The sequence below is a fragment of the Sphingobium sp. LMC3-1-1.1 genome (assembly GCF_040676285.1).
GTDB lineage: Bacteria > Pseudomonadota > Alphaproteobacteria > Sphingomonadales > Sphingomonadaceae > Sphingobium.
Genome location: NZ_JBEGHQ010000078.1, coordinates 1 through 54594, shown reverse-complemented (window position 1 = coordinate 54594; position 54594 = coordinate 1). Strand labels below are relative to the sequence as shown.

Below are 54594 nucleotides of genomic sequence, written 5' to 3'. Positions count from 1 at the left end.
TGCGCCCGATCGCGTCGCGGCGGGGGACGAGGTGGCGGATATCCCCCTTGGCCGTGCCGGCCAGCATGGGGCCCAGCCGCTCCGGCGGCGCTTCCGCCGCGAGGACATCGATCGCGCGGTTCTTGAGCGAGACGAGGCGCGGAAAGGGAAGGATCGCCCCCGTTTCCAGGTCGAGCAGCGCGAATTCGTCGCCCATCAGCCGCCAGCCGCGTTCACCCAGTTGCGCGGCCAGGGTCGATTTGCCCGAGCCGGACTCCCCGGTCATCACCAGTGCCCGCCCGTCCTTTTCCACGCTGGAGGCATGGAGCAGCAGGTGCCGCCGCCATCCCAGCGCCATTTGCAGGTTCATCCCCATTTCCGCCGCCAGCAGCCCATGGCCAAGGCTCATCGGCGCCGCGTCGGCCAGCCCATGGTCGCCGGTGATGAAGATGGAGGGACGGACCCAGCGCCGGAACGGGCCCGCCGGTTCCAGCCGCACCGTGAAATCGGCGATCGCATCGGCGGGCCGGGGATAGTCGGCGTAGAGCCGCGCCAACGCGTCCACCGGCTGGCGCCAGGCCGATCCGATCCGGAAGGTCGCCGGGCCGATCTTCAGGGTCAGGCCATGGTTCACGCGATCCGGACCAGTCCGAGCGAGGCCAGCTCCGTCAGATGCATCTCGACCAGGGGCAGCGCCTCTTCCGCCGGGCCCAGGTCATAGTGGCGGGCGAGCTGGCCCAGCACCTCCCCCGCCGTCAACGCCACGCCATCGTCCAGCGTCGCCAATATCTCCGGCACCGGGCTGATCACCATATGCGTCTGGCCCGACGGCCGGTGGTAGAACAACACCATATCCTCCAGCGCGCAGGATAGGATGGCGTCCGGGCTGTCCTGGCAATAGCGGGCTGGCATGGTCGCGAAACTTGGCCTTCGATGGGAATGGTCACGCCATGCTTACGGCAAAGGCGTAGCCAAGTAGCTAACGCGACACGCTGTTTTGCGTGACGCCCGCCATCCCATGCGACCAGATCCCGTCAGCGGGGCATTTGCAGCGATGCGTAGCAGGTGAAGCCGCTCGTCCCCGACTGGAGGCGGCGGATATAGTTCAGATAGGCCTGATTCTGGTCATAGCTGGTGCCCGGCAACCGGCCGCCGCGCAGCGCCTGGCGGACCTGCTCCCCGCTGAAATTCTTGCCGGCGGGGAAGGCGCCCTGCGTGCCCGCCGGCACCAGCTGGCCGTTGGGCGCGATATAATTGCCGGCCCTGCCCTGGTCGGGAACGGGTATCGTGCAGTTGAGCACCGATGCGGCCGTGTTCGCCAGCGCCGGCCGGATCGATATGATCGCGGAAGCCGCGACCGCACCGCCCATCAGCAACTGGCGGCGCGACGGCACGGCAAGGCCGTCGTCCTGCGACTCGGCGTCCTTCTGGGGGGGCAACGGCTCGCTCATGTCATCCTGATCCGCTATCGCGCTTGCCAAACTGTAAAAATTGCCGGCTACTGCGACCGTCTTTGCAGCAAATGCGTCAAATTTCCAGCATGGTAACCATGAATCGCCTGACCGCTTCCCAGATCACCGCCTCGCTGGCCGTTCTGCTGCTCGGCACGGGCGGCGCCTTGATGATGGGCGCGGGGCCGATCGACATCCTCCTGCCCGTGCTGGCGGCCCTGCTGGTGCTCGTGATCTGCGCGGCCGGGCCGGGCCGGGCCGAACCCGCCATCTCGCCTGTCCAGGCGGAGATGCCCGACATCATCGCCCATCCCGATGCGCGCGGCCTGCTGGAAGGCATAGCCGATCCGCTGATGCTGATCGAACGGGGCCGCATCGTCGCTGCCAATCGCGCGGCGCAGCGGCTGCTGGGCGCGCATATCGAGGGGGAAGACGCCCGCATCGCCATCCGCCATCCCGCCGCTGCCGAACGGCTCGCCAGCCAGGCGCCGCTGGCCGAGCCGGTGATGATCGAGCTGGTCGGCCTGGGCACGCGCGAGCAGCGCTGGCAGATGCGGATCGCCCCGGTGGGGGAGGATGACAATGTCCGGCGGCTCGTCCATCTGGCCGACCATAGCGGCACCCATGCAGCGGAGAAGATGCGCGTCGATTTCGTCGCCAATGCGAGCCACGAACTGCGCACGCCTCTCGCGGGCATATTGGGCTTCATAGAGACGCTGGGCGATCCCGATCTCGGCAAGGACGACGAAACGCGGCAGCGCTTCCTCCAGATCATGGACGGGGAGGCGCGACGCATGCAGCGGCTGATCGACGATCTCATCTCCCTCTCCCGCATCGAGGCGGAGAAATATCGCCTGCCCGACGGCGCGGTCGACCTTTCCGGCCTGGTGGCGGAGGTGGTGGGCGTATTCCGCACCAGCCATGGGCCGCGCGGGCGGGAGGTGGAGATGGAGATCGCACCCGACCTGCCCGACGCGCAGGGCGACCGGGCGCAGCTCTCGCAACTGCTCCACAATCTGATCGGCAATTCGATCAAATATGGGCGCGCGGGCTCCCCGATCAGGGTATCGCTGTCGGACGGGCCGAACGGCCTGTTGCGGCTGACCGTCGCGGACGAGGGCGAGGGCATCGGCCCCGATCACCTGCCGCGCCTCACCGAACGCTTCTATCGCGTCGATTCGGGGCGCAGCCGGACGGTGGGCGGCACCGGCCTTGGCCTTGCCATCGTCAAGCATATCGTGGAGCGGCATCGCGGCCGGCTCGACATAGCGAGCGTGCTGGGCAAGGGCACCACCATCTCCATCCTGCTGCCGCGCTTCGCCGTGGAGGAAAAGGCCCTCGCGGCAAAGGCCTGAACAAAAAAAGACGGCGACAGCACCCGCTTCCGCCGCCACTGTCATAAAAGTGCAATCGCTCTGTCACAAAGGCGCGATGTACCGCGGCTACGGCGCATGCCCAGAGGGGGGCGGCGAGAAGCGAATCGCGGCCTTTGACGAAGGAGATTACCCGTGAAGCATTTCGCCATGATGGCCGCGACCGCTGCGGTTGCACTCACTCTTTCCGGCTGCGGCCAGCAGTCCGGCGGCGCCGCCGGCGGCACCCGCGACCAGATCCGGGCGGTCGGTTCCTCCACCGTCTATCCCTTCGCCACCGCGATCGCGGAGATGTTCGTGCAGGGCAATCCCGGCATGAAGTCGCCGATCATCGAATCGACCGGCACCGGCGGCGGCATGAAGTTGTTCTGCGCGGGCGTCGGCGCCCAGCATCCCGACATTGCCGATGCCTCGCGCCGGATGAAGAAGAAAGAATTCGAGGACTGCCAGAAGAATGGCGTCAAGGACATCGTCGAGATCCAGGTCGGCGTAGACGGTCTCGCCTTTGCCGAATCGAAGAACGGCCCGGGCTTCAAGCTGACGCCCAAGATCGTCTATGAGGCGCTGGCCGCCAACCCCTATGGCAAGGGTCCGAACAAGGCGCAGACCTGGAAGGATGTCGACCCCAGCCTGCCCGCCACGCCGATCAGCGTCTTCGGCCCGCCGTCCACCAGCGGCACCCGCGATTCGCTGGCCGAACTGATCCTGACCAAGGGCTGCGAAACCGACCCGGCGATGGAAGCGCTCAAGAAGAAGAGCGAGGACGAGTTCAAGGCCACCTGCACCCGCATCCGCGAGGACGGCAAATATGTGGACTCGGGAGAGAACGACAATCTGATCGTCCAGAAGCTGGCAGCCAACCCCAATGCGCTGGGCGTCTTCGGCTTCAGCTATCTGGAAGAGAATAAGGACAGCCTGAAGGACGTCAGCATCAACGGCGTCGAGGCGACCTATGAGACCGTGTCGACCGGCACCTATCCGGGCGCCCGTCCGCTCTTCATCTATGTGAAGAAGGCGCACATGACCGCGATCCCCGGCCTTCAGGCCTATCTCAACACCTTCGCGGCCAATTGGGACCCCAATGGCGCGCTGACCAAGCGCGGCATGGTCGCGGCGCCCGAAGACGTGCGCAAGGCGAGCGCCGAGGCCGTCAAGTCGCTGCCAGTGCTCGACGGTTCGCAGCTCAAATAAGACAGGTGATATGACAGGTCCTGCAATCCTTCTGCTGCTGGCTGGCCTGGGCGCCATCGCCTGGGTCAGCGCCCGCGCCCGGGCCATGCGGCTGCAAAATGTCGCGCGCGCTTCGGGGCGACGCGACGCCATGCACAGCCTGCCGGGCTATCACGGCTGGTATGTCGCGCTCTGGACGCTGGTGCCCGCCGGCCTGTTCCTGGCGGTCTGGGCAAATATCGCGCCCGGCCTGATCACCCAGGAGGTGCTGAGCAGCCCGGCGGCGCAGAGCCTGCCTGCCGACGATTTCTCGCGCTTCGCCATATTGGGCGAGGCGCGGGCGATCGCCACGGGGATGCAGGCGGGGGCGTTCAATCCGCTCTCGCAGGGCCTTGTCGAACCCTATGCGCAGGCCATCGGCAAATACGGCTTTGCGGGCGCCGCCCTGGCGCTGGTGCTGGCCTTTGCCGGCGGCGCCTATGCCTTCACCCGCGTTCGTCCCGATTTCCGGGCGCGCACGCGGGTCGAACGGCTGGTCATGGCAACCTTGCTGATCGCATCGCTGCTGGCGATCATCACGACGCTGGGGATCGTGGCCTCCTTGCTGTGGGAAAGCTTCCGCTTCTTCACCATGGTCAGCCCCGTCGATTTCCTGTTCGGCGCCAAATGGAGCCCGCAATCGGCGGCGCTCGGCTATGGCAATGACGACGCCTTCGGCGCCGTGCCGCTCTTCTGGGGAACCATCTTCATCGGCGCGATCATCGCCATGGTCGTCGCGATCCCGCTCGGCCTGATGAGCGCCATCTATCTCACCCAATATGCCAGCCCGACGGTCCGCAAGTGGATGAAGCCCACGCTGGAGATGCTCGCGGGCGTGCCGACGGTGGTCTACGGCTATTTCGCCGCGCTCACCATCGCCCCTGCCCTGCGCGACTTCGCGGTGAAGATCGGCATCCACGGCGCCTCTTCGGAAAGCGCGCTGGCGGCCGGGCTGGTGATGGGCGTGATGATCATTCCCTTCGTCTCCTCCATGGCCGACGACAGCATCGCCGCCGTGCCGCAGTCGATGCGCGATGGCAGCCTGGCGATGGGCGCCACCACCAGCGAGACGATCCGCCGCGTGCTGATCCCCGCCGCCCTGCCCGGCGTGGTCGGCGGCGTGCTGCTGGCCGTCAGCCGCGCCATCGGCGAAACCATGATCGTGGTGATGGCGGCGGGCCTGGCCGCCAACCTCACCCTGAACCCCTTTGCCAGCGTGACGACGGTGACGACGCAGATCGTCCAGCTTCTGACCGGCGACCAGGAATTCGACAGCGCCAAGACGCTGGCGGCCTTCGCCCTGGGGCTGGTGCTGTTCATCGTGACGCTGCTGCTCAACATCGTGGCCCTGCGGGTCGTGAAGAAATATCGCGAGGCTTACGAATAATGACCGCAGAACGCCTCCCCACCGACTGGAAGTCGGACGCGATGCGCAGGCGGATCGCGCGGCGCTATGCGTCGGAACGCCGCTTCAAGGCGGCGGGCCTGCTCGCCGTCGCGCTCTCCGCCGCGTTCCTGGCCTTCCTGCTGTTCAACATGCTGGGCAATGGCCTGCGCGGCTTCACCCGGACGGAGATCGCGGTGAAGGTCGACTTCCCCGCATCCCCGCTGCTGCTCGATCCCAATGCCATCACCGACCAGGCGCTCGCCAATGCCAACCTGCCGATGGTGACGGGAGCGGTCGTGAAGAAGGCGCTGGGCGCGGATGCGGAGGAATGGGTTTCGCCCACCGCCTGGATCGTGCTGCGCGACGCGATCAAGGCCGATCCGAAGATCCTGTCGCAAACGGTGACGCTCAAGCTGCCCGCCGCCACCGCGATCGATCTCGCCGCCAAAAGCAAGGGTTCGCCGGAGGCGGAGGCAGCAGTGGCGCGGCTCGACAAGGCGGGCCTGCTGACGACCGGCGTCAACTGGGGCTTCCTGACCGCGAGCGACGGCACCGATCCGACGCAGGTCGGCATCTGGGGCGCGTTCAAGGGATCGCTACTGACCATGCTGGTGACCCTGGCCTTGAGCTTCCCGGTGGGCGTGGCGACGGCCGTCTATCTGGAGGAATATGCGCGCAAGAACTGGCTGACCGACATCATCGAAGTGTCGATCAACAATCTGGCCGCCGTCCCCTCCATCATCTTCGGCCTGCTGGGCCTGTCGATCTTCCTCAATTTCCTGCACCTGCCGCGCTCTGCGGCGCTCGTCGGCGGCATGACGCTGGCGCTGATGACCATGCCGGTGATCGTCATCGCGGGACGCAACGCCATCAAGTCGGTGCCGCCCAGCATCCGCGACGCTGCGCTCGGCATCGGCGCGTCGCGGGTGCAGGTGGTGTTCCACCATGTGCTGCCGCTCGCCCTGCCCGGCATCCTCACCGGCACCATCATCGGCATGGCCCGCGCTTTGGGCGAGACCGCGCCGCTGCTGATGATCGGCATGCGCGCCTTCATCGCGACGCCGCCCGGCGGGATCACGGACCCCGCCACGGTGCTGCCGGTGCAGATCTTCCTCTGGTCGGACGAAGTCTCCAAGGGCTTTGTCGAAAAGACCTCCGCCGCCATCATCGTCCTGCTGGTCTTCCTGCTCGCGATGAACGGTATCGCCATCTACCTGCGCAACAAGTTCGAAAGGCGGTGGTGACCGCGATGACAGCCATGATGCATGAACAACAGTCGTCGGCCCCCGCCGCCGAAACCAGGATGCCAGGAACCAAAATGCCAGAAACCAAGATGACCGCGCGCGACGTCAAGGTCTTCTACGGCGAAAAGCAGGCGATCAAGGGCGTGTCGATCGACGTCGACATGGACAATGTCACGGCCTTCATCGGCCCGTCGGGCTGCGGCAAGTCGACCTTCCTGCGGACACTGAACCGCATGAACGATACGGTCGCCTCGGCGCGGGTGGAGGGCACGATCACGCTGGACGGCGAGGATATCTACGCCCCCAGCATGGACGTGGTGCAACTGCGCGCCCGCGTCGGCATGGTGTTCCAGAAGCCCAATCCCTTCCCCAAGTCGATCTATGAGAATATCGCCTATGGCCCGCGCATCCATGGCCTGGCCCATGCGAAGGCGGACCTGGACGTGATCGTCGAGAAATCGCTGCGCCGCGCCGGCCTGTGGGACGAGGTGAAGGATCGCCTGCATGACAGCGGCACCGCGCTGTCGGGCGGGCAGCAGCAGCGTCTCTGCATCGGCCGCGCCATCGCCGTCGAACCGGAAGTCATCCTGATGGACGAGCCCTGCTCGGCACTGGACCCCATCGCGACGGCGAAGATCGAGGAACTGATCCACGAATTGCGCGGCCGCTACGCCATCGTGATCGTGACGCACAACATGCAACAGGCCGCCCGCGTGTCGCAGCGGACCGCCTTTTTCCACCTGGGCGAACTGGTCGAATATGGCGTGACGTCGGACATATTCACCAATCCCCGCCAGGAACGGACAAAGGATTACATCACCGGGCGCTACGGCTGATCAGGCGGAAAGAGAAGAGACATGGCAGAACATACGATCAAGGCGTTCGATCAGGAAATGGACAAGCTGCGCGGCTTGATCGCCGAAATGGGCGGCCGCGCGGAATCCGCGATCGAAAAGGCGATGCTGGCGCTGCAGCGCCATGACAAGGTGATGGCGGCCGAAGTCGTCGCGGAGGACAAGCGGATCGACGCCATAGAGGCGGAAGTCGAAAAGCTCGCCATCGAAATCATCGCCCTGCGCGCGCCCATGGCCAACGATCTGCGCGACGTGATCGCCGCGCTCAAGATCGTGGGCGTGGTCGAACGGATCGGCGATTATGCCAAGAACATCGCCAAGCGGGTTCCGCTGATTTCCGCCAACCAGCGCACGCAGGAACCGATCGCCCTTCTTCCTTCCATGGGCCAGGTCGCGGGCGAGATGGTGCAGGATGCGTTGAACGCCTTTGCCGCGCGGGACGCGGACCTGGCCGTCGCCGTGGTCGAGCGCGACACGGTGGTGGACGATTTCTACAACAGCGTCTTCCGCACGCTCGTCACCTTCATGGTCGAAAATCCCAAGACGATCAGCGAATGCGCGCATCTGCTGTTCATCGCCAAGAATATCGAGCGGATCGGCGACCATGCCACCAATGTGGCGGAGATGGTCTATTATGCCGCGACCGGCCAGACCCTGCCCGACCGCGAACGCGGCGGCGCGGCGGCGGAGGGCTGACCATGGCGCGCGCAAAGATGCTGCTGGTGGAGGATGACGCGGCGCTGGCCGAACTGCTCATCTGGCATTTCAAGCGCGAGGATTTCGAAGTCGCGCACACCGTCGACGGCGAGGAAGCGCTGCTCCTCGCGCAGGAGAATGTGCCCGACATCGTGCTGCTCGACTGGATGGTGGAAAGCCTGTCGGGGATCGAGGTCTGCCGCCGCCTTCGCCGCATGAACGGCACCGCGAACGTGCCGATCATCATGCTGACGGCACGCGGCGAGGAGGAGGATCGCGTCCGCGGCCTGGAAACCGGCGCCGACGATTATGTGACCAAGCCCTTTTCCCCCCGCGAACTGGTGGCGCGTGTCGGCGCAGTGCTGCGTCGCGTGCGCCCGGCGCTGGCGGGCGAGACGCTGACCTTCTCGGATGTCGAGATGGACACGGTGGGCCACAAGGTCCGCCGCAGCGGGCAGGTGATCCCGCTCGGCCCCACGGAGTTCCGGCTGCTCAAGCATTTCCTGGAGCATCCCGGCTGGGTCTTCTCGCGCGAGCGGCTGCTGGACAGCGTCTGGGGGCAGGACAGCGACATCGAACTGCGCACGGTGGATGTGCACATCCGGCGATTGCGCAAGGCGATCAACGCGGACGGCCGCCATCACGACATCATCCGCACGGTGCGTTCGGCGGGTTATGCGCTGGATACGGACGGAGTGGCATAGGCCGGATCGGCATTCAGCCCTGACGGCCTGCAAATGGCGGCTTTCCGTGCTTCCGGTGCTCACCTACTGGAAGTACGCTGCGCGCCGGGTCACGAAAAACCACCATTTTCGGCTCGTCATCATCTGAATGTCGATCCGTCCTAGAGCGTCGCGGAAAACAAGGAATCCAGAGCAGCAATCTGATTCAATCAGATCGAAACCCGCTCTAAGCGGCTGTCTGGAAATCACCCCCTGGCGCATCCGCGCCGGCCCTTACCCGCTGATGGACCGCGCCTCTCGCACCACCAGCACCGGGACGCCGTCCCGTACCGGAAAGGCGAGCCCGGCCGCCTCGGACAGCAATTCGCGCCGCTCTGCGTCCCAGCGCAGCGGCGTGCGCGTGACGGGGCAGACCAGCTTCGCAAGCAGTGCCGGGTCGAGCACGGCGCTCATTGCATCGTTGCTCCGCCGTCGCGTTCGATCCGCCCGACGATCTGCATCAACTGGATGATCCGGTCGGCCCGCTCGCCCAGCGTATCGGCCTCCAGCAGGGTCTGCTTGGCCGCGGGATCGAAGGGCACGATCTGCGCGATCCCGTTCACCAGCGCCATGTCGTCCAGCCGCGACACCGCCGTCCAGTCGACCACATAGCCCAGCGTCTCGGCAAAGCGGCGCGATTCCTGCTCCAGCGCCGCCCGCTCCACGGCGGAGAGGATTTCATCCTCTTGCGGAACCGGCTCGACATCCGCCTCGATCTGGCGGAAGGCGGTGGGAACGGCCAGTTCCCGTACGACCCGAAAGCGCGCAATGCCCTTCAGCAGGATATTGTACCGCCCACCCTCCAGCGCCTCGATATGGGTGATATGGCCCAGGCATCCGACATCGAAGAGCGCGGGCTTCACCCCCTCCTCCCGCGGCTGGATCATGCCGATGCGCCTGTCCCGCGCCATGGCGTCATGGATCATCGCCTGATAGCGCGGCTCGAAAATATGCAGCGGCAGGTCCATGCCCGGCAACAGCAGCGCGCCCGGCAGCGGAAATATAGAGACGCGCGCCATCACGCCGCGCCGGTCAGGAAAAGAGGATCTGGGACAGCTTGCGCCGTTGCGCCGCGACCCACGGATCCTCCAGCCCCGTCGCCTCGAAGAGCGTGAGGAGCTGCGCCCGCGCCGCGCCGTCGTTCCATGCCCGGTCGCGCCGCACGATCTCCAGCAGTTCCTCCGCCGCCCGGTCGCGCTCGCCATTGGCCACCAGGCCGTTCGCCAGCTCAAATCGCGCCTCATGATCATCGGGATCAGCAGCGACCTTCGCCTCGACAGCCGAAAGATCGGCCACCGGCTTCGCATCGCGCGCCAAGGCGATGGCGGCGCGTGCCCGCTCCACCGCCTGGTCCTTCGCCGCCTCGGCGGGCAGGGCCGCCAATGCCGCTTCCGCTTCCTCGAACCGGCCCAGCGCCACCAGCGCCCGCGCCGCGCCCGAAGCCACCTCGGCATTGTCCGGCACCATCTGCGCAATCTGCTCGAAAACGGACAGCGCCCGCTCCGCTTCCCCACCGGCCAGCAATTCCTCGCCCATGGCGATCAGCGGGGCGATCTCTTCCAACTGCGCCTTCTCGTCCGATTCGATCGGCAACTGACCAAGCAACTGGTCAAGATATTGCTTGAGCTGCCCTTCCGTCCGCGCCTGGCTGAGGTCGGCCACGGGCTGGCCCTGGAACACGGCATAGACGGTGGGAATCGACTGGACGCGGAATTGCGCGGCGATGAACTTGTCCTCATCGACATTGATCTTGACCAGCTTGACGCCCTTGGCCGCATAGTCGGCGCAAACCTTCTCGATCACAGGCGCAAGCTGCTTGCAGGGTCCGCACCATTCGGCCCAGAAATCGACGATCACCAGGCTGGTGCGCGAAGGCTCCACCACATCGCGGCGGAAAGTCTCCACCGATGCCTTGTCGGCCTCGCTCAGTCCAAGGGTCGCCACTTCTCTCATCTCCTGCTGCAACGCGGTTGCCAAGCCGCCCTCATACAGCGCCTTATGTGGGGCGTCACCCCATAGGAACAAGGGAGATCAGAAGGTATAGCCGACGCCGACGGCCCCGATCCACTGGTTCCGGGAGCCCGCGACGGACACGATCGGCGAGGCCGCATAGTCGCCCAGGATGCGCGAATAGCTGGCCGCCGCGAAGATCGCCCAGCCATGGCGCAAATCGCCCGACAGCGACTTGCCGCCCGCCAGGCTGAAATTCACCTTCTTGAACCCCGAACCATTGCCCGCCCCGTCATAGGCGGGCAGACCCGATGCGGCCGCCGCCGCCGGATCGATGTCATAATAATAGCGGCCATATTTCCTGCCGACATAGTCGGCCGACACGCCCAGCCCGACAAAGGCCGTCTGCGACAGCGGCGTCATATATTCTATCGCGGGGGTGATGACATAGCTTTCATGCGCGCCCGCCACGTCCCTGGTCACGGCGACGCGCGCGGACAGATTGTCATAGGCGCTGGTGATCACCCCGGTCTTGCCGATGCCGACAAAGCCCCCGACCTCGACCGCCATATCGCGCTTTCCCAGCAGCCGGACGGCGTCATCCTTGATGTTCTTGCGGCTCGACCGGTCGAAGCGGACATTGACCACCGGCCCCAGTTCAACGTCCAGGCCGTCGGTGTCGCGGTTCGGGATCGCGTCGACATAAAGGGCGGACCCGCGCGTCCAGAAGGCGAAATCCTTCACCTTGCCGCGAAATTGCGGGATCGGCAGCACGCGATAATCGTCCGACCCCTCATAGCTTGGCACCGTGGCGACGCCCATGCCGACCGTCAGGCTGCTGTGATCCTCCTCCTGGGCGAAAGCGCCAGGCGCAAGGCAGAGGGCCGCGACGGCGAGCGCCGCGGAGAAACGATGGCGATGATGCATGGCGACCCTGTTCGCAGATATAGTCGGTCAGGATAATGTTTTTACGCCATTCCCGTTCCGCCAGCGCGACTTTCAAAGGAAATATTTGACCTTGATGTCCTGCCGCACCGCTGCCCCCGCCATGGCGAACTGCGCCGACCGGAAACTGGGCGCGCCGAAACGGATGGCCGGATTGCGGGAAAAACCCACCCCCTCGCGCGGGATGCCGATCAGCGTGTCCAGCTTTCCATTGCCATTTTCGTCATGGATGATGGCGATGGCGTAGGTGCCCGGCTCCATCCGCCCCAGCGGCACGATGCCCGTGGTTGCGGGGACCGTGAACTGGCGCGCGTCCGGATCGCCCCGGCAATCGGGGAAATGGTCCGCCTGCCGCGTCACGCAGATCAGGAAATTGCCCTTGGAGGAACGCAGGCCCTGCACGTCCATGCTGAGCGGCTGCGCCTGGTCCACAGACGCCGCGCCCATCGCCATCGGGACCGCCGCCATCAATGCTGCCTTGCCCTTCACGCCTGTCTTTCCCTAAAAATGACCCAATCCCCTGTCGGTCCCGCACAGCCGGTCCCATACACGAAAATACAGGCCGTAATTGCACGCATATTGTTCATGATGCCGCTGATGGTGGCTGGCGGTGATCAGCCAGCGCCCCGCCGGACCGTGCACCATCCAGCGCGGAAACATCTCCCACCCCATATGATTGCTGACGCCCATCACCGTCATGATCGTCAGCACGACGCCCAGCGCGCCCACATGGATCGGTATCAGGAAGACCAGCGCGGGAATCACGACCGCGCCGGTCACCGCCTCCCATGGATGGAAACTCATCGCGGCCCAGGCGGTCGGCGGGCGGCTGGCATGATGCACGGCATGGGCGATCCGGAACGGACGGGGCCGGTGCATCCATCGATGCGTCCAGTAGAACCAGCCGTCATGCGCGGCGAGGTAAAGGAGGACCGAGAGCGGCAGATACCAGAGCGGAAAGGCATGGACGTCGGCATAGACCTGCGTCCAGCCATGCGCCTGCCAGCCCCAGGCGACGACGCCCGCGGGCACGCCATAAATGAGGGCGGAGGCCAGCGACCAGGCGATTTCCCGCCGGATCTGCCGGTCCAGGCCCCGGTAGAGGCCGGGCTTGCGATAGCGCGTCGCCCAGGCGAATGCGCCGCTCGTCAACAGATAGCGAATGCCCACGATCAGGCTCATGGCCAGGGCGGACAGAAGGATCGCGACGAGCATGCGGCCGACCATAGGCGGTCCCATGCTGTCAGTCACGCGTCAGGTGCGGGGTCGCGCCTGGCGATAGCTGCCCAATATCCGGACCCATTTGGTGTGGAATTCAAGCTCGGCCAGCGCCCGGTCGACGGCGGGATCGCCGGGCATCCCCTCGATGTCGCAATAAAATTCGGTCGCGGCGAAGCTGGCGCCGCGCTGGTAGCTTTCCAGCTTCGTCATGTTGACGCCGTTGGTCGCAAAGCCGCCCATCGCCTTGTAGAGCGCGGCCGGTATGTTCTTCACCTCGAACAGGAAAGTGGTCATGACCGGTCCGACGCCAGCCACCGGCATTCCGGGCTCGCGCGCGAGCACCAGGAAGCGGGTCATATTGTCGTCGCTGTCCTCGATATTCTCGGCCACCAGCCGCAGGCCATAGAGCTCCGCCGCCAGATAGGGGGCGACCGCCCCCTCGCCCGACACCCTGGCTTCCGCGATCAGCGCCGCCGCGCCCGCGGTATCGGCATAGCTGATCGGCTGAATGCCCCGCTCCCGCAGATAATGGCGGCACTGGCCCAGCGCCTGCGGATGGCTGATGGCGCTTTTGAGGGGGGTGTCGTCGATCGCCATCAGGCAGTGCCGGACGCGCAGGAAATATTCGTCGATGATGTGCAGCCCGGATTCAGGCAGCAGGAAATGCATGTCGGCCACCCGGCCATGCAGGCTGTTCTCGATCGGGATGATCGCCCGCGCGGCATCGCCATTGCGGACCGCATCGATCGCATCCTCGAACGCGAAGCAGGGCAAGGGCACGCAATCGGGCGCATAGCCCAGCGCGGCCAGGTGCGAATTGGCGCCCGGCGCACCTTGAAAGGCGACGGCGCGCGCAGGATCGGCGGCTGCCTTCGCGTTCAGTTCCGCGACCAGATCGCGGGCGGGAGCGGGATAGTTTTCCATGGACGCCTGCGCGCTTATTCACTTCGTCCCGCCCGCGCAAGCATCCTCTCCGGCTGCAAAGCCATGAAAAGCGTGCGCGAACCCGTTCAAGCCCGCTTGCGCGTTCGCGCTTGCGCCATTATGGCAGCGCGCTAGAGGGGACGCGTTCCAAGCGGCCAGAACAGAAATCCAGGGGAATCCGAGCGAATGGGCGATCGTTTCAACACCGCTGCCGGTTGGGCTTTGTTCGCGGGTATCATCGCGCTGGGCGGTGCCATCGTCAGTTCCAAATTCTTCCATGAGGAACGGCCCGAGAAAATGGGCTACGCCATCGAAGGCGTGGAAGCGGAAGGCGGAAGCGCCGCGGCCAGCGGGCCCGGCCTCAACACCCTTCTCGCCAGCGCCGATGTGGCGGCGGGCGAGAAGGTGTTCGCCAAATGCGCGGCCTGCCACACCTCGAACCAGGGCGGCGCCAACGGCATCGGCCCGAACCTGTACGCCACGGTTGGCGAGGGGATCGGCCAGGGCAAGGGCGGCTTCGCCTTCTCCGACGCGCTCAAGAGCAAGGGCGGCAACTGGACTTTCGAGAATCTCGATCACTGGCTGACCTCTCCGCGTGAATTCGCGCCCGGCACCAAGATGACCTTCGCGGGCCTGGGCAATCCGGTCGACCGCGCGAACCTGATCGCCTGGCTCAACACCCAGGGTTCGAACCTGCCGCTGCCCGCCGCGGATGCGGCCCCGGCGGCCGCCGGCGACAATGCCGCCGAAGGGGACAACGCCGCCGCCAATGCAGCAGAGGCGCCCGCCGCCAACGCGGCGAAGTAAGAACCGGCGCTCTTTCCACTGGAGCGATTTCCAAGCGATCGGAACCGAACGCTGGTCAAGAAATCGCGGCAAACAAGGAAACCAGAGCGGCGATCTGATTCAATCAGATCGAAACCCGCTCCAGAATCATGAGGATGAGGGGCGTGGCCGATCGCGGTCGCGCCCCTCGCTGCATCAGAAGCGCGCATTGGTGGTAGATCGATTCGCTTCCTGACCAACGCGCTGTTCAGGGGTACGCCGCGCTCGGCGGGCCTTCCTCCGCCACAATCACATCATCTGTGTCAGACGATCCCTGCCCTGCGCCCGGTGCAGCCCGATCACCAGCAAGCTATCGCCAAATTCCATCGATACCAGCGTCCTCGGGCGCGTAGCCACGCCAGCGCCCTCGACCGCGCCCAACGTCCAGCGCCGTGCTTATCGCTCCGCGATCAGCAGCTTGTCGATCTTGCGCCCATCCATGTCCACGATCTCGAATCGCCAGCCCTGATCGTCGATGAAATCGCCCACTTCGGGCAGGCGCTTGAGCAGCCACAGCGCATGGCCGGCGACCGTCGCATAATCCCGGTCCTCCGGCAGGTCGATGCCGATCCGATCCGCCAGCAGGTCGACGGGCATCTGGCCCGACACCAGCAGGCTGCCGTCCTCCCGCTCGACCAGGTCCGGCTCGTCCTCGCTGTCCAGGTCCGACACGAAATGGCCGGCAATGGCGGACAGCAGGTCGGCGGGCGTGGCTATCCCCTCGAAATGCCCATATTCGTCATGGACCATGACCATCGGCACCTCGGCCCGGCGCAGCACTTCCAGCGCGTCCATGGCGTCGACCTGATCCGGCACCACTTCCACTTTGCGCATCAGCCTTTCCAGGCTCAGCCCTTCGCCCCGGAACAGCGCCGCCATGATATCGCGCGCCTGCACGACGCCGATAATGTCTTCCACCGTGCCCCTGCCCACCGGCAGGCGGGTGTGCGGCGTGTCTAGCAGCTTGGCGCGAATCGCCTGCTCGTCCGCCCCGATGTCGATCCAGTCGACATCCATGCGCTGGGTCATCACCTCGCGAACCGGCCGGTCGGCCAGCCGCACCACGCCTGAAATGATCGCCCGCTCGCTTTCCTCGATCACGCCGGACCTGCTCGCCTCGGCCACGATCAGGTGCAGCTCCTCCGCCGTCACCTGGCTCTCCGATTCGCGGGTCAGCCCCAGCATGCGGAAGATGAGCGCGCTCGACCCGTCCAGCACCCAGACGATGGGCGCGGTGATCTTCGCCAGCCAGAGCATCGGTCCGGCGACCAGCACCGCGATCGGCTCCGGCGCGCGCAGGGCGAACTGCTTGGGCACCAGTTCCCCGATGATCAGCGAGGCATAGGTGGTGAGGCCGATCACCAGAACGAAGCCGACATGCTGCGCGGCGTTGGGCGACAAGCCCAGCATCGCCAGCCGCTCGCCGGTCGGGCCGCCCAGGCTGGCCCCGGAATAGGCGCCGGCGATGATGCCGATCAGGGTGATGCCGATCTGCACCGTCGAAAGGAACTTGCCGGGATCACTCGCCGCCGCCAGCGCCGATCGGGCGCCGCGTCGCCCGGCTTTCTCCATCGCCTGGAGGCGCGGCTTGCGGGCGGATACGATCGCCAGTTCCGACATGGCGAACAGCCCGTTCAGCGCGACCAGCGCCAGGATGATGACGAGGTCGACCCAGGGAAAGGGCGTCGGAGCGTGCGGGGGGATATTGGCCATGGTGGTCGGCGGCCACCTATAACCTTGATTCTGTCAATTTCACAACCGTCCCATCATCCGCAGTTCAGTTCGCTTGTGGAACAAAGGCCTTGTCTCAACCATTGGGGGTGCATCCGCTCCGTTCGGACGCACGAGAAAGGGAACCATATACATGCGGAATTCTCATCGCATCATCGGCGTCGCCGGTCTGGCCGCCATGCTGGCCACCACCGCCTGCACCACCGATCCCAACACCGGCAACCGTACCATTTCCAAGGCGGCGATCGGCGGCATCGGCGGCGCGCTGGGCGGTTATCTGCTGGGCGATCTGGTCGGCGGCCGCCATGACCGCACCGAAAAGATATTGGGCGCGGGCATCGGCGCGGTCGCGGGCGCGGGCATCGGCGCCTATATGGACGCGCAGGAACGGAAATTGCGGGAACAAACCGCCGGCAGCGGCGTGGACGTGATCCGCGACGGCGACAATCTGGTGCTCCGCATGCCGTCGGGCATCACCTTCGCCACGGACAGTTCCGCCGTGCAACCGCAATTCCAGCCGACGCTGAATGACGTCGCTTCCGTGCTGGCCCAATATCCCAAGACCTATATCGACGTTTACGGCCACACCGACAGCGACGGCACCGATGCCTATAATCAGGCGTTGTCGGAACGGCGGGCCCAGGCGGTGGGCGATTATCTGACGACGCACGGCGTCCAGTCGGCCCGCATCGCCACGCGCGGTTTCGGGGAAACCCAGCCGATCGCCTCCAACGCCACGGCGGAGGGCAAGGCGGCCAACCGCCGCGTCGAAATCAAGATCGCGCCCGTGACGGAGCAGGACGTCCGCAGCTGAGGCTGAACGCCGGATCATGCCCTGCCTGCGTGGGGCATAGCCTTAAACATTGCCCGGAAATGCGCGAAAGGCGCATTTCCGGGCAATCTCCCATGCCGGATCGACATTCAGATGATGACGAGCCGGAAATGCTGATTTTTCGTGACCCGGCGGGCAGCGTACTTCCAGTATGGGAGCACCGGAAGCACGGAAAGCCGCCATTTACAGGCCGTCAGGGCTGAATGTCGATCCGCCCTACCAGACCAGCCGGTATTTCACGCCCATGGCCTGGGCCAGTTGCCGCTGCCGCCGCTCGACCGCTTCGCCGAAAAGATCGGCGTCCACGCTTCGCAACCGCAGTTCAAGCACATTGCCGTCCATCTCCAGGCGGGAGGCCAGCAAAGGCCCCTCCACTCCGCCGGACAGCCGCTGCCCCAGCCTGATCGCCAGGCCCCATAAGGTCGCTCTCTGAAGCGCTTCGGGCGGGGCCAGCCGCTCGATGCCGGGCGGCGTCGACACGCCGCCGCCGAAATTGCTGTGCAACGCCTGCGCCAGCATGGCGCGCTCGGTCGCGTTGATCCCGACCCAATTGCTGTGCAGCGCGATCTCGACGCCCCGGTCCGACCGGAAGTCGGGATTGGCGCGCCAGCCGACATCGGCCAACAGGCAGGCCGCCCGGCGAATCCGCCGCCATGCGCTGCCATCCTCCAGGAACAGCGGGGCGATCCAGCGTTCGATCATGTCGCCATGACCGGTGAAGCGCGCCTGCGCCTCGCCCTCCGCCTCCGCCGCGATCAGCAGCGGATCATCCGCCCGAATATCCGGCGGCAGATCGCTGAACAGCAGGCCTTCGCGCAGGCCATAGGCCGACACGACCAGCCTGCTGGACTTCAACTGGCGCACGATCACCGACAACAGCGCCGCCGCATCCGGCAGGGTCGGCACGCGCGATCCGGTGATCTGGGGAATATCCTTGAACCGCGCCTTGCCGACATGGGACACGATGCGCGTCAATTGTTCGGCGCGCGCGGCGGGCATCTCATATTGGTGGACGACGGGAAGCGGAAACTGGGTCAGTTCCATGTCGAACCGCGCCAGCGCGCGCCAGGATCCGCCGACCAGAAAAAAGGGAAGATCCGCAGGCGCATTCCACCCGGCCCTGGCCAGCATCTTCTTGACCATGCGTTCCAGCACCGCCGGCCCCTTGGCGCGGATTTGCGGCAGGCGCAGCACGCCCAGCGGCAGGGACACCGTCTCATGCACCGCACCATCGCGGATTCGCGCGAGTTCCAGGCTGCCACCACCCAGATCGCCGACAATGCCGTCCGCGCCCGGAATGCCCGACAGCACGCCATAGGCCGCGGCGATCGCCTCCTGCCCGCCGGACAGCAATTCGACCTCCAGCCCCATGGCGCTGGCGCGGCGGATGAAATCGTCGCCATTTTCCGCGTCCCGCACGGCGGCGGTGGCGACGCAGCGCACTTCCTGCACCTCCATCTCGCGGCAAAGATGGGCAAAGCGGCCGATCGCGCGCAGGCCCCGGTCCATGGCCTCCGCCTCGATCCGGCCGGTCTTGCCCAGGGACGCGCCCAATCCCGCCATCACCTTTTCGTTGAAGAGGATGAAGGGAATGCGGCGCGGCCCATCATAGACGACCAGGCGCACGCTGTTGGAACCGATGTCGATGATCGCGGTCCGCGCCTTGGCCCGATGGGGGGACGTCGCCATGCCGGGGGCAAGCGCCCGGACCTGGCTCAGCATGGAATTCATGCGGTTCAGGCCCGCCCGCGCAGGCGCAGCGTCGGCACCGCCTCGCTGTCCAGCGCGGCGCCGCGGCCCGAAAGGGACGGGTTGGTCATGAAATAGCGATGCAGGTTGAACGGCCGGTCGCCTGCCTCGACCCGGCTGTAATGGCCGTCGCTGTCCAGCACCCAGCTCTGCTCGCTGTCGATGAGGTTGGCGACCATCACCTGGTCCAGGATCTGGTCGTGCACGGTCGGGTTCTCCACCGGGGCCAGAAACTCCACGCGCCGATCGAAATTGCGCGGCATCCAGTCGGCCGAACTGATGAACACCTTCGCGCCGTTATTGGGCAGCGCCTTGCCATTGCCGAAGACGGTGATCCGGCTATGCTCCAGGAAGCGACCGACCACCGACTTCACCCGGATATTCTCCGACATGCCCGGCACGCCCGGCCGCAGGCAGCATATGCCGCGCACGATGAGTTCGATCTGCACGCCCGCATTGCTCGCCGCATACAGCTTTTCCATGATCGCCGGGTCCACCAGCGAATTCATCTTCGCCCAGATGGTTCCCGGCCGCCCGGCGCGCACATGCTCTATCTCCGCATCGATCAGGTCGCACAGGCGGTTGCGCAGGTCGCGCGGCGACATGACCAGCTTTTCCAGCCGCTGCGGTTCGACATAGCCGGTGATGTAGTTGAACAGCGCCGCCGCATCCCGGCCATAGGCAGGGTCGGCGGTGAAGAAGCTGAGATCCGTGTAGATGCGCGCCGTCACCGGATGATAGTTGCCGGTGCCGAAATGACAGTAGGTGCGGAACGCCTCCCCTTCCCGCCGGACGACCATCGACACCTTGGCATGGGTCTTCCAGTCGATGAAGCCGTACACCACCTGGACCCCCGCGCGCTCCAGCGCGTCGGCCCACATCAGGTTCTGCTCCTCGTCGAAGCGAGCCTTCAGTTCCACCACGGCGGTCACGGACTTGCCCGCCTCGGCCGCGTCGATCAGCGCCCGGATGATCGCGGACTGCTTGCCCGCGCGGTACAGCGTCTGCTTGATCGCCATGACATCGGGGTCGGACGCCGCCTGCTTCAGGAAGGACACCACCACGTCAAAGGCTTCATAGGGATGGTGGACGACGATGTCCTTCGCCCGGATCGCGGCAAAGCAATCACCGCCATATTCGCGGATGCGCTCCGGAAAACGGGGGGCATAGGGCTCGAACTTCAGGTCCGGCCGGTCTTCGTCCACCACGCCGGACAGGTCGCCGATGCCGACAAAGCCCTCCACCTCCGCGATGATCGCGTCATGGCCCTGGAGCATGTCCTGCAACATCTCCTCGACCGGCTCGGGGATGCGTTCCTCTATCTCCATGCGGATCACGCGGCCCCGCCGGCGGCGCTTGATGGCGCTGCGGAAATAGCGGACCAGATCCTCCGCCTCTTCCTCGATTTCGATGTCGCTGTCGCGGATGATGCGGAACACGCCGCTGTTGCGGACGCGATAGCCGGGGAAGAGGTCGGCGGAAAAGCGCCGGACCACCGCCTCCAGCGCCATATAGCGCGCCGTTTCGCCCGGCATCCGCACGAAACGGGCGAGCGAGGACGGGATCATCACCAGTTCGCGAATCGGCTGCTTGTCCGACAGCCGCTCCAGGTCGAAGACGATCGACAGGCCCTGATTGGGGATGAAGGGAAAGGGATGCGCCGGGTCCAGCGCCTGCGGCGTCAGGATCGGGAAGATCTGCGTCAGGAAATGATCCCGCAACCAGTTCTCGCAGCTTTCGTCCAGCGCGGTGGACGGGCCGACCACCTCTATCCCGACCTGCACCAGTTCGCCGTGCAGCGCACCCCATACCTTCTGCTGCGCAGCCATCAGCCGGGCGGTTTCCTCTGTGATGGCGGCCAGTTGCTGCGCCGGGGTCAGCCCGTCGGCGGAGCGCATGTCGACATCCTGCAACTGCTGCCCCTTGAGGCCCGCCACCCGCACGGAGAAGAACTCGTCCAGATTGGCGCCGGAAATCGACAGGAAGCGCAGCCGCTCCAGCAAGGGATGCGCCCGGTTCATCGCCTCCTCCAGCACGCGCTGGTTGAACGCCAGCCAGGACAGTTCCCGGTTGAAATAGCGGTCGCTGGGCAGGGTCAGGCTGGCGGATGGGTCGGCTTCGGCCACATGTCTCTCATCGTTCGGAACCGGAGGATCAGTCCGGGACTATAGGCAAAAATCCTGCACCTTGCAGGACATCTTTCGCCATAGCGGCAGAAATCTTACGTCCCGATGACAAGGCCGCCTCGTCCAGCAGGCGCGTCACGGCGGCGATGGCGGCATAGCTGCGCTCGATCCGGCGCAGCAGCCATTGCGGCAAGTCCGCCGCATAGCTTGCCCCGGCCGATGCCAGGAACCGATCGATCAGGGCATGCGCCAGCGCCTCGTCCGGCTGCTCCAGCGCGACATGGGGTGCCGCCGCCAGCCTCGACCGCAGGTCGGGAAGGGCCACCTGCCATTGCGCCGGCGGCGCGTCCGCAATCAGCAGCAGCGGGCGCCGGGCCGTCTGCGCATCGTTCCAGGCGTTGAACAGCGCCTGCTCATCCTGCCCCTGCGCATCGTCGATCATCGTCCCGCCGCTCTGCGCGACGAAATGGCGGCCCAATGTCGAACGGCCCGACAGGGGCGGCCCGCTCAGCACGCTGATCGACAGCGGCCATTCCCGCCAATTCTCCAGATGGCGGACGGCGATGCGATTGGCGTCGCTGACCAGGAAATCCTCGCCGCTCGCCCGATCAGGCCGGTCGAACGGCAGGCTGATCTGTCGCATGGCGCCGGTCATTGGGCGGCGGGGGCTCCGCTTCCCCCGCCCCGGCGGATGCGCAGCGTGTTGCCTGACACGGCGACATTATATCCCTTGGCGGCCAGCGCGGCGCGCAGCGAATCGACGGTGCCGTCGAAGCTCACCTGCATGACCGACGTGCCGCCGAGCGCGAGGCTGCTGGTCGCGGCCGAACGCACGCCCGGGACGGAACGCACGGCGGCCTCGCCCTGCGCGACCGATCCGACGTCGGGCGTGTCGAACTGGATCGCGTAGCTGCGCGTCGTGGCGGAGACCGCCGGCATGTCCAGCGTTTCCACCGGCAGATCGGCCGCATTTTCGATCTCCAGCGCATTGGGATCGACCGGCTCCTCGATGATCAGCGACGGGTCGGGACGCAGGCGGCCATCATTCAGCGCCTGGGTATAAAGCTGGTCGATCCGCTGCGTCGCCTGGTCCAGCATCTGCGGGATCGCGCTGTCGTTGGAAGCGCGCAGGGAAAAGCTGCCGATCAGGAAATTGTCGGGGCCATAGCGCGCGGTGAAGGTGCCGGTCACCGGACCGCCGGGATATTGCCGGTCGAGCCGGGCGATCGGTATCACCACGTCCGCCGCGCCATATTGGTCGAGCAGCACGCGCCACCACAGCCGCCCACGCCGCCCGGTCTGCCCCGCATTCAGCAGGATCGGGTCAGCGATGGACCCCGCCACGCGGACATAGTCGATGGCGCTGTCCCCGGTGCGGAAACGCGCCCAGGCCCTCTGCCATTCGTTGATCCGTTCATAGGACACGGCCGACCCGCCGTCCCACAGCACCGGGATCACCAGCAGCGGCGGCGAATGCACGACATTGCTGCCGGTGACGCCCAGCAACTGGCCGGTCCGCGCCCGGTCGAACATCACGCCCAGCGTGGCGACATAGCGGTTCGGCCCGGCCTGCTCATATTCTATCTCTATGCCCGAGATCATGCCTTCAAGCTGCGAATCGGACAGCGCCGGCGCGCCGCTGCCGCCATGAGTCCGGGCCCACAGCATCTGCCAGGCCCGCCGCTGCGCCAGCCGCCAGCCGGCCGTGCGCGCGCTGTCGGCATCCTTGGCGAAGACGTCGACCTTGACATGGCTCACCTGGAAATCGCCGCCGCTGGCGATCGGGGGCACGCCGCGCTCCCCCTCCATCTGCGCGACCAGAGTCGCGGCAGCGAGGCCAAGCACGATCGCGCCCAGAATCTGGAGAGGGCGCGAAGCCGCGCGAAACAGGTTCAGAGGCCGGAGGGACAGGCCGCGAAGGACAGGAGGCACGTTCACGCGCGTCCTTTTGGCGGGATTTGCCTGCGCTGCCAAGCGGCAACCCATTTCCCGTTTCGTTTTCCCCTCCTTTGTGCGTTATTGGGCTTGTCGCATTTTCTTCAGCGGTCAGATGTTTCCATCTGACCTGAAAATGCTTAGGGGCGACGGCCATGAGCGACACCGAATCCTACAGCTACGCCAAGGCTGGCGTCGACATCGCAGCGGGCAATGCGCTGGTCCGCGCCATCGCCCCGCTTGCCAAGGCCACCCGCCGCCCCGGCGCCGACGCGGAACTGGGCGGCTTCGGCGGCTTCTTCGACCTGAAGGCGGCCGGTTATGACGATCCCTTGCTGGTCGCGGCCAATGACGGCGTCGGCACCAAGCTGAAGCTCGCCATCGACCACAATGCCCATGACGGCGTCGGCATCGATCTTGTCGCCATGTGCGCCAACGACCTGATCGTGCAGGGCGCCGAACCGCTCTTCTTCCTGGACTATTATGCCACCGGCAAGCTGGAGAGCGGCGTCGCCGAACGCGTGATCGCGGGGATAGCGGAGGGCTGCAAGCAGGCCGGATGCGCCCTCATCGGCGGCGAAACGGCGGAAATGCCGGGCATGTACGGACCGGGCGACTATGACCTCGCCGGTTTCTGCGTCGGCGCGGTGGAACGGTCCAGGGCGCTGACCGGCAACAAGGTGAAGGCGGGCGACGTGCTGCTCGGCCTCTCCTCTTCGGGGGTGCATTCCAACGGCTTCTCGCTGGTCCGCCGCCTCGCCGCGGACAAGGGCTGGAAGCTCGACCGGCCGGCGATCTTCGACAATGAGGTGCTGCTGATCGACGCGCTGATGGCCCCGACGCGCATCTATGTGAAGTCGCTGCTGCCGCTGGTCCGCTCGGGCAGGATCAATGCGCTGGCCCATATCACGGGCGGCGGCCTGCTGGAAAACATCCCGCGCGTGCTGCCCGACGGTTGCCACGCCGTGGTCGACGCCGATGGCTGGGAACAGCCCCGCCTGATGGCCTTCCTGCAGGCCCAGGGCAATATCGAGCCGGAAGAGATGGCGCGCACCTTCAACTGCGGCGTCGGCATGGTGCTGGCGGTGGACGCAGGCGCAGCCGATGCCGTGGCCGCCGATCTTGAGGCGGCGGGCGAAACCGTGCTGCGGGTCGGCATGGTGGAAGCAGGCGAACGGGGCTGCACGGTCAGGGGCTCCCAGGAAACGTGGAGCGCCAAGGCCGAATGGACCGCCACCCATCTGGGGTGAGTCGCGCGAACCGGACGGGGACTGTGCAAGTGAAGGCAAAGGTCGGCGTTCTGATTTCCGGACGTGGCTCGAACATGGCGGCGCTGCTCTATGCCGCCAGGCATCCGTCCTGCCCCTATGAGCTGGTTCTGGTCGCCGCCAACGACCCCGAAGCCCCCGGCCTGAAACTCGCCGCCGCAGAGGGCGTCCCCACCTTCGCGCACAGCCACAAGGGGCTGAAGCGCGCCGAGTTCGACCGGATCGTCGACGCGCAACTGCGCAGCGCCGGCGCGGAATATGTCGCGCTCGCCGGCTATATGCGCCTGCTCTCGCCGGAATTCGTCGCAGGATGGGAGGGCCGGATGCTCAACATCCACCCCAGCCTGCTGCCCAGATACAAGGGCCTCGGCACGCACCAGCAGGCGCTTGACGCCGGCGATTCCCATGCCGGCTGCTCGGTCCACATCGTCACCGCGGAACTGGACGACGGGCCGGTGCTTGGCCAGACCGCGGTCGCGATCCTGCCCGGCGACACCGCCGAGAGCCTGGCCGCGCGCGTCCTGATGGCGGAGCATCAGCTCTATCCCCGCATGCTGGCGGAATTCGTCACCCGCGAACGCCAGCCCGAATGGCTGCTGAACAAGGTCAGGGAACACGCCCTTGCCCTGCCGCAGGCGGATGAGGTCACGTCCCATGGCATGCCCTGCTTCGGCATCGAAAAGGGCAAGAAATTCGCCTATTTCTCTCAAGGTAATCACGGCGACGGCGTCATCGCCATCCTCGTCAAGACGACGGCGCCCGAAGAACAGGCCATGCTGATCGAGAGTGACCCCGCCCGCTATTACCGCCCCGCCTATTTCGGCGACGGCTGGGTCGGCATCAAGCTCGACCTCGGCGATACGGACTGGGACCATATCGGGGACCGCCTGGACAAGAGCTGGCGCACGGTAGCGCCGCGAAAGCTGTTGGGATTGAAGGATATCGCCGATCAGTTCTGAGCGGCGCTTCAGGGCGCTTTGATTTTCTCCTGTTTTCCCCCCAGATAGGCAGCCATGACCGACACCGCCCCCCCTCCCGCCCCCGCCCCGCAGGCCGCCATCGAGATCACCAACCTCTCCAAGGTCTACAAGGGCGGGAAGCAGGCGCTCGACAACATCAATCTCACCATTCCGCGCGGGCAGATATATGGCCTGCTCGGCCCCAATGGCGCGGGCAAGTCGACCACGATCAACATCCTCGCGGGCCTGGTGAACAAGACCAGCGGCATCGCGCGGATCTGGGGCTTCGACATCGACCAGAACCCCCGCAACGCCAAGAACAGCATCGGCATCGTCCCGCAGGAGATCGTCTTCGACCCCTTCTTCACGCCGTTCGAGACGCTGGAGAACCAGGCGGGCTATTATGGCGTGCCCAAGGACCGCCGCCGATCGATGGAATTGCTGCGCGCCGTGCATCTGGAGGACAAGGCCAACGCCTATGCCCGGACGCTTTCGGGCGGCATGAAACGCCGCCTGCTGGTGGCGAAGGCGATGGTGCATTCGCCGCCGATCCTGGTGCTGGACGAACCGACCGCCGGCGTCGACGTGCAGCTTCGCCAGCAGCTCTGGGCCTATGTGCGGGAATTGAACCGGCAGGGCGTGACCATCGTGCTGACCACCCACTATCTGGAGGAGGCCGAGGAGCTGTGCGACCGCATCGGCATCATCAACCATGGCAGGGTCATCACGGACAAGCCGACCCGCGAACTGATCGCCATGGCGCAGGAGAAAGTGGTGCAGGTGACGGTCGACCGCGACGTGGTGACGCCCCCCGCCGACCCCAGTTTCGAGAAGATAGAATTGTCCGACGAACGCACGCTGACGATCACCTATATGAAGAACCGCGCCAATGCGGGCCAGGTGCTGAGCGCCGTGCAGGCGAGCGGCCTGTCGATCGTGGACGTGGTAACGCGCGACCCGGACCTGGAGGATGTGTTCCTCAACCTGACCGCCGCGGCCTGAGCGAGTAAGTAAATGCCCATCACTACCTATGACGTCGTCATCATCGGTTCCGGCGCGGCGGGGCTGACGGCCGCCATCAACCTGGCGCAGGATCGCAAGGTCGTGGTCCTTGCCAAGGGCGCGCTCGACGGCGGCTCCACCAACTGGGCGCAGGGCGGCATTGCCGCCGTACTCGACGCCGGTGACAGTTTCGAGGCGCATATCGACGACACGATGGTCGCGGGCGCGGGCCTGAACGACCGCAGCACGGTGGAATTCGTCGTCTCGGAGGCCCCAGCCGCCATCGAGCGGCTTGCGGAACTGGGCGTGCCCTTCAATCCCAATGAGGAGGGGAGCGGGGAGGAATTCGGCGAGCGCTGGCACCTGACTCGCGAAGGCGGCCACAGCCACCGCCGCATCGTCCATGTCGACGACGCCACGGGCCACGCCGTTCAGGTCGCGCTGCTGAAGGCCGCCCGCGCCAATCCGAACATCACGCTGCTGGAGGACAGGGTCGCCGTCGACCTCATCACCAGCCGCCATGGGGAGAAATATTCGGGCGACGGCCATGTCTGGGGCGTCTACGCCTTCAACAAGCAGAGCAAGCATGTCGACGCCATAGTGGGCAAGGCGACGATCCTCTGCACCGGCGGCGCGGGCCGCACCTATCTCTTCTCCACCGCGCCCCGTGGCGCGACCGGGGACGGCATCGCCATGGCCTGGCGCGCGGGCTGCCGCGTCTCCAACATGGAGATGAACCAGTTCCACCCCACCTGCCTCTACAATCTGGAGGTCAAGAATTTCCTGATCACCGAAGCGGTGCGCGGCGAAGGCGGTCACCTCAAGCTTCCCCCCGGCGTGCCGGGCGGTGGCGAGCGGTTCATGCCCCGCTTCGACGATCGCGCCGAACTGGCGCCGCGCGACGTGGTTGCCCGCGCCATCGACCATGAGATCAAGCGGCTCGGCCTCGACTATGTCCATCTCGACATCAGCCACAAGCCGCCGGAATTCGTGCGCACCCATTTCCCGACCATCTATGCGCGCCTGCTGGACCTCGACATCGACATCACGAAGGAGCCGATCCCGGTCGTCCCGGCGCAGCATTATACCTGCGGCGGCGTTGTCATCGACCTGGACGGCCGCACCGACCTGCCCGGCCTCTATGCCGCGGGCGAAGTCACGGAAAGCGGCCTGCACGGGGCCAACCGCCTCGCCTCCAACTCGCTGCTGGAATGCTTCGTCTTCGGGGAAGCCGCCGCCCGGCATATCCGCGCGCATTGGCACGAACTGCCCGCCCCTCCCCCGATCCGCCCCTGGGACGAAAGCCGCGTCACCAATTCGGACGAGGAAGTCATCGTCCAGCATAACTGGAAGGAAATCCGTCGCTTCATGTGGGACTATGTCGGCATCGTCCGCACCACCAAGCGGCTGGAGCGCGCCCAGCACCGCATCGACCTGCTGGCCAAGGAAGTGGACGAATATTACGGCCATTTCCGCGTCACGCCCGACCTGATCGAGCTGCGCAACCTGCTGGAGGTGGCACGGCTGGTCGTCCGGTCGGCCCTGCACCGGAAGGAAAGCCGGGGGCTGCATTACACGCTCGACTATCCCGACATGCTGGCGCAGGCGGTCGATACGGTGCTGGCGCCATGAAAGAAATGGCGCAACGCGGGTCGCGCTGCGCCATCAGTCGGAGGAGTGACGCGAGGAGAAGCGTCGGCCTGTATTTAGCGCCGCCGACTCGCCCCGCCCTTGATCGGCGTCAAATCGGCTTCAGGAAATCGCCCAGGATCGCGTTGAAGCGCGCCGGCTGATCCGCCATGACGACATGGCCGCTGGGGCCGACGGGCACCAGCCGGACGCCACGCTTGGCGGCATAGGCGGCGCGGAAGGTACGGCCGATGTCGCTCGCCTGCGCCGCGTCGCTGCCGACGGCATAGACGACCTCCATCGGCGCGGCGAGCCGCGCCAGTTGCGGCCCCAGATCGACATTGGCCAGATCGCGCAGCGCATTGGCGATGACGTCCGGATCGCTGCCGCGCGCGCCCGGCATTTCGGCCAGCATCTGCGCCAGATAGGCACGGCCTGCCTTGGTGCCCGTGAAATATTGGCCGAGTTGATCGGCGAGGAACCCCATGCCCTGCGCCGTGCCGCCGACCATCGCCGCTCCTTCGGGCAACATGTCGACCACCATCAGCCGCCCCGCCAGCCCCTTGAGGCCCAGCATCATCGCCAGCGTGCCGCCCATGCTGTGGCCGACAATAGCGGGCCGTTCCAGCCCGGCCGCCGCGATATAGCGGGCAATCTCATCCGCCACCGGCTGGACCAGCGGCCCGCTGGCATTGGCCTCCGCCGGCAACCCCGCAAAACCCCGTACATGCACCAGATGCCAGCGATAGCCCGAAAGCGCGCCGACCACCCCGTTCCACAATCCCGGCCCGCTCGCCAGGCCCGCGATCAGGACGACGTCCCGCCCCGTGCCGCGCCCCGTGCCCCGCATCGTGACGGCGATCCGGCGGGAGGCGAAGGGCGCCGCCCAGGCCCCCGGCGCCAGCACCCCGCCCGCCAGCAGCAGCGCCGCGCCCTGCATCATCACCCGTCTGTTCATCACTGCACGCATGCCCGCCTTCTTGCAGCCCACCGCCTGAACCTCAACTGAGTTAAGGCGGGCTTTGTTCAGCCTCCTTACATCGCGTTTGTGGAATCGTTCGTCGCATGATTCTTGTCAGCCGCCGCGCGTGCGAACCCTAATGAAACAGGAGAGTGCGGGGATTTTGATGACCGATTTCAAGCGAGGGCGCAAAGGGCGTCCAAATGGCGGCAATGGCGGCTCCGTCCGGCTTGTCCTGTTGATGGCGGCGCTGTCGGCCTGCGTCAGCGCGCCGCAGCAGCCTTATGCCGCGGTCCGGCAAAAGCCCCAGCCCACCACGGCGACCTTCCCGATCAAGCCGGTCGCCAATCCGCCCAAATCCTTTGACAGCCTGAATGTCGACCAGCGGGAAACGCCCCCGCCTGCCCTGGTCAGCGTCGTCCGCAATCTCGGCCAGAGCTTCAACGGCAAGGTCGGCATCGCGGTGCGCCGCGTCGGCAGCGACTGGACCGTCGCCTGGAACGGCAATCTGCTTTTCCCGCAGCAGAGCGTGTCGAAGCTGTGGGTGTCGATGACCTTCCTCGACGCCGTGGACCGCGGCAAGATCCGCCTCAGCGACAGCACCACCATCACCAGGAAGGACCTGACCCTCTTCCATCAGCCCAGCGCGGCGCTGGTCGGCAATTCGGGCTGGACCACCACCTATTCCGACCTGATGCGCCGCGCCATGACGCAGAGCGACAATACCGCCAACGACACGCTGCTGCGCGCCGTCGGCGGGCCGGACGCGGTGCGCAGCTATCTTGCCCGCCGCTATATCAAGGATATCCGCTTCGGCCCGGGTGAACGGCTGCTGCAATCCACCACCGCCGGCCTGGAATGGCGGCAGGATTATTCCATCGGCCGCAATTTCTACGCCGCCCGGGCCAAGCTGCCCATGTCGGCGCGGCAGAAGGCGCTGGACAATTATCTCGCCAGCCCGCCCGATGGCGCGGCGCCCTCTTCCATCGTGCACGCCCTGGCAAAGCTGAAGCAGAACGACATGCTCTCCCCGGCATCGTCGCAACTGCTGCTCTCGATCATGGGCGAGGCGAAGACCGGACCGCAACGCATCAAGGGCGGCGTGCCGGCCGGCTGGCACTATCTGCACAAGACCGGGACGGGGCAGGAACTGGGGGCGCGCTCGACCGGCTTCAACGACATCGGCATCATGACCGCGCCCGACGGCACCTGCTATGCGGTCGCGGTGATGATCGGCAGCACCACCGAACCGATCCCGGTACGCTGGCAATTGATGCAGGCCGTCGCGAAGGCGGTCGTGGCGAACCACGAGGCGCGGTAGCCCGGAAACGCAACCTGCTCCTGCGCGGGCAGGAGCAGGTTGTTCATGAGGCCAGGCGTCAATCCAGATTCGGCCGCAGCCAGCGCTCCGCCGTTTCCAGATCCACGCCGCGCCGCTGGGCATAATCCTCCAGCTGGTCCCGCCCGACCCGCGCCACGCCGAAATATTCGGCCTGCGGATGCCCGAAATAAAAGCCGCTGACCGCCGCCGTCGGCAGCATCGCGAAGCTCTCCGTCAGCGAAATCCCGGTCGCATGATGCGCGTCCAGCATGTCGAACAGCAGAGGCTTCAGGCTATGCTCCGGGCAGGCCGGATAGCCCGGCGCCGGTCTGATACCGCGATATTGCTCCTTGATGAGCGCTTCGTTGGTCAGCTGCTCGCCCTCGGCATAGCCCCAGAGCGCGGTGCGCACATAATGGTGCAGCCGCTCCGCAAAGGCCTCCGCCAGACGATCCGCCAGCGCCTTGAGCAATATGTCCGAATAATCGTCGATGGCGTTCTTGAACCGCGCCAGATGCGGTTCGATGCCGTGGATCGACACGGCAAAGCCGCCCATCCAGTCCCCGTCATGGCTGATGAAGTCGGCCAGGCACATATTGGCGCGGCCCTCCCGCTTGGCGATCTGCTGGCGCAGCATCGGCAGGGTCACATGCTTTTCATCCTCGACATGGACAATGATGTCATCGCCCTCGCGGCGGCAGGGCCATAAACCCGCGACGCCGCGCGCGGTCAGCCATTTTTCGTCGATGATGCGATCCAGCATCGCCTGCGCGTCCTTGAACAGGCTGGTCGCGCTTTCCCCGACGATCTCGTCATCGAGGATCGCGGGATAATTGCCCGCCAGTTCCCAGGCGCGGAAGAAGGGCGTCCAGTCGATATAGTTGCGCAGGTCCTTCAGGTCCCAGTCCGGGAAGCGATGGACGCCGGGCAGGCGCGGCTTGCCGGGCTTCAGGCTCTCGTCGATCTCGAAACCGTTGGCGCGGGCATCCTCGATGCTGACCAGCGCGCTCTGCCCCTTGTTGGCGCGGGCGACGCGGACATGCTCATAATCATCCTTGGTCTTCTGGACGAAGTCGTTCCTCTGCGTCTCCGACACCAGCGCCGTCGCCACACCGACCGCCCGGCTGGCGTCCAGCACATGTACGACCGGGCCGGTAAAGGCCGGATCGATGCGCAGCGCGGTATGCACTCTGGACGTGGTCGCGCCGCCGATCAGCAGCGGTATCGTCATCTGCGCGCGCTGCATCTCCGTCGCCACCGTCACCATCTCGTCCAGCGAGGGGGTGATGAGGCCGGAAAGCCCGATCATGTCGGCATCATGATCGTTGGCGGCCTTGATGATGTCCTGCCACGGCACCATCACGCCCATGTCGACCACCTCGAATCCGTTGCACTGGAGCACGACGCCGACGATGTTCTTGCCGATATCATGGACGTCGCCCTTGACCGTCGCCATGATGATCTTGCCCTTGCCCTTGGCGCCGGGTTCCTTCGCCGCCTCGATGAAGGGCAACAGGTGCGCCACCGCCTTCTTCATGACGCGGGCGGACTTCACGACCTGCGGCAGGAACATCTTGCCCGCACCGAACAGGTCGCCCACGACATTCATGCCGTCCATCAACGGGCCTTCGATGACCTGAATGGGCTTTTCGGCGGCGAGGCGGGCTTCCTCCGTATCCTCGACCACATACATGTCGATGCCCTTGACCAGCGCATGTTCCAGCCGCTTGGCGACCGGCCAGCCGCGCCATTCCTGCGCGGCCTTTTCGGACGCCGCATCCTTGCCCTTGAAGCTCTCGGCCAAGGCGACGAGGCGATCGCCCGCCTCCGGATCGCTGTTCAGCAGCACATCCTCGCACGCCTTGCGCAGCGCCGGGTCGATGGCGTCATAGACGTCCAGCTGGCCCGCATTGACGATCGCCATGTCGAGGCCAGCCGGAATGGCGTGATAGAGGAAGACCGAATGCATCGCCCGGCGCACCGGCTCATTGCCGCGGAAGGAGAAGGAGAAGTTCGACAGCCCGCCCGAAATATGGACATGCGGGCAGCGCTTCTTGATCTCCCGGCACGCCTCGATGAAGTCGACGCCGTAATTATTATGCTCCTCGATCCCCGTCGCCACCGCGAAGATATTGGGGTCGAAGATGATGTCCTCGGGCGGGAAGCCAATGGTCATCAGCAGCTTGTAGGCGCGCTCGCAAATCTCGACCTTGCGGTCCTTGGTGTCGGCCTGCCCCGTCTCGTCGAAGGCCATGACGACCACCGCCGCGCCATAGGCCATGCACAGCCGCGCATGATGCAGAAAGGCCTCCTCGCCCTCCTTCATGCTGATCGAGTTCACGACCGGCTTGCCCGAAACGCATTTCAGGCCCGCCTCGATCACCTCCCATTTGGAGCTGTCGATCATCACCGGCACGCGGCTGATGTCGGGCTCCGACGTCATCAGCTTGAGAAAGGTCGTCATCGCCTCCACGGCGTCGAGCAGGCCCTCGTCCATGTTGACGTCGACAATCTGCGCGCCATTCTCCACCTGCTCGCGAGCGATGTCGATGGCGGCGGCATAATCGCCCGCCATGATCAGCTTCTTGAACTTGGCGGAGCCCGTGACGTTGGTGCGCTCGCCGATATTGACGAAAGTGGCGGTGGATTGTTGGGTCATTTCAGCCTTCTTTTTCCCGCTCACGGGAAGGGACGCTGGTCTTAAGCAGCGATGTGCATCGGTTCGAGGCCCGCGAGCCGCGTCACCACCGGCAGTTCCGGCACTTGCCGAGGCTTGTGCCCGGCCAGCGCCTTCGCCACCGCGCCGATATGCGCCGGCGTGGTGCCGCAGCAGCCCCCGACCATATTGACCAGCCCCTCATCCACCCACTGGCGGATCAGGCTCGCGGTCGTTTCCGGCAACTCATCATATTGCCCCAGCTCATTGGGCAACCCGGCATTGGGATAGGCCAGGATCAGCGTATCCGCATTCTTCGCCAGCTCGCTCAGATAAGGCCGCAGCAGATCCGCCCCAAAGGCGCAGTTCACCCCGATGGTCAGCGGCTTCAAATGCCGCAGCGAATACCAGAAGGCATTGATCGTATGCCCCGACAGGTTGCGCCCGGACATGTCGGTGATGGTGAAGCTCAGCATCAGCGGCACGGGCCGCCCCGCCGCCGCCTCGGCCTCTCGCGCCGCCATGCCCGCCGCCTTGGCGTTCAGCGTGTCGAAACAGGTCTCGACCAGCAGGAAATCGACCCCGCCCTCGATCAGCGCGTCGCACTGCTCGCGATAATCGGCCTTCAGCGTGTCATAATCGACCTCGCGATAGGCCGGATCATTGACGTCCGGCGATATCGACAGCGTCTTGTTCGTCGGCCCGATCGACCCCGCGACAAAGCGCGGCCGCCCATCCTTCGCCGTCGCCGCCTCGCACGCCTTGCGGGCAATCCGGGCGGCGGCGATGTTGATCTCCCGCACCAGATGCTCGCATCCATAGTCGGCCATGGCGATCTTGGTGGAACTGAACGTATTCGTCTCGATCATGTCCGCCCCGGCGTCGAGATAGGCGGTGTGGATGCCCTCGACGATATCCGGCCGCGTCAGGCACAGAAGGTCGTTATTCCCCTTCTGGTCCTTCGCGAGGTCCAGCGATCCGCGATAATCAGCCTCGGTCAGCCCATGCTTCTGGATCGACGTGCCATAGCCGCCGTCGAAAATCATGATCTTCTCCGCCGCAACGGCGCGGAAGCGTTCCTCGGCGGTCATGCCGTCTTCTCCAAAGCAGCCGGCCGAAGCCCGAGCAGATGACAGATCGCATAGCTCAGTTCCGCCCGGTTGAGCGTATAGAAATGAAAGTCGCGCACCCCGCCGGCATAGAGCTTGCGGCACAGTTCCGCCGCCAGCGTCGCGGAAACCAGTTGGCGCGCGGCGGGCAGGTCGTCCAGCCCCTCGAACAGCTTGCCCATCCAGCCCGGCACATCGGTGTTGCACATGGCGGACATGCGCTGGACCGCCGCGAAATTGCTGACCGGCATGATGCCGGGGATGATCTCCGCATCGATCCCCGCCGCCGCCACCGTGTCGCGGAAGCGGAAGAAGGTGTCAGGCTCGAAGAAGAATTGCGTGATCGCCCGCGTCGCGCCGGCGTCCAGCTTGCGCTTGAGATTGTCGATGTCGCCCTGCGCCGACAGCGCGTCGGGATGGGTTTCGGGATAGGCCGCCACCGAAATCTCGAACGGGTGGCGCTTCATCAGGCCCTCGACCAGTTCGGCCGCGCCGCTATAGCCCTCGGGATGGGGCTGGAACTTCGCGCCCGCTTCGGGCGGATCGCCGCGCAGCGCGACGATATGCCGCACGCCCGCCTCCCAATAGGCGTCCGCCACCTCATCGATCTCGGCCCGGCTCGCCGCCACGCAGGTCAGGTGCGCCGCCGCCGACAAGGGCGTCTCCTTCGCGATCCACGCCACCGTGCTGTGCGTGCGTTCCCGCGTCGATCCGCCCGCGCCATAGGTCACCGACACGAATTTGGGCGCCAGCGGCGTCAGCGTCTGGATCGCGGACCAGAGCTGCTCCTCCATCTTCTCGGTCTTGGGCGGGAAGAATTCGAAGCTCACATTGATGTCGCCCGCCAGATCGGCATAAAGCGGCGCCTGCCAGGATTGCCGGGCCTCATCGACGGAAGATAAGCTCAAGGTCATGCGGAAAGTCGTCCTTCGATAGGCAGGATGCGCGCGCCACGGCGGCGGCCCAGCCATAATTGCACCGTCAACTCCTGGCCGGGCAGCACATCCACCCGTTCCAGATCCAGGCCCGCTTGCCCGAACCAGCTTTCGATCTGCTCGTCGGAAAAGCCCAGCCGCGCATGCTGGTCGCGCAGCCTGAGTTCCTCCCGTTCATGCGCCGCGAAGTCCGCTATCAGGACGCGGCCACCCGCCGTCGTCACCCGCGCCGCCTCCTCGATCACCGCCTCGGGCGCCTGCGCATAGTGCAGCACCTGGTGCAGGACCACCGTATCGGCGCTGCCCGGTTCCAGCGGCAGGGCGCCGAAATCGCCCAGCACCAGCGCATATTTGTCGCCCGCATCCTCGGGCAGCTTGGCCCGCGCCAGCCGCAGCATGTCCGGGCTGCGGTCCAGCGCCGTGACCTGCTCGGCCAAGGGACCGAACAATTCGATCATCCGCCCCGTCCCCGTGCCGATGTCGAGCAGATGACCGATCGGCTCCGCGCCCAGCAGCGCGGTCATCGCCGCCTCCACGTCGCCCTCCGGCACGTGCAGCGACCGGATCGCATCCCATTCCTCGGCATGTTCGGCAAAATAGCTTTCCGCCGCGCGGGCGCGATCCGCCCGCACCGCCGCCAGCCGGGCGAGGTCGGCCTTCTGCCACAAATCCTCGCGCTCGGAAGGGGCAAGATGATCGAAAAGCGTCAGGAACGGCCCGATCTCGTCGCCCTTGCCCAGACGCAGAAAAACCCAGTTGCCTTCCTTGCGCCGCTCCACCAGACCGGCTTCGGCCAATATGCGGACATGGCGGGACACGCGGGGCTGGCTTTGCCCCACGACCTGCGCAATCTCGCCCACCGCCAGTTCCATGGCGCGCAACAGATAGATGATGCGCAGCCGCGTCGGGTCGCCCAAGGCCCGGAAAATGTCGAGTGCTGCGCTCATGGACAGATCATATAAAGAATTCTTTATATGCGTCAATGGCCGTTTGAAACTGCGCCATTCATCACCCCGCACCCCCCAATCACGGGCTTGAAGCACGATTGGGATTGCCATGAGTCACGGGATTCATTACGAATCGCGGCGCAGACGCAATGGGGGGTGAACTTTTCTCCGAGAGTGGTCTGCACCGTTATTATTCTCAGAGAGGGGTTAACCCATGACCAAGTCGATTGCTCTTTCGCTCGTTCTCGCCGCGTCGCTCGGCCTGGCTGCCTGCTCGGGCGGTGCGGAAAATGCCGCCAACGCCTCGGCCAATGCCGCGGAGAACGCTTCGAACGCTGCCGACAACGCCATGAATGCCGCGATGAACGCTGCCGACAACGCTTCGAACGCCGCTTCGAACGCTGCCAACACGGCCAGCAACGCCGCCGGCAACGCGATGTAATTCCCGTCAGGGAATCGTCTGGAATGGGCCGCGCCGGCAACGGCGCGGCCTTTTTCTTTGCCGGAACCGATGGCCGCAAAGAAAAAGGGCCGCCCCAATGGAGCAGCCCTCGTCCTTTTCCGTCTATCGGCGGATCAGCAATCCCGGTCGATCGCCCGACCGGCCAGCGCACCCACGCCCGCGCCGATGATGGCGCCCGTGGTGCCGTCGCCGCGACGGCCATAGCGGCCGCTGCCCTTGCCTACTTCGTTGCCCAGCAGGCCACCGGCGATCGCGCCGATGATGGTGCCGCCCGTGCCATTGTCCCTGCAGCGATAACCGCCGCGATAACCCCGATAGCCGCGATAATAGCCATCACGATAATATCCGCCGCCACGATAATAGCCGTCGCGATATCCCCGATAACCCCGGTCGCCGCGATAATAGTCGCCGCGCTCATAATGGCGCCCCCAACCGTCGCGGGCCATGGCCGGCGTTGCGGTGGCGGCGAGCGAGGCAACGCCCATCGCCAGCGCCGCCCCCATATTGATCAGAAACTTCGTCTTCATGGCGTTGCTCCTCATTAGCCATAAATCCCGGCAGGCCCTTCCCACGGAGGACTCGCCAATGATTGCAGCCCTTTTGCCCGATTCGCATTGAGCCAAGCCTGAATGGCGATGTCAGCCACCGTTCAGTATTGGAGCGACCGCAACATGCCTTATCGCGCTTTTCAGGGGCCGGCGCCAGCGCCGCGAAAAACCCTGCACGCCTGCCGATTATCCCCTATGGCAGGGGGCGATGCGCCGAATCCTGATCGTCCTGCTGCTCACGATCCTGCTGCTGCCCGCGCCGCACAAGAACAAGCCTGAACCTTTCGGCCCCGGCCCGCTGCTGGTAAGCGCCCGCGCCCTGCCCCTGAATGCGGCCGATCCTGCCCAGCGCACCCTGGGACCGCTGCACTATCTGGAAGGATGGCAACTCAGCAGCGCCCATCACGGCTTTGGGGGCATCTCCTCCCTGCTGGCCGAACCCGATGGCCAGATCCTGGCGCTCAGCGATTCCGGCACGCTGATGGGCTTTCATGTCGGCCCCGGCAAGGCGCAACGGCATCCCTTCATCGCCCCTCTTCCCATCCGGCCGCAGGACCGGGATCGCCCCTGGTGGGCATGGGATTCGGAGGCGATGGCCCTCGACCCGACGACCCAGCGCTATTGGGTGGGTTTCGAGCTGCAACAGATGATCTGCCGCTACTCCCCCGGCTTTGCCCGTGTCGAGGCTTGCCGCACCTGGCCGGACATAGAGGCCTGGCCGGAAACGGGGTCGATCGAATCGCTGGCGCGCCTGCCCGACGGGCGCTTCCTTATCCTCGCGGAAATGGGGATGACCCCGGACGGCAGCCATGACACGCTGCTGTTCGCGGCCGACCCGGCCGAAGCCTCGACGGCCGCCCCCATGCACCTGCGCTATGTGCCGCCGCGCGGTTATCGCCCGACGGACGCCGTCGCGCTGGACGACCGGCATGTGCTGGTCCTCAACCGGCGCCTGACGCTGCAGGAATTGTTCACGGCAACCCTGGCCGTCATCGAACTGCCGGCAAAGCCGCGTCCCGGCGATCGCCTGAAGGCGCGCGAACTCGCCCGGCTCGCGCCGCCCCTGCTGGCCGACAATTTCGAGGGACTGGCGATAACGCGGGAGGATGGCCGCAGGGTCGTCTGGATCGCATCCGACGACAATCACGAATTCTTCCAGCGCACCCTGCTGCTGAAATTCGCACTGGACTGGCCGGAATAGGGCAGACCGGCGGCCCTTGAGAAACCTGACCCCGCCCAACGCAAAAAAGCGGCCCGTCGCCGGGCCGCTCCTTCAAGCGAACGAATCGAACCGAATCAGGCGGCGACCGCGGCCTTCTTCTTCACGATGTCGCGCTTCAGGCGGCGCGCCTTCAGCGACAGCTTGTCGTCGCTGGTCTTCAGCAGCCAGTTGTCCAGGCCGCCATTATGCTCGACCGAACGCAGACCATGGGTCGACACGCGCAGCTTCACGGTCGTTTCCAGCGCTTCGGAGATCAGCGACACGTTCTGCAGGTTGGGCAGGAACACACGCTTGGTCTTGTTATTGGCGTGGGAAACATTGTGACCCACCTGGCGGCCCTTGCCGGTCAGCTCGCAAATGCGCGACATAGTCAATCAACCTTGTAATTCGGGTTCGTTCGGAAAGCGGCGCGGATAACGGGATTCCCGACGCTCGTCAACCCGCCCAGCGCCTTTCCGGGCCGCAACCCTTTCCGACTCATGAGCGTTGATGCGCCATAAGCCAAAGGAGGCGGAAATGCGATTCATTGGTGGCCTGTTGCTGATCGTGCTGCTGGTCCTCGCTGGCGGCATCGCCACCGGCTTCATCGACCTTCAGAAAACGCAGGAGGGGCGCCTGCCGGAAATCGCCGTCAAGGGCGGCTCCCTCCCCAAATATGAGGCCAGCGTGGCCAGGGTGGAGGTCGGCAAGCGCAAGGAGACGGTCGAATTGCCGACCGTGGACGTGCAGAAGCCCTGAGAGCCGTCAGGAAACGGGCGGAAGCGCGTATTTGAGTCGCCGCACCGCCCCTCTCCCGCAAAGGCCGTTCATCCTGTAAGGGCGAAGCCCATGTCTTCGCCCTTTCCCCTGCCTGATCCGATGCGGCGCGCGCTCGACCTCGCCCATGCCGCCGCCCAAGCAGGCGAAGTGCCCATCGGCGCGGTCGTCACCCTCGACGGCCGCATCATCGCCGAGGGGGAAAATCGCAACCGGCGCGACAATGATCCCACCGCCCATGCCGAAATGGTGGCGATCCGCGCGGCCGCCGCCCATCTGGGCGATTTCCGCCTTACCGGCTGCGACCTCTGGGTGACGCTGGAACCCTGTCCGATGTGCGCCGGTGCGATATCCCACGCCCGCATCGCCCGCCTCTATTATGCCGTGGCGGACCCGAAGGGCGGTGCGATCGAACAGGGGCCGCGCCTCTTTGCCCAGCCGCAATGCCTCCACCGGCCGGAAGTCTATGGCGACCTCGCCACGGCAGAGGCATCAACGCTGCTCAGGGATTTTTTTCTCGCCCGGCGCTGAATAATCGATGCGATAGAGCGTGTAGGGCAGCGTCATCCCCGCCTTCAGCGGCACCGGCTTCAGCCAGCCCGGCACCTCGCCCCGCATCAGACCGGCATAAAAGCCCTTTGGGCTGCGCGCCTGATAGATGGTGCCTTCGGGGAAGCCGGGGCAGACCAGCAGATAGGTGGCATGGTGCTTCGCGGCGATCGGCCGGAACGCGTCGGCGGGGCCGTCATAGGCATGATGCATGTCCAGGATCGTCGCGCCATTGCGATGATAGGGGCCCGCCACGGCGCTGTGGTGCGTGGCGACGATCAGGCGCGGCCCCAGGTCGACCATGGTGAAGATGGTGGCGGCCGGCAACTGGTCGAGCACCTGCAGCGCCGGCAGGGTGCGGCACCGGCCATTGGCCTTGTCGATGGCTTTGCGGCGCTGCTGGGTGCTCGGCTTCTGCGGCTTGGGCTGCTCGCCCGTGGCCCTGACCCAAAGCTGGTTGATCTGCGGATAAAGCGGCGTTGCAAAGGCTGCCCCGGCCAGCGCGGCCACCCCCAGCGCCGCCGCCAGGCGCGCGGCGGGCCTTCCCGTCCCGATCAGGCACAGCAGCCGATAGGCGGCCCAGGCGGCCGGAGGTATGGCCAGCAATTGCGCCGCCGGTCCGGCGCGAAGCTGCCAGAAGAGCAGCGCGGTGGAAAAGAGCATCATCAGCCCCACCGTCGCCCAGGCCCATAGCCGGTCCGCATCCCTGCGCGCATCCCACAGCGCCCAGAACAGGCCGATCAGGCCAGCCGCCGGAATGGCCATCAACGGCACGACCAGACTGCGCGCCTGCACCGTTATCGGCTTGGCCTCGCGGATATTGGCCAGCCACAGCCTCTCCAGTTCAGGGGAGATCTGATAGGCGCCCGACAGGCATTGCGGCCAGTTGATCCAGGCGAAGGCCGCCACCGCCGCACCCACCAGCACACCCGCTCCCAGCCGCGCGGGCCAGCTTTTGAGCGGAAGCAGCGCCAGCAGCACCATCCCGGCCGACGCCGTCGCAAAGATCGCCACCCAGATGGGCGAGATCGCGTCGCACACCATTTCCCGGTTGGCGTAGCTCGCGAACAGCACGAACAGCACCGATGTCGCTCCGCCCAGGCTGATGGCATAGGGCAGCATCCGCCGCGCCGCGCCATCCTTGAATACCCAGCGCAGCGCGATCAGCGCGCCCCCTGCCGCCAGATAGACGATCATCTCCATGCCGATGGTGATGGAAAGCGCGCTGCTCACGCCCGCGACGATGCCACCGCGCAGCCAGTTGCGGTCGACGACGCCCGCCAGCATCAGCACGGTGAACGCCAGTTGCCAGCCATGATGGTCGATCCGCATCGGCAGGAACATGCTGATGCCCATCTGCGCGGCGAAGGGCGCCAGCGCGGCGAGGAACCAGCTGTTCCCGCCCGCCAGCCGCCGCGCGATGAAGCCAAGGCCCAGCATCAGGGGCAGGAGCGGCAGCATCGGCGCGATGCCGCAGGCCAGCCGGTCGGCCAGCCCCTGGTCCAGGAAGGCGCGGAAGAACAGCATCAACCCCGCAAGCGGCAGGTCCACCAGCCGCGACCAGTGGATGTTGAACCCGGCGGGCGGATCGAGCCGATATTGCCGCAGATCGTACCACGCCTGCCCGGCGAGCCAGTCCTTCACCTGCAGATAGCGGATATTGTCGTCCGTATCGCTGAGCGTCAGCCAGTGGATCTGCGGCCAGCGGGTGGCGATCATATAGGCCATGGCGCCGATCCACAGCAGCACGGTCAGCCATTTCCAGTTGCGTTCCGCATAGTCGGAGAATTTCGCCGCGAGAGAGGCGACATGAGCGCGCAGGGCAGGCCAGCTTTGCAGTTTCATGGTGGCTCGATTAGAGGGATTGCGAGCGAGATGGAACATCTGGCGGCTCGGAAATCCCGGAAAACAGAGATGCTGGAATGATTTCCAAGCGATCGGAACCGATCGCTGGTCAGGAAATCGCGGAAAACAAGGAATCCAGCGCGGCAATCTGATTCAATCAGATCGAAACCCGCTCTAATGGCTTTCAGGTTCAATCCGAACCGGAAAGCCATTAGAGGCTTCGCATCAAAGCGCAACGGGGCACATGAAAATCCTCCCAATCTTCACTCCGCAAAAGCAGGCCTTGTTCTGGCAGGTGGTCCGCTACGGCATAACCGGCCTGTTCGTCACCGCCTGCCAGGCCGCGATCTACTGGGCCCTGGCCGCGCCCGTCGGCCTGCATCCCCAGATCGCGAACGGCGTCGGCTATATGGCGGCGGTGGCGATCGGCTATGTCACGCATAGCAGCTTCACCTTTCGCGGCCATGGCAGCCGCGACAACCAGGCGGCCCGCGGCATCCGCTTCTTCGCGGTCTCGCTGGTCAGCTACGCCCTCAACGCATTGTGGGTATGGGCCTGCGTCACCCATATGCACTGGCCGGAATGGTCACCCATCCCGGCCATGCTGTTCGTCACCCCGGCCGTGATGTTCGGATTGAACAGGCAGTGGGTGTTTCGTTAGATCAGCTTGAAACGCCGCCAGGAGCGCGTCACTTTATCGGGCGATGTTGTCGAACAGATCCCGCCAATCAGGGTTGGTCGCCTCGATCAAGTGCAACTTCCAGTCGCGCTTCCATTTCTTCATGCGAAGCTCGCGAAGGCGAGCCTCCTGAAGATCGTCATGCGCTTCGTACCAGACAAGGAAACGGCAGCGATGCTCGGCGCTGAACTCGCTGCCGAAGCCGTTCCGATGTTGCCATGCGCGTCTCACGAGATCGCTGCTGACGCCCAGATAAAGCGTAGCATTACGGCCACTTGCCATGATGTAGGCATAACCGGGCTTGCCCATGCCCAACACCGTAACATGTTCCTGCGAAGGCAGGAACCCAGTCCCGCCCTCACCTCATCATCACAATGTCTGGACTGGGCTCCTGCCTTCGCAGGAGCACGTTTGCATCCTGATCGCGAGCGTTTCGATCAATGCACGAACCGCGCCACCACGTCGCGATAGGACCGGCTGACCTTCACCTGCGCGCCTGATTCCAGGACCAGGAAGCATTCGCCATTGGTATGCGGCTTCACCTGCCGGACCTGGCTGAGATTGACGATGGTCGAGCGATGCACGCGCTGGAAATTGCGCGGGTCGAGCCGCTTTTCCAGATCCTTCATCGTCTCGCGCAGGATCAGCGAATTGTCGGCGGTATAGATGCACATATAATCGCCCGCCGCGTCGATCCGCTCGATCGAATCGACATCCACGCGGAAAATCTGCCCGCGATCCTTGATGTTGATCAGCTTCTCGAAGCGATTGGCGGCCGGCGCGTCGCCATCGCCCGAAAAATCGTTCATCGCGTCCGGCGCGACCTCGGCCAGCACTTCGCGCAGTTTTTCCACTTCCTGCACCTGGCGCTTTTCCGAAAGCCGCTGCCGCACCCGATCGAGTGCATCGGCCAGCCGTCCTTCCTCGACCGGCTTCATCAGATAGTCGACCGCCTGCGCCTCAAAGGCGCGGATAGCGTGGTCGCTATAGGCGGTGCAGAAGATGAAAAGCGGCGGCTCCACCTCCATCAGCCCCTGCACGACGGAAAATCCGTCGAAACCGGGCATCTGGATATCGAGGAACACAAGGTCGGGTTTATGCGTCTTTATGGCGCGGATCGCTTCGCGGCCGTTGGAACAGGTTTCTACGATTTCGACATCCTCATGCGCTTCCAGACGCAGCTTGAGGCCTTGTATAGCCAGGCTTTCGTCGTCGACGAGGATTGTTCTGATGGTCATGCGGCCACTCTCGATGGTTCATCCAGGTTAAGCGGCATTTCGATCAGGACCGAAAAGCCGCCAGGCGTGGAACGCGTTTCGAAGCTCTGTCGTTCCCCGAAGGCCTGAATCAGCCTGTCGCGGATGTTCGCCAGTCCGACGCCCGTTCCTTCGCTGACCGGATTGTTCGGGCGGGTGAACCCCTCATTCAATCCCGGACCCGTATCGGATACGATGATCTGGACGTTTTCACCGGCAGGCTGCGCCGTGACGGAAATCTCCGCCCCTTCTTCCTTGGGCGTCACGGCATATTTGATGGCATTTTCGACCAGCGGCTGGAGCAGGAGCGAGGGCAGGCGCGACTGCGCCACCGCCGGATCGATGTTGAACACCGGCCGCAAGCGGTCCTCGAACCGCATCTTCTCGATCTCCAGATACAGCTTCAGCGTCTCGATCTCCTGCTCGATCGTCACCTGCGCGGTCGGCTCGTTGATCAGAGTATAGCGCAAAAAGGAGGACAGGCGCGACAGCATGGCATTGGCCCGGTCGGTCTGCTTCAGCAGCACCAGCGTCGAGATGCTGTTGAGCGTGTTGAACAGGAAATGCGGATTGAGCTGATAGCGCAGCATGGCAAGCTGCGCGCTCGACGCCTGATTCTCCAGGCGCAGCAGCTGGTCCGCCTGCTCTTCCACCGTCAGGTAGAAGTTGATCGCGTAGTAAAGCGCCGACCACGCCCCCAGCAATGTCATGCTGAGGTAGAAGGCGCCCAGGAACAATTGCAGCCCCGCCGTATCGCTGCCCCGGTTCTGGGTGGAGAACACCCAGGCGTCGATGAACGCGACCAGCCCCGCCGCGACCACCACCGTGACGATCGAAGCGCCCCAGGTGACGATCGGCCGTTGCCGCTGGAGAAAGCGGAACACCACCGCGATCAGCAGCGTCACCGAATAGCCCGAAACGGTCGAGATCATCACCGGGATCAGGCTGGAGAGCGGCTGCCCATTGGCGATGGTGGAGGAACCGCGCAGCAGGAAGGCGCCGGCCCATCCCACGGACTGGAGGTTCCAGAAGGCGCGGTTCTTGTCCGCGAAGAAGGGCTGGGGCTGGAAACGATGCACTGACATTATCGCCAGCCTAAAGCATCAGGGGCCATCAGAACAACCGGCATGCTGAAGCGATTCCGCACGAATCGCGCGCAAAAGCGGCAGCGATCAAGCCGCCGCCGTTTCCTGGACCATGTCCCGCACCAACGGCTTCACCTCGTCCGGGTTCAGCCATATCAGGTCCGCCAGTTCCAGCGTCCGGCCGTCATGCGCCTGAATGGCGATGCGCCGGATCGGCTGCCCGTCGCGACGGTCGGCCAGCACCTGGCAGGAGGACGGCGCACAGCCCCATCTCTCGCCCCATTGACGCAGCGCAACCATGACAGGGGCCAGTTCCTCGCCCTTTTCGGTCAGGCGATATTCCACCTTGCGCCGGTCGCACTGCATGGGCTGGCGCACCAATATGCCGTTTTCCACCAGCCGCGTGAGCCGATTCGCCAGGATGTTGCGAGCGATGCCGAGGGTCGACTGAAACTCCTCGAAATGCCGGATTCCCGACAGAGCACCCCGCAAGATGAGGAACGACCAGCGTTCTCCCATCGCCTCCAACGCGCTGGGCAGCGCGCATTGCTCCAGATCCTGCGCAAGATTATGTGTCATCGTCTTCATTTGATAGCTCAAAGCCACCCGCGTTGCAAAAGCGCATCGCTATTCGACCAAAATGGGATTTTTTTGTTGCACAGCAAGGGGCATCGCGGACAATCGCAACAGGATGCTACGCCAGTACGAACTTGTTGAACGGGTAAAACGCTACGATCCGGACGCGGACGAAGCGATGATCAACCGCGCCTATGTGTTTTCGGTCCAGAAACATGGCAGCCAGAAGCGCGCCAGCGGCGACCCCTATTTCAGCCATCCCATTGAAGTCGCGGGCATCCTGACCGACTTCAACCTGGACGACCAGACCATCGTGACGGCGCTGCTGCACGATACGATAGAGGATACGCTCGTCACCTATGAGGAGATAGAGCAGGCCTTCGGCAAGGACGTCGCCAAAATGGTCGACGGCGTCACCAAGCTCAGCAAGATCGAGGCCATGTCCGAAAATGAACGGGCGGCGGAGAATCTGCGCAAATTCCTGCTCGCCATGTCGGACGACATCCGCGTCCTGCTGGTGAAGCTGGCCGACCGGCTGCACAATATGCGCACGCTGCACTTCATCAAGAACGAGCAGAAGCGCCGCCGCATCGCGCGCGAGACGATGGACATCTACGCCCCGCTCGCGGAGCGGATCGGCATGTACGACTTCATGCGGGAAATGCAGCTCCTCGCCTTCCGGGAACTGGAACCGGAAGCCTATGACAGCATCACCAAGCGGCTGGAGCAACTGAAGGAAGGCGGCCATGACAAGGTCGACCGGATCGGCGCGGAACTGCAACTGCTGCTGGGCGGCAAGGGGCTGCCGGTCACTGTCTCGGGCCGCGAAAAGCATCCCTATTCCATCTGGAAGAAGATGCAGGAACGCCACATCAGCTTTGAACAGCTGACCGACGTCATGGCCTTCCGCGTCATCACGGAAACGACGGAGGACTGCTACCGCGCGCTCGGCGTCATCCACCAGACCTACAAGATGGTGCCGGGCCGCTTCAAGGATTACATCTCCACGCCCAAGCGCAACGGCTATCGTTCGCTGCACACCACCGTCATCCATCAGGAAAATGCCCGGATCGAGGTGCAGATCCGCAGCCGCGACATGCACAATGACGCCGAACTCGGCCTCGCAGCGCACTGGGCCTACAAGCAGAAGGGCGACGCGACCGACCATCATGCCGCCTGGCTGCGCGACCTGGTCGAAATCCTGGAGCAGAGCCAGGATGCGGACGAGCTGCTCGAACATACCCGCATGGCGATGTACCAGGACCGCATCTTCGCCTTCTCCCCCAAGGGCGAACTGCACCAGTTGCCCAAGGGGTCGACGCCGGTCGATTTCGCCTATGCGGTGCACACCTCGCTCGGCAACCAGACGGTCGGCGCGAAGGTCAACGGCCGCGTCGTGCCGCTGCGCACCACGCTGGAAAATGGCGATCAGGTGGAAATCCTGAAGTCCGAGGGGCAGGAGCCGCAGCCCGGCTGGCTGACCTTCGCCATCACCGGCAAGGCCCGCGCCGCCATCCGCCGCTATATCCGGCAGAAACAGCGCGGCGAGGAAGTGGCGCTTGGCGAGAAGCTCTATGAGGAGATCATCGGCCGCTTCTCCCCCGAACTGGCGAGCGAACTGGGGGACAAGGCGCTGAAGGCCGCCTTGAAGCGCCTGAAGCTGGACGACCGCGCCTCGCTGATGGTCGCCATCGCCACCCACCGCCTGCTCGATTCGGAGGTGATGGAGGCGCTGATCCCCGGCTCCACCAGCGCCGAAGGCGTGGAGGAAGCCCATCCGCGCCAGCACGCCCCCGTCTCGATCCGCGGCCTGACGCCGGGCATCGCCTATAATCTGGGCGATTGCTGCCACCCCGTCCCCGGCGACCGCATCGTCGGCGTCCGCCGCACCGGCGAACCGATCGAGGTGCACACCATCGACTGCCGCTCGCTCGAAGCCGGACAAGATGACGACTGGGTGGACCTGAGCTGGGACAGCAAGTCCAAGGGCGGCACGGCCCGGCTCCAGGTGATCGTCAAGAACCAGCCGGGCGCGCTCGCCGCCGTCACCAACGTCTTCGGCGCGACCAAGGCGAACATCCTCAACCTGCAACTGGTGAACCGCGAAGGGCCCTTCCACACCGATATCATCGATCTGGAAGTGGCCGACGCCCAGCATCTCAACCGCATCCTGTCGGCGCTTCGAGGGCTGGACACAGTGGTGCAGGCGGATCGGGTGTAAGGACAGAGAGGAGCGGGTTTTGAACTACCGGCTTGTGCCGCCCGATAGGGGCTGCGGAGGATCGATTGCCATTCTCGCAGGACGCAGATCATTCACGCAAAAACTCTCTGGTACATGGTCACCACATCAAAAAATTTGGCAGCGCCGCATTTCCGCATGATACGACACCGATAAGTTTCCACCGATCTGACCGACAAATTCAGATTGGATGCGGCGCGAGAGTTGTCGCCATATAATGCCAGTTCTTTAAGGACATCCATTTCACGAGAACTTAATTTTCCCAATATGGATTCTGACTCCATTTTTTCTTTTTGAACAATGATTCTATTTTTCAGCAATGACTGGCTGTTTTCGATCGTCGCCAACAGATCCGCTTCGTTGACGGGTTGTTCCAGAAAATCGTCCGCCCCTCTCTTGATCGTTTGCACGGCCGCGCGAATGTCGGCCCTCGCGGATGTCATGACGACAGGGATGTCCCGTCGCTTGAAGAGCAATTCCTGCAGGACCGTCAGACCCGTCATGTCGGGCAGATCCATATCCAGGACAGCGATGCCCGGGCTGATGAAGCGGGCGGCGTCAAGAAAGTCGGATCCGCTGGCGAAAGGAGTCGGAGCGTAATGATGCGCGCGCAAAATAGCCACCAGATCGCGACGGATCAGCGCCTCCCGCATTACCACGTAGATGGGACCTTTTGTCCTCATTGCGACCTACATGAAATTCCCCGGCGACGAAACGCGCCGTCCCCCGATCGGTTCCACATATGGTTGAAATTTTTTTAAACGCCCTGTTCGAAGAAAATGCCGGCCATTCCACCGCTTATCCACTGCACCCGCCCCATCCGCGTGCCGTTTCCCCGGCTTTTGATGAGCAGCCTCGTTCCTTCCCTGACATTGCCCACCTCAATCAGCATGCCTTCCGCCGAAATATTCCGGATCGTCCCGACCATCACAGGTGCCGAGGTAACCAGCGTCGCGGCGATATTTACAGGAACGCGGCCCTCTCGGGGGCGATGGCTGTCAGCCAGATGCTCGAGCAGGACGTCATTGCCGGTGGTCCAAAGAAGAGGGTCCTCCGCCAGCAGGCCCACCCTGAAGCCATTTGTCCAGCGAACCTCGGCGGTGATGAAGTCCCTGTCATTGAAGCCGACATGCACCTGTTCACGCAGGCTCAGGGTGAGGGCGGTCTCCCCACTCAAACCATGAGCCGAAACGTTGGTCACGGTCAGGCCCGCGTGCTGTAGCACGGGATAGATAAACGCGGATTTGAAAACGGTTTTGCGCGGATGCCGACGTTTCTCGATGATGGATCCGTCGGACTTTATTTCAGATTTGTTCTGTAAAAACATAATCTTGCTCCGTGAATGCGGAGCGGATACTATCCCGTCATAAATAAGGATCCATATGTCGAGGGTGTCGTATTTTTACGATGCGGGCGTAGGTCGATCATTCATTTCTCTTTGATAAAAGGGCGTTCTTCGATGGCCCTGCCTTCCCCCGAAGGAAGGGCAAAGGGAAAGGCGAAGCGCACTGATCAGTCCCATCGTGCGTTTCGCCTTTACTCCAATTTTACAGTCGTCATAATGTCGAAATGTTCGACCGATGGCTCTATGTCAGTACCTGTCAGTTGGCTGCGGGCAGGCTTGAAGATTGCGTGCGCGACATCGTTGAGGTTTCCGTGCTGCGCAACCGGACCCTCGACGTAACCGGCGCGCTCCTTTTTACCGGCCAGAAATTCACGCAATATATCGAAGGGCCTCCGGCATCCGTCGCCGCCCTGAAGCAAAGCATATGCCGGGACAGCCGGCACAGCAGCATTACGACGCTGACATATGGGCCATTTGATCACCGGCGGTTTCTGGGTTGGTCGCTGGCATATGCCGGGCCATCGCGTTTCGTCGCGGCCAAGGTGGAAGATGCGCTGAATGGCGCAATCAGCGGGGGTGAAGACAAGACTGAATCGCTTGCCGAGTTACTGGCGGGGTTTGTGATCGATGGGCATTCCTGATCCAGACGATGTCATACCGGGCGAAAACGGAAGAAAAGGGCCGGCTTCGCCCTGGCGGCTTTTTCATCCGGCCCCGCTACTGTGCCATTCCTCATGAATCCAGCCATGTCAGCGCCTCCCGTTCTTCCTCGAAAAACCGGGTCGATACCGGCGTCAGCCTTTTCATCTGGAGCCTCAGCAAGGCGGATTCGGGCAGAAGCACGCCATATTCCCTTATCTGGCCCGCATAATTCCCGATGATGCGCGCGAAACCGTCAATGACCGGCTGGGACTGGACAGTGCACGCCTTGATATCCAGCAAGACCCTGTCGATCCGCGGGGCGCCCGCTGACGCCGCAGCAGCACGTTGCTGCAGGGCGGCAAGATAGCCTTGCAGGGCCGCCTCATCCCAGAAGCCTCGAAAGATGATGCGGACCGACCGGGGCGATTGCCCCGCCACAAACTCGAACAGCCCATCTGTCATGCGACCTCCCCTTTCCCACCTCGTCAACTTATCATTCCGGAGGAAGGAGATTAGCCTTTTTTGTTGCGCCAGCTATTCCACGATGCCCGCTGTGGTCCCCATGCCACGGCGCGTGAAAAAATATCCTATTACCCGGCCCGGCTCCGCTTTTCTCCTGTCCTACATCTCTCGACCCCGGCTATCGCCGCCGCGTCTTGGAACAGTCGATCCGCTTTCCGACACGCCTACGCGCGCCCGCACACGCGCGCGCATATGGTGTGAACTTCGATGACAGAACGACGCTTTTCCGTCACTTTGCACGGCCATCGCCAGATTTTGCGTGACAGGACACCTCCTATTCTGTAGGGGCGCGCCCAGCAGACCCCCTGCAACATGCCGGGGGTCTTCCGTCCGAGACAGTTGGTGAAGGGAATCTGCCCTTCTTAATCTCCAGCCTAGACGGGGAAAAGTTCTTTACCGGCCGGGCTTTATGCCCTGTCCGGGTCTGCCTGTTTCCTTGAGGGATACGGGCCAGTCGATCTCTCCCCTTCGGACCAATGCCCCGCGAGTTCGCCCGCGGGTTTTTGCCGTTCATCGGGTCGTCCGATGGACATGAAGTGGAGTAATGGCATGGATCGTAATCAGAAAGCTGAGGTCGTTTCCGCGCTGAACGCACATCTGGCAGAGGTCGGCGTGGTCGTCGTGACCCGCAACCTCGGCATGACGGTCGCCCAGTCGACCCAATTGCGCCAGAAGATGCGCGAAGCCGGTGGCACCTACAAGGTTACGAAGAACCGCCTCGCCAAGATCGCCCTTGAAGGCACCGACTATACCGGCATCAGCGACCTGCTGACCGGCCCGGTCGGCCTCGCCTCCTCGGCCGATCCGGTCGCAGCCGCCAAGGTTGCGGTCGAATTCGCCAAGACCAACGACAAGCTTGAGATCGTTGGCGGCGCGATGGGCGATGTGATGCTGAACGCCGAAGGTATCAAGGCGCTCGCCTCGATGCCGTCGCTGGATGAACTGCGCGCGAAGATCGTCGGGTTGCTCGTTGCACCCGCGACCAAGCTCGCAACCGTCACCCAGGCACCGGCAGCCCAGCTCGCACGGGTCTTCAACGCCTATGCGGAAAAGAACGCGGCCTAAAGGGGCGCGCCTTTCCGAACGGAACGTTTTCAACTCAATTTAAGGGGCATATGCCCCGCCCAGAAGGGAATATAGTAACATGGCAGACATCAACGCACTGGTCGATCAGCTCTCGGCCCTGACCGTCCTCGAAGCCGCTGAACTCTCGAAGGCCCTGGAAGAAAAGTGGGGCGTTTCGGCCGCCGCCGCCGTCGCCGTCGCTGGCCCCGCCGCTGGCGCCCCGGCTGCTGCCGCTGCTGAAGAGCAGACCGAGTTCGACGTGATCCTCACCGGCGACGGTGGCAAGAAGATCAACGTCATCAAGGAAGTCCGCGCCATCACCGGCCTGGGCCTGACCGAAGCCAAGGCGCTCGTCGAAGGCGCGCCGAAGGCCGTCAAGGAAGGCGCCAGCAAGGACGAAGCCGAGAAGATCAAGAAGCAGCTGGAAGAAGCCGGCGCGACCGTCGAACTCAAGTAAGTTCGGTCGAGCCCCGCGCAAGCGGGGCTGCTGTCCGGTCTCGACCGGAGGAATTTGGGGCGGCGCCTTTGGCGCTGCCCTTTTTCTTCGGTGTTGCCCGGCTGGATTCCCGCCGATTCACTCCGCCGCCATGGCGTAGTCCGAACGCGGCAGCTCATGTGCCAATGCGTTCGCAATGGCCGCCACCACCTGCTGCAGGCGGGCAAGGCCCGGCCCCGGCTGATCCAGGGCGGCATCCAGATAAAGGCTGCGGTCGCATTCCAGCTGGATCGCATAAAGCCCGTGCATCGGCCTGCCATGACGCTCCAGCATGTGGTCACCGGCATAAGGATGATTTTGCGCAACGGCGATGCCATGCGCGGCCGCCACATCCGCCGCCAGCGTCATCAGCCTGGCCGAAGCGCTGCGGCCGAATCGGTCGCCAAGCACCAGCCTGGGGGCAGCCTGGCCCGCGGTCGGCGGGGGAAGCGGCGGCATCGAATGCAGGTCGATCAGGATCGCATGACCATAGGCATCGCGCGCCGCCCGCATCAGCCGCGCAAGGGTCGCATGATAGGGCCGGTGGAACAGTTCGATCCGGCGCACGACCTCCCCCCAACCCAGCGAGCGGTGCCAGAGTTCATGCGCACCCGGCAGGCGACGCGGGATCAGGCCCAGCCCACCGCGCAGCTTGGCGCTGCTCTGCAAGGGGACATCGCGCGGGATGCCGCTGACCATGCCGGCGTCAATCTCCCGCTCATGCCGGTTGAGATCGATCATCGCGCGCGGCACCTGCGCCACCAACACCGGAACGCCCCGCTCCACCAGCGGATAGGCCAGCCTGTCGACCCACCGATCCTCCAGCCTTTGCAGGACATCGCGCCGTACCCGCGCCTGCGCCAGCAGCGCCTCGTCATAGGCCCGGCCCGCATGCGGCACGGAAACGACCACCGGCCCGGCGGGAACGTCGGGTTCATAGAGATGGTAGGCGGGCGTGGTTTCGGTCGGAACCGGCGGCGCGCTATGTCCCAAGCAAGGTCCTTTCACGGGCGGCCGCCCAAAAATGGTTACTCGGCTGGATAATATTTACTCCTTGTCGCATATATAGTCGCTTCACGCCATCCGCGAAGGGGGCGATCAGGGGCGGCCCTCACGGGCCTGGGGCGAGACGTACGGGGCAATGATTCGAATTCTGCTGGCGGAAGATGATGACAGCATGCGCGCCTATCTGGCCCGCGCCCTGGAGCGCTCTGGCTATGAAGTGGTTGCAGTAGCTACCGGTGCGCAGGCGGTGCCGCACATCGACAGCGACCGGTTCGACCTGTTGCTGACGGACATCGTCATGCCGGAAATGGACGGGATCGAACTCGCCCAGCATGCGGCCGCGATCGCGCCCGAGATGCGAATCATGTTCATCACGGGCTTTGCCGCCGTCACCCTGAAGGCGGGCAAGGCCGTGCCGCAAGCGAAGGTCCTGTCCAAGCCCTTCCACCTGCGCGAACTGGTGTTGGAGGTCGAGCGCATGTTCGGCACGGAAAGCCTGACCGGGTTAAGCTGAGGCTTTCAATTTCCGGCCGCTGGCCTTGAACAGTCAAACCTGAAAATGCCCTGGGGCATCAGCCGGAGATGACCTCTTCCATGTCGGACGTGAGCGGCAGGGGCTGCCCCGCCATGGCTGCGGCGAACCGCTCCCGGTCCAGCCCCTTTTCCCATGCCGACACGACGACGGTGGCGACCGCGTTGCCGATGAAGTTGGTAAGGCTGCGGCACTCGCTCATGAAACGGTCGACGCCCAGAATCAGCGTCATGCCCGCGACCGGCACCGACGGCACGATGGAAAGCGTCGCGGCCAGGGTGATGAAACCCGCCCCCGTCACGCCCGCCGCACCCTTGCTGGAGAGCATGGCGACCAGCAACAGCAATATCTGCTCCTCCAGGCTGAGGTGCACATTGGTCGCCTGCGCGATGAACAGCGCCGCCAGCGTCATGTAGATATTAGTGCCGTCGAGGTTGAAACTGTAGCCGGTCGGCACTACCAGCCCGACCACCGATTTGCGGCACCCTGCCCGCTCCATCTTCTCGATCAGGCTGGGCAACGCCGCTTCGGACGAGGAGGTGCCTAGCACCAGCAATAGCTCCGCCCGAAGATAGCGGATCAGATGCAGGATGTTGAATCCCACAAGCCGCGCCACCAGACCCAGGACCACCAGCACGAACACTATCGAGGTCAGATAGAAGGTCGCCACCAACCCTGCCAGATTTGCCAGCGCGCCGACGCCATATTTGCCGATGGTGAAGGCCATCGCGCCGAAAGCCCCCAGCGGCGCCGCCTTCATCAGGAGGGACACAAGCTTGAAGATCCCGTGGTTGGCCGATTCGAGGACGGTCATCAGGGGATCGGCCTTCTCGCCGATCATGGTGAGCGCGATGCCGAACAGGATCGCGACAAACAGCACCTGGAGGATGTTATGCCCATCGGCCACGGCCGAAACCAGCGTGCCGGGGATGATATCCATCAGGAAGCCGGTCAGCGTCCGGTCGTGCGCCTGCTGCTGATATTGGACGACTTTCCCGGCGTCCAGCGTCGTCGGATCGATATTGAGGCCCGCGCCCGGATGCACTACATTGGCGACGATCAGGCCGACGATCAGCGCCAGCGTCGAAAATGTCAGGAAATAGGCGAAGGCCTTGGCCGCCACCCGGCCGATCGCGCCCAATTCCTTCATCCCCGCCACCCCGGTGACGATGGTGAGGAAGATGACGGGCGCGATGATCATCTTGACCAGCTTGATAAAGGCCTCTCCCAGCGGCTGAAGCGCTACGCCCGTTGCCGGGAAGAAGTGACCAATCCCGACGCCCAGCGCGATGGCGATCAGCACCTGAACGTAAAGCTGGCGATAGAATGGCGGTGGCGCCAAGGGCTGATCAGACGGCGCAGACGATGGCAACATGATGTTTGGCGTCCCCTTTGCGCACTGCACCATATGGCCTGCCGTGCCGCTGTCCAGAAGATTAGCGGAACTGCTCAATTTCCCGCTTGCGCTACCTGCCACCCCCCGCTATTGGCCCACTCCACCGTGGGCGTGTAGCTCAGTGGTAGAGCACTGTGTTGACATCGCAGGGGTCGCAAGTTCAATCCTTGCCACGCCCACCATTGAAAACCCCGTCAAATCAACGGTTTGGCGGGGTTTTTGTTTGCCCGAAACGGGTAACCAACCCCTGCCGTGTTCATGGCATTTCTGAGCAAATTTTAGGCGTCGTCCCTCCATTTGGCAAATTCTGGGCATGGAAATGCCGGGTGGTCGCCACGCCCGCCTCAGGACGAAAGCTCCCTCGCAATAGCCCATAGCTGTGAAGGCGTTGCAGCCAGGCCGCATCGCTGACATCGGTCTTTCGGCCCGGGACGTTCTTGGCGTATCGGGCGTT

Annotated in this window: 56 protein-coding genes, 1 tRNA gene and 1 pseudogene (1 of these 58 only partly in view); 25 read left to right on the top strand and 33 right to left on the bottom strand. The window is 64.6% G+C overall.

The window, feature by feature from the left end; genetic code table 11:
* The 3 genes from MRBLMC3_RS21450 to MRBLMC3_RS21440 form a co-directional block, all read right to left on the bottom strand.
* Positions 1 to 613, bottom strand: partial view of an HprK-related kinase A gene (locus tag MRBLMC3_RS21450; protein ID WP_363832197.1) — the 5' portion only. It extends 251 nt beyond the left edge of the window; the window shows 613 of its 864 coding nt (coding positions 1-613); the start codon lies at positions 611 to 613; its stop codon lies off the left edge, out of view.
* A complete protein-coding gene (locus tag MRBLMC3_RS21445; protein WP_363832196.1) occupies positions 610 to 891 on the bottom strand; it encodes an HPr-rel-A system PqqD family peptide chaperone in 282 nt (93 codons plus the stop codon). The genes MRBLMC3_RS21450 and MRBLMC3_RS21445 overlap by 4 nt, the downstream gene beginning before the upstream one ends.
* Positions 892 to 1013: 122 nt before the next feature.
* A complete protein-coding gene (locus MRBLMC3_RS21440; RefSeq protein WP_133653633.1) occupies positions 1014 to 1430 on the bottom strand; it encodes a hypothetical protein in 417 nt (138 codons plus the stop codon).
* A 98-nt stretch (positions 1431 to 1528) separates the two neighbouring features.
* Between MRBLMC3_RS21440 and MRBLMC3_RS21435 the strand changes: the two genes are divergently transcribed.
* The 7 genes from MRBLMC3_RS21435 (at position 1529) to phoB (ending at position 8897) form a co-directional block, all read left to right on the top strand.
* Complete coding sequence (locus tag MRBLMC3_RS21435; protein ID WP_363832193.1) at positions 1529 to 2785, top strand: ATP-binding protein; 1257 nt, start codon at positions 1529 to 1531, stop codon at positions 2783 to 2785.
* A gap of 153 nt (positions 2786 to 2938) precedes the next feature.
* Positions 2939 to 3994, top strand: a complete 1056-nt coding sequence (locus tag MRBLMC3_RS21430; protein ID WP_363832191.1) for a substrate-binding domain-containing protein — start codon at positions 2939 to 2941, stop codon at positions 3992 to 3994.
* Between the two features lie 10 nt (positions 3995 to 4004).
* Entirely contained in the window at positions 4005 to 5399 is a 1395-nt protein-coding gene (gene pstC / locus MRBLMC3_RS21425; RefSeq protein ID WP_363756602.1) for a phosphate ABC transporter permease subunit PstC, read from the top strand.
* Positions 5399 to 6643, top strand: coding sequence for a phosphate ABC transporter permease PstA (gene pstA, locus MRBLMC3_RS21420; RefSeq protein ID WP_363739071.1), 1245 nt, complete (start codon positions 5399 to 5401; stop codon positions 6641 to 6643). Before pstC ends, pstA begins: the two co-directional genes overlap by 1 nt.
* A 74-nt stretch (positions 6644 to 6717) precedes the next feature.
* A complete protein-coding gene (gene pstB, locus MRBLMC3_RS21415; RefSeq protein WP_363739069.1) occupies positions 6718 to 7479 on the top strand; it encodes a phosphate ABC transporter ATP-binding protein PstB in 762 nt (253 codons plus the stop codon).
* Positions 7480 to 7500: 21 nt separating this feature from the next.
* A complete protein-coding gene (phoU, locus tag MRBLMC3_RS21410) occupies positions 7501 to 8193 on the top strand; it encodes a phosphate signaling complex protein PhoU (RefSeq protein WP_363739067.1) in 693 nt (230 codons plus the stop codon).
* Between the two features lie 2 nt (positions 8194 to 8195).
* Positions 8196 to 8897, top strand: a complete 702-nt coding sequence (gene phoB / locus MRBLMC3_RS21405; protein WP_363739065.1) for a phosphate regulon transcriptional regulator PhoB — start codon at positions 8196 to 8198, stop codon at positions 8895 to 8897.
* A gap of 252 nt (positions 8898 to 9149) precedes the next feature.
* Here phoB and MRBLMC3_RS21400 read toward each other — a convergent pair whose 3' ends face one another.
* From MRBLMC3_RS21400 to MRBLMC3_RS21370, 7 genes are all read right to left on the bottom strand, one after another.
* A complete protein-coding gene (locus MRBLMC3_RS21400) occupies positions 9150 to 9329 on the bottom strand; it encodes a Trm112 family protein (RefSeq protein ID WP_363739063.1) in 180 nt (59 codons plus the stop codon).
* Positions 9326 to 9934 (bottom strand): LON peptidase substrate-binding domain-containing protein, encoded by a 609-nt coding sequence (locus MRBLMC3_RS21395; RefSeq protein WP_363739061.1) that lies wholly within the window; start codon positions 9932 to 9934, stop codon positions 9326 to 9328. Before MRBLMC3_RS21395 ends, MRBLMC3_RS21400 begins: the two co-directional genes overlap by 4 nt.
* A gap of 13 nt (positions 9935 to 9947) precedes the next feature.
* Positions 9948 to 10859: a tetratricopeptide repeat protein gene (locus tag MRBLMC3_RS21390; RefSeq protein WP_363739263.1), complete on the bottom strand. Its 912-nt coding sequence runs from the start codon at positions 10857 to 10859 to the stop codon at positions 9948 to 9950.
* A gap of 87 nt (positions 10860 to 10946) precedes the next feature.
* Positions 10947 to 11792, bottom strand: a complete 846-nt coding sequence (locus MRBLMC3_RS21385) for a MipA/OmpV family protein (protein ID WP_363832189.1) — start codon at positions 11790 to 11792, stop codon at positions 10947 to 10949.
* A 72-nt stretch (positions 11793 to 11864) separates the two neighbouring features.
* Positions 11865 to 12278 carry a DUF2141 domain-containing protein gene (locus MRBLMC3_RS21380; RefSeq protein WP_414714678.1) on the bottom strand — a complete coding sequence of 138 codons (414 nt, stop codon included), beginning with the start codon at positions 12276 to 12278 and terminating at the stop codon, positions 11865 to 11867.
* 33 nt (positions 12279 to 12311) lie between these two features.
* Entirely contained in the window at positions 12312 to 13025 is a 714-nt protein-coding gene (locus tag MRBLMC3_RS21375) for a sterol desaturase family protein (protein WP_363832385.1), read from the bottom strand.
* 39 nt (positions 13026 to 13064) lie between these two features.
* Positions 13065 to 13955, bottom strand: a complete 891-nt coding sequence (locus MRBLMC3_RS21370; RefSeq protein WP_363832184.1) for a prephenate dehydratase — start codon at positions 13953 to 13955, stop codon at positions 13065 to 13067.
* A 186-nt stretch (positions 13956 to 14141) separates the two neighbouring features.
* Here MRBLMC3_RS21370 and MRBLMC3_RS21365 point away from each other — a divergent pair, with 186 nt between their 5' ends.
* Complete coding sequence (locus MRBLMC3_RS21365; RefSeq protein WP_363832181.1) at positions 14142 to 14762, top strand: c-type cytochrome; 621 nt, start codon at positions 14142 to 14144, stop codon at positions 14760 to 14762.
* 414 nt (positions 14763 to 15176) lie between these two features.
* Here the strand turns inward: MRBLMC3_RS21365 and MRBLMC3_RS21360 are convergent, their stop codons facing one another.
* Positions 15177 to 16493, bottom strand: coding sequence for a hemolysin family protein (locus MRBLMC3_RS21360; protein WP_363739051.1), 1317 nt, complete (start codon positions 16491 to 16493; stop codon positions 15177 to 15179).
* 151 nt (positions 16494 to 16644) lie between these two features.
* On the opposite strand from MRBLMC3_RS21360, the gene MRBLMC3_RS21355 reads away from it, so the two are divergent.
* A complete protein-coding gene (locus MRBLMC3_RS21355; RefSeq protein ID WP_133653619.1) occupies positions 16645 to 17325 on the top strand; it encodes an OmpA family protein in 681 nt (226 codons plus the stop codon).
* Between the two features lie 234 nt (positions 17326 to 17559).
* On the opposite strand, the gene MRBLMC3_RS21350 is transcribed toward MRBLMC3_RS21355, so the two are convergent.
* Genes MRBLMC3_RS21350 through MRBLMC3_RS21335 form a run of 4 tightly spaced genes read right to left on the bottom strand, consistent with a single transcriptional unit; the run spans position 17560 to position 23156 of the window.
* Complete coding sequence (locus tag MRBLMC3_RS21350; protein WP_363739049.1) at positions 17560 to 19074, bottom strand: Ppx/GppA family phosphatase; 1515 nt, start codon at positions 19072 to 19074, stop codon at positions 17560 to 17562.
* 5 nt (positions 19075 to 19079) lie between these two features.
* Positions 19080 to 21218 (bottom strand): RNA degradosome polyphosphate kinase, encoded by a 2139-nt coding sequence (locus tag MRBLMC3_RS21345; RefSeq protein ID WP_363739047.1) that lies wholly within the window; start codon positions 21216 to 21218, stop codon positions 19080 to 19082.
* Between the two features lie 28 nt (positions 21219 to 21246).
* Positions 21247 to 21861, bottom strand: coding sequence for a chromosomal replication initiator DnaA (locus tag MRBLMC3_RS21340; protein WP_363756693.1), 615 nt, complete (start codon positions 21859 to 21861; stop codon positions 21247 to 21249).
* An 8-nt stretch (positions 21862 to 21869) separates the two neighbouring features.
* The gene (locus MRBLMC3_RS21335; protein WP_363756591.1) at positions 21870 to 23156 is read right to left on the bottom strand and encodes a heavy-metal-associated domain-containing protein; all 1287 of its coding nucleotides are present in this window, start codon (positions 23154 to 23156) and stop codon (positions 21870 to 21872) included.
* A 152-nt stretch (positions 23157 to 23308) separates the two neighbouring features.
* Here MRBLMC3_RS21335 and purM point away from each other — a divergent pair, with 152 nt between their 5' ends.
* From purM to nadB, 4 genes are read left to right on the top strand one after another with little or no spacing between them, the layout of a single operon-like run.
* Positions 23309 to 24403 (top strand): phosphoribosylformylglycinamidine cyclo-ligase, encoded by a 1095-nt coding sequence (purM, locus tag MRBLMC3_RS21330; protein WP_363832178.1) that lies wholly within the window; start codon positions 23309 to 23311, stop codon positions 24401 to 24403.
* Positions 24379 to 25380 carry a phosphoribosylglycinamide formyltransferase gene (gene purN / locus MRBLMC3_RS21325; RefSeq protein WP_363832175.1) on the top strand — a complete coding sequence of 334 codons (1002 nt, stop codon included), beginning with the start codon at positions 24379 to 24381 and terminating at the stop codon, positions 25378 to 25380. Before purM ends, purN begins: the two co-directional genes overlap by 25 nt.
* 54 nt (positions 25381 to 25434) lie before the next feature.
* Positions 25435 to 26382 carry an ABC transporter ATP-binding protein gene (locus MRBLMC3_RS21320; protein WP_363832172.1) on the top strand — a complete coding sequence of 316 codons (948 nt, stop codon included), beginning with the start codon at positions 25435 to 25437 and terminating at the stop codon, positions 26380 to 26382.
* Between the two features lie 12 nt (positions 26383 to 26394).
* A complete protein-coding gene (nadB, locus tag MRBLMC3_RS21315; RefSeq protein ID WP_133653611.1) occupies positions 26395 to 28014 on the top strand; it encodes an L-aspartate oxidase in 1620 nt (539 codons plus the stop codon).
* Between the two features lie 109 nt (positions 28015 to 28123).
* On the opposite strand, the gene MRBLMC3_RS21310 is transcribed toward nadB, so the two are convergent.
* Positions 28124 to 28981 carry an alpha/beta fold hydrolase gene (locus MRBLMC3_RS21310; RefSeq protein WP_363832169.1) on the bottom strand — a complete coding sequence of 286 codons (858 nt, stop codon included), beginning with the start codon at positions 28979 to 28981 and terminating at the stop codon, positions 28124 to 28126.
* 157 nt (positions 28982 to 29138) lie between these two features.
* Between MRBLMC3_RS21310 and MRBLMC3_RS21305 the strand changes: the two genes are divergently transcribed.
* Positions 29139 to 30293, top strand: coding sequence for a serine hydrolase (locus MRBLMC3_RS21305; protein WP_363832167.1), 1155 nt, complete (start codon positions 29139 to 29141; stop codon positions 30291 to 30293).
* Between the two features lie 58 nt (positions 30294 to 30351).
* Here the strand turns inward: MRBLMC3_RS21305 and metH are convergent, their stop codons facing one another.
* From metH to MRBLMC3_RS21285, 4 genes are read right to left on the bottom strand one after another with little or no spacing between them, the layout of a single operon-like run.
* Positions 30352 to 32952, bottom strand: coding sequence for a methionine synthase (gene metH, locus MRBLMC3_RS21300; RefSeq protein ID WP_363832165.1), 2601 nt, complete (start codon positions 32950 to 32952; stop codon positions 30352 to 30354).
* A gap of 41 nt (positions 32953 to 32993) precedes the next feature.
* The gene (locus MRBLMC3_RS21295; RefSeq protein ID WP_363756583.1) at positions 32994 to 34040 is read right to left on the bottom strand and encodes a homocysteine S-methyltransferase family protein; all 1047 of its coding nucleotides are present in this window, start codon (positions 34038 to 34040) and stop codon (positions 32994 to 32996) included.
* Positions 34037 to 34972 carry a methylenetetrahydrofolate reductase gene (metF, locus tag MRBLMC3_RS21290; protein WP_363832162.1) on the bottom strand — a complete coding sequence of 312 codons (936 nt, stop codon included), beginning with the start codon at positions 34970 to 34972 and terminating at the stop codon, positions 34037 to 34039. The genes MRBLMC3_RS21295 and metF overlap by 4 nt, the downstream gene beginning before the upstream one ends.
* Positions 34969 to 35940, bottom strand: a complete 972-nt coding sequence (locus tag MRBLMC3_RS21285; protein ID WP_363832159.1) for an ArsR/SmtB family transcription factor — start codon at positions 35938 to 35940, stop codon at positions 34969 to 34971. Before MRBLMC3_RS21285 ends, metF begins: the two co-directional genes overlap by 4 nt.
* Positions 35941 to 36154: 214 nt before the next feature.
* Here MRBLMC3_RS21285 and MRBLMC3_RS21280 point away from each other — a divergent pair, with 214 nt between their 5' ends.
* The gene (locus MRBLMC3_RS21280; RefSeq protein WP_133653604.1) at positions 36155 to 36382 is read left to right on the top strand and encodes a circumsporozoite protein; all 228 of its coding nucleotides are present in this window, start codon (positions 36155 to 36157) and stop codon (positions 36380 to 36382) included.
* Between the two features lie 134 nt (positions 36383 to 36516).
* Here MRBLMC3_RS21280 and MRBLMC3_RS21275 read toward each other — a convergent pair whose 3' ends face one another.
* Complete coding sequence (locus tag MRBLMC3_RS21275) at positions 36517 to 36930, bottom strand: glycine zipper 2TM domain-containing protein (protein WP_133653603.1); 414 nt, start codon at positions 36928 to 36930, stop codon at positions 36517 to 36519.
* A gap of 229 nt (positions 36931 to 37159) precedes the next feature.
* Between MRBLMC3_RS21275 and MRBLMC3_RS21270 the strand changes: the two genes are divergently transcribed.
* On the top strand, positions 37160 to 38152 hold the full coding sequence (locus tag MRBLMC3_RS21270; RefSeq protein WP_363832156.1) for an esterase-like activity of phytase family protein: 993 nt from the start codon (positions 37160 to 37162) through the stop codon (positions 38150 to 38152).
* Positions 38153 to 38247: 95 nt separating this feature from the next.
* Here MRBLMC3_RS21270 and rpmB read toward each other — a convergent pair whose 3' ends face one another.
* Positions 38248 to 38541 (bottom strand): 50S ribosomal protein L28, encoded by a 294-nt coding sequence (rpmB, locus tag MRBLMC3_RS21265; protein ID WP_133653601.1) that lies wholly within the window; start codon positions 38539 to 38541, stop codon positions 38248 to 38250.
* 148 nt (positions 38542 to 38689) lie between these two features.
* Between rpmB and MRBLMC3_RS21260 the strand changes: the two genes are divergently transcribed.
* Both MRBLMC3_RS21260 and MRBLMC3_RS21255 read left to right on the top strand, forming a co-directional pair.
* Complete coding sequence (locus MRBLMC3_RS21260) at positions 38690 to 38911, top strand: hypothetical protein (protein ID WP_025549933.1); 222 nt, start codon at positions 38690 to 38692, stop codon at positions 38909 to 38911.
* 90 nt (positions 38912 to 39001) lie between these two features.
* Positions 39002 to 39460, top strand: coding sequence for a nucleoside deaminase (locus tag MRBLMC3_RS21255; protein WP_363832153.1), 459 nt, complete (start codon positions 39002 to 39004; stop codon positions 39458 to 39460).
* Here MRBLMC3_RS21255 and MRBLMC3_RS21250 read toward each other — a convergent pair.
* Complete coding sequence (locus tag MRBLMC3_RS21250; protein ID WP_363832151.1) at positions 39422 to 41323, bottom strand: hypothetical protein; 1902 nt, start codon at positions 41321 to 41323, stop codon at positions 39422 to 39424. The two genes, MRBLMC3_RS21255 and MRBLMC3_RS21250, sit on opposite strands and share 39 nt — an antisense overlap.
* A gap of 244 nt (positions 41324 to 41567) precedes the next feature.
* On the opposite strand from MRBLMC3_RS21250, the gene MRBLMC3_RS21245 reads away from it, so the two are divergent.
* Entirely contained in the window at positions 41568 to 41984 is a 417-nt protein-coding gene (locus tag MRBLMC3_RS21245; RefSeq protein WP_363832148.1) for a GtrA family protein, read from the top strand.
* Between the two features lie 33 nt (positions 41985 to 42017).
* Here the strand turns inward: MRBLMC3_RS21245 and MRBLMC3_RS21240 are convergent, their stop codons facing one another.
* The 4 genes from MRBLMC3_RS21240 to MRBLMC3_RS21225 form a co-directional block, all read right to left on the bottom strand.
* The gene (locus MRBLMC3_RS21240) at positions 42018 to 42311 is read right to left on the bottom strand and encodes a GIY-YIG nuclease family protein (RefSeq protein WP_363832382.1); all 294 of its coding nucleotides are present in this window, start codon (positions 42309 to 42311) and stop codon (positions 42018 to 42020) included.
* Between the two features lie 128 nt (positions 42312 to 42439).
* Positions 42440 to 43240 carry a LytR/AlgR family response regulator transcription factor gene (locus MRBLMC3_RS21235; RefSeq protein ID WP_020821166.1) on the bottom strand — a complete coding sequence of 267 codons (801 nt, stop codon included), beginning with the start codon at positions 43238 to 43240 and terminating at the stop codon, positions 42440 to 42442.
* Positions 43237 to 44343 carry a sensor histidine kinase gene (locus MRBLMC3_RS21230; protein ID WP_363832144.1) on the bottom strand — a complete coding sequence of 369 codons (1107 nt, stop codon included), beginning with the start codon at positions 44341 to 44343 and terminating at the stop codon, positions 43237 to 43239. The genes MRBLMC3_RS21235 and MRBLMC3_RS21230 overlap by 4 nt, the downstream gene beginning before the upstream one ends.
* Positions 44344 to 44430: 87 nt before the next feature.
* Positions 44431 to 44922 carry a winged helix-turn-helix transcriptional regulator gene (locus tag MRBLMC3_RS21225; protein ID WP_363832380.1) on the bottom strand — a complete coding sequence of 164 codons (492 nt, stop codon included), beginning with the start codon at positions 44920 to 44922 and terminating at the stop codon, positions 44431 to 44433.
* Between the two features lie 112 nt (positions 44923 to 45034).
* Here MRBLMC3_RS21225 and MRBLMC3_RS21220 point away from each other — a divergent pair, with 112 nt between their 5' ends.
* Positions 45035 to 47140, top strand: a complete 2106-nt coding sequence (locus MRBLMC3_RS21220; RefSeq protein WP_133653595.1) for a RelA/SpoT family protein — start codon at positions 45035 to 45037, stop codon at positions 47138 to 47140.
* Between the two features lie 92 nt (positions 47141 to 47232).
* On the opposite strand, the gene MRBLMC3_RS21215 is transcribed toward MRBLMC3_RS21220, so the two are convergent.
* On the bottom strand, positions 47233 to 47811 hold the full coding sequence (locus tag MRBLMC3_RS21215) for a response regulator transcription factor (RefSeq protein ID WP_363832141.1): 579 nt from the start codon (positions 47809 to 47811) through the stop codon (positions 47233 to 47235).
* 104 nt (positions 47812 to 47915) lie between these two features.
* Complete coding sequence (locus MRBLMC3_RS21210; RefSeq protein WP_133653593.1) at positions 47916 to 48485, bottom strand: PilZ domain-containing protein; 570 nt, start codon at positions 48483 to 48485, stop codon at positions 47916 to 47918.
* Positions 48486 to 48727: 242 nt separating this feature from the next.
* On the opposite strand from MRBLMC3_RS21210, the gene MRBLMC3_RS21205 reads away from it, so the two are divergent.
* Positions 48728 to 49144, top strand: coding sequence for a BLUF domain-containing protein (locus MRBLMC3_RS21205; RefSeq protein WP_363832138.1), 417 nt, complete (start codon positions 48728 to 48730; stop codon positions 49142 to 49144).
* Between the two features lie 91 nt (positions 49145 to 49235).
* Here the strand turns inward: MRBLMC3_RS21205 and MRBLMC3_RS21200 are convergent, their stop codons facing one another.
* A complete protein-coding gene (locus MRBLMC3_RS21200; protein WP_363832135.1) occupies positions 49236 to 49607 on the bottom strand; it encodes a hypothetical protein in 372 nt (123 codons plus the stop codon).
* A gap of 609 nt (positions 49608 to 50216) precedes the next feature.
* Here MRBLMC3_RS21200 and rplJ point away from each other — a divergent pair.
* Together rplJ and rplL are read left to right on the top strand one after the other, a co-directional pair.
* On the top strand, positions 50217 to 50732 hold the full coding sequence (gene rplJ / locus MRBLMC3_RS21195; RefSeq protein ID WP_133653590.1) for a 50S ribosomal protein L10: 516 nt from the start codon (positions 50217 to 50219) through the stop codon (positions 50730 to 50732).
* A gap of 79 nt (positions 50733 to 50811) precedes the next feature.
* Positions 50812 to 51189: a 50S ribosomal protein L7/L12 gene (rplL, locus tag MRBLMC3_RS21190; protein ID WP_176591836.1), complete on the top strand. Its 378-nt coding sequence runs from the start codon at positions 50812 to 50814 to the stop codon at positions 51187 to 51189.
* 117 nt (positions 51190 to 51306) lie between these two features.
* On the opposite strand, the gene MRBLMC3_RS21185 is transcribed toward rplL, so the two are convergent.
* Entirely contained in the window at positions 51307 to 52200 is an 894-nt protein-coding gene (locus tag MRBLMC3_RS21185; RefSeq protein ID WP_363832132.1) for an N-formylglutamate amidohydrolase, read from the bottom strand.
* Positions 52201 to 52348: 148 nt separating this feature from the next.
* Between MRBLMC3_RS21185 and cpdR the strand changes: the two genes are divergently transcribed.
* Entirely contained in the window at positions 52349 to 52726 is a 378-nt protein-coding gene (gene cpdR, locus MRBLMC3_RS21180; protein ID WP_133653587.1) for a cell cycle two-component system response regulator CpdR, read from the top strand.
* Between the two features lie 58 nt (positions 52727 to 52784).
* Here the strand turns inward: cpdR and MRBLMC3_RS21175 are convergent, their stop codons facing one another.
* A complete protein-coding gene (locus MRBLMC3_RS21175) occupies positions 52785 to 54119 on the bottom strand; it encodes a dicarboxylate/amino acid:cation symporter (RefSeq protein WP_363832130.1) in 1335 nt (444 codons plus the stop codon).
* A gap of 128 nt (positions 54120 to 54247) precedes the next feature.
* Here MRBLMC3_RS21175 and MRBLMC3_RS21170 point away from each other — a divergent pair.
* Positions 54248 to 54322: transfer RNA gene (locus MRBLMC3_RS21170), tRNA-Val, on the top strand.
* A 125-nt stretch (positions 54323 to 54447) separates the two neighbouring features.
* Here MRBLMC3_RS21170 and MRBLMC3_RS21165 read toward each other — a convergent pair.
* Positions 54448 to 54594, bottom strand: a pseudogene (locus tag MRBLMC3_RS21165) (IS110 family transposase); the annotation flags it as partial.

What these genes read in the sequence shown, in the direction of transcription:
- MRBLMC3_RS21445 (WP_363832196.1), bottom strand. Translation starts at nt 891, where the DNA reads ATGCCAGCCCGCTATTGCCAGGACAGCCCGGACGCCATCCTATCCTGC.
- MRBLMC3_RS21440 (WP_133653633.1), bottom strand. Translation starts at nt 1,430, where the DNA reads ATGAGCGAGCCGTTGCCCCCCCAGAAGGACGCCGAGTCGCAGGACGAC.
- MRBLMC3_RS21435 (WP_363832193.1), top strand. Translation starts at nt 1,529, where the DNA reads ATGAATCGCCTGACCGCTTCCCAGATCACCGCCTCGCTGGCCGTTCTG.
- pstC (WP_363756602.1), top strand. Translation starts at nt 4,005, where the DNA reads ATGACAGGTCCTGCAATCCTTCTGCTGCTGGCTGGCCTGGGCGCCATC.
- pstA (WP_363739071.1), top strand. Translation starts at nt 5,399, where the DNA reads ATGACCGCAGAACGCCTCCCCACCGACTGGAAGTCGGACGCGATGCGC.
- pstB (WP_363739069.1), top strand. Translation starts at nt 6,718, where the DNA reads ATGCCAGAAACCAAGATGACCGCGCGCGACGTCAAGGTCTTCTACGGC.
- phoU (WP_363739067.1), top strand. Translation starts at nt 7,501, where the DNA reads ATGGCAGAACATACGATCAAGGCGTTCGATCAGGAAATGGACAAGCTG.
- phoB (WP_363739065.1), top strand. Translation starts at nt 8,196, where the DNA reads ATGGCGCGCGCAAAGATGCTGCTGGTGGAGGATGACGCGGCGCTGGCC.
- MRBLMC3_RS21400 (WP_363739063.1), bottom strand. Translation starts at nt 9,329, where the DNA reads ATGAGCGCCGTGCTCGACCCGGCACTGCTTGCGAAGCTGGTCTGCCCC.
- MRBLMC3_RS21395 (WP_363739061.1), bottom strand. Translation starts at nt 9,934, where the DNA reads ATGGCGCGCGTCTCTATATTTCCGCTGCCGGGCGCGCTGCTGTTGCCG.
- MRBLMC3_RS21385 (WP_363832189.1), bottom strand. Translation starts at nt 11,792, where the DNA reads ATGCATCATCGCCATCGTTTCTCCGCGGCGCTCGCCGTCGCGGCCCTC.
- MRBLMC3_RS21380 (WP_414714678.1), bottom strand. Translation starts at nt 12,278, where the DNA reads ATGGCGGCGGTCCCGATGGCGATGGGCGCGGCGTCTGTGGACCAGGCG.
- MRBLMC3_RS21375 (WP_363832385.1), bottom strand. Translation starts at nt 13,025, where the DNA reads ATGCTCGTCGCGATCCTTCTGTCCGCCCTGGCCATGAGCCTGATCGTG.
- MRBLMC3_RS21370 (WP_363832184.1), bottom strand. Translation starts at nt 13,955, where the DNA reads ATGGAAAACTATCCCGCTCCCGCCCGCGATCTGGTCGCGGAACTGAAC.
- MRBLMC3_RS21365 (WP_363832181.1), top strand. Translation starts at nt 14,142, where the DNA reads ATGGGCGATCGTTTCAACACCGCTGCCGGTTGGGCTTTGTTCGCGGGT.
- MRBLMC3_RS21360 (WP_363739051.1), bottom strand. Translation starts at nt 16,493, where the DNA reads ATGGCCAATATCCCCCCGCACGCTCCGACGCCCTTTCCCTGGGTCGAC.
- MRBLMC3_RS21355 (WP_133653619.1), top strand. Translation starts at nt 16,645, where the DNA reads ATGCGGAATTCTCATCGCATCATCGGCGTCGCCGGTCTGGCCGCCATG.
- MRBLMC3_RS21350 (WP_363739049.1), bottom strand. Translation starts at nt 19,074, where the DNA reads ATGAATTCCATGCTGAGCCAGGTCCGGGCGCTTGCCCCCGGCATGGCG.
- MRBLMC3_RS21340 (WP_363756693.1), bottom strand. Translation starts at nt 21,861, where the DNA reads ATGCGACAGATCAGCCTGCCGTTCGACCGGCCTGATCGGGCGAGCGGC.
- purM (WP_363832178.1), top strand. Translation starts at nt 23,309, where the DNA reads ATGAGCGACACCGAATCCTACAGCTACGCCAAGGCTGGCGTCGACATC.
- purN (WP_363832175.1), top strand. Translation starts at nt 24,379, where the DNA reads ATGGACCGCCACCCATCTGGGGTGAGTCGCGCGAACCGGACGGGGACT.
- MRBLMC3_RS21320 (WP_363832172.1), top strand. Translation starts at nt 25,435, where the DNA reads ATGACCGACACCGCCCCCCCTCCCGCCCCCGCCCCGCAGGCCGCCATC.
- nadB (WP_133653611.1), top strand. Translation starts at nt 26,395, where the DNA reads ATGCCCATCACTACCTATGACGTCGTCATCATCGGTTCCGGCGCGGCG.
- MRBLMC3_RS21310 (WP_363832169.1), bottom strand. Translation starts at nt 28,981, where the DNA reads ATGCGTGCAGTGATGAACAGACGGGTGATGATGCAGGGCGCGGCGCTG.
- MRBLMC3_RS21305 (WP_363832167.1), top strand. Translation starts at nt 29,139, where the DNA reads ATGACCGATTTCAAGCGAGGGCGCAAAGGGCGTCCAAATGGCGGCAAT.
- metH (WP_363832165.1), bottom strand. Translation starts at nt 32,952, where the DNA reads ATGACCCAACAATCCACCGCCACTTTCGTCAATATCGGCGAGCGCACC.
- MRBLMC3_RS21295 (WP_363756583.1), bottom strand. Translation starts at nt 34,040, where the DNA reads ATGACCGCCGAGGAACGCTTCCGCGCCGTTGCGGCGGAGAAGATCATG.
- metF (WP_363832162.1), bottom strand. Translation starts at nt 34,972, where the DNA reads ATGACCTTGAGCTTATCTTCCGTCGATGAGGCCCGGCAATCCTGGCAG.
- MRBLMC3_RS21285 (WP_363832159.1), bottom strand. Translation starts at nt 35,940, where the DNA reads ATGAGCGCAGCACTCGACATTTTCCGGGCCTTGGGCGACCCGACGCGG.
- MRBLMC3_RS21280 (WP_133653604.1), top strand. Translation starts at nt 36,155, where the DNA reads ATGACCAAGTCGATTGCTCTTTCGCTCGTTCTCGCCGCGTCGCTCGGC.
- MRBLMC3_RS21275 (WP_133653603.1), bottom strand. Translation starts at nt 36,930, where the DNA reads ATGAAGACGAAGTTTCTGATCAATATGGGGGCGGCGCTGGCGATGGGC.
- MRBLMC3_RS21270 (WP_363832156.1), top strand. Translation starts at nt 37,160, where the DNA reads ATGCGCCGAATCCTGATCGTCCTGCTGCTCACGATCCTGCTGCTGCCC.
- rpmB (WP_133653601.1), bottom strand. Translation starts at nt 38,541, where the DNA reads ATGTCGCGCATTTGCGAGCTGACCGGCAAGGGCCGCCAGGTGGGTCAC.
- MRBLMC3_RS21260 (WP_025549933.1), top strand. Translation starts at nt 38,690, where the DNA reads ATGCGATTCATTGGTGGCCTGTTGCTGATCGTGCTGCTGGTCCTCGCT.
- MRBLMC3_RS21255 (WP_363832153.1), top strand. Translation starts at nt 39,002, where the DNA reads ATGTCTTCGCCCTTTCCCCTGCCTGATCCGATGCGGCGCGCGCTCGAC.
- MRBLMC3_RS21250 (WP_363832151.1), bottom strand. Translation starts at nt 41,323, where the DNA reads ATGAAACTGCAAAGCTGGCCTGCCCTGCGCGCTCATGTCGCCTCTCTC.
- MRBLMC3_RS21245 (WP_363832148.1), top strand. Translation starts at nt 41,568, where the DNA reads ATGAAAATCCTCCCAATCTTCACTCCGCAAAAGCAGGCCTTGTTCTGG.
- MRBLMC3_RS21240 (WP_363832382.1), bottom strand. Translation starts at nt 42,311, where the DNA reads ATGGGCAAGCCCGGTTATGCCTACATCATGGCAAGTGGCCGTAATGCT.
- MRBLMC3_RS21235 (WP_020821166.1), bottom strand. Translation starts at nt 43,240, where the DNA reads ATGACCATCAGAACAATCCTCGTCGACGACGAAAGCCTGGCTATACAA.
- MRBLMC3_RS21230 (WP_363832144.1), bottom strand. Translation starts at nt 44,343, where the DNA reads ATGTCAGTGCATCGTTTCCAGCCCCAGCCCTTCTTCGCGGACAAGAAC.
- MRBLMC3_RS21225 (WP_363832380.1), bottom strand. Translation starts at nt 44,922, where the DNA reads ATGACACATAATCTTGCGCAGGATCTGGAGCAATGCGCGCTGCCCAGC.
- MRBLMC3_RS21220 (WP_133653595.1), top strand. Translation starts at nt 45,035, where the DNA reads ATGCTACGCCAGTACGAACTTGTTGAACGGGTAAAACGCTACGATCCG.
- MRBLMC3_RS21215 (WP_363832141.1), bottom strand. Translation starts at nt 47,811, where the DNA reads ATGCGGGAGGCGCTGATCCGTCGCGATCTGGTGGCTATTTTGCGCGCG.
- MRBLMC3_RS21210 (WP_133653593.1), bottom strand. Translation starts at nt 48,485, where the DNA reads ATGTTTTTACAGAACAAATCTGAAATAAAGTCCGACGGATCCATCATC.
- MRBLMC3_RS21205 (WP_363832138.1), top strand. Translation starts at nt 48,728, where the DNA reads ATGTTCGACCGATGGCTCTATGTCAGTACCTGTCAGTTGGCTGCGGGC.
- MRBLMC3_RS21200 (WP_363832135.1), bottom strand. Translation starts at nt 49,607, where the DNA reads ATGACAGATGGGCTGTTCGAGTTTGTGGCGGGGCAATCGCCCCGGTCG.
- rplJ (WP_133653590.1), top strand. Translation starts at nt 50,217, where the DNA reads ATGGATCGTAATCAGAAAGCTGAGGTCGTTTCCGCGCTGAACGCACAT.
- rplL (WP_176591836.1), top strand. Translation starts at nt 50,812, where the DNA reads ATGGCAGACATCAACGCACTGGTCGATCAGCTCTCGGCCCTGACCGTC.
- cpdR (WP_133653587.1), top strand. Translation starts at nt 52,349, where the DNA reads ATGATTCGAATTCTGCTGGCGGAAGATGATGACAGCATGCGCGCCTAT.
- MRBLMC3_RS21175 (WP_363832130.1), bottom strand. Translation starts at nt 54,119, where the DNA reads ATGTTGCCATCGTCTGCGCCGTCTGATCAGCCCTTGGCGCCACCGCCA.